General features: G+C 42.6%; 38 protein-coding genes, 2 pseudogenes and 1 riboswitch. Of the genes and pseudogenes, 19 read left to right on the plus strand and 21 right to left on the minus strand.

Annotated features, from left to right (window positions below; genetic code table 11):
• Window positions 1–107, plus strand: a pseudogene (locus tag KUG37_RS11175) (IS5/IS1182 family transposase); the annotation flags it as partial.
• Here KUG37_RS11175 and KUG37_RS11180 read toward each other — a convergent pair.
• Window positions 66–656 carry a hypothetical protein gene (locus tag KUG37_RS11180; RefSeq protein WP_216938490.1) on the minus strand — a complete coding sequence of 197 codons (591 nt, stop codon included), beginning with the start codon at window positions 654–656 and terminating at the stop codon, window positions 66–68. The pseudogene KUG37_RS11175 and the gene KUG37_RS11180 sit on opposite strands and share 42 nt — an antisense overlap.
• Window positions 657–1,316: 660 nt before the next feature.
• On the opposite strand from KUG37_RS11180, the gene KUG37_RS11185 reads away from it, so the two are divergent.
• On the plus strand, window positions 1,317–2,282 hold the full coding sequence (locus KUG37_RS11185; protein WP_216940437.1) for a glycosyltransferase: 966 nt from the start codon (window positions 1,317–1,319) through the stop codon (window positions 2,280–2,282).
• Between the two features lie 23 nt (window positions 2,283–2,305).
• Here KUG37_RS11185 and KUG37_RS11190 read toward each other — a convergent pair whose 3' ends face one another.
• The 4 genes from KUG37_RS11190 to KUG37_RS11205 form a co-directional block, all read right to left on the minus strand.
• Entirely contained in the window at window positions 2,306–3,178 is an 873-nt protein-coding gene (locus KUG37_RS11190; RefSeq protein ID WP_216937284.1) for a lysophospholipid acyltransferase family protein, read from the minus strand.
• 18 nt (window positions 3,179–3,196) lie between these two features.
• The gene (locus KUG37_RS11195; RefSeq protein WP_216937282.1) at window positions 3,197–3,418 is read right to left on the minus strand and encodes a hypothetical protein; all 222 of its coding nucleotides are present in this window, start codon (window positions 3,416–3,418) and stop codon (window positions 3,197–3,199) included.
• 114 nt (window positions 3,419–3,532) lie between these two features.
• Complete coding sequence (gene aspS / locus KUG37_RS11200) at window positions 3,533–5,317, minus strand: aspartate--tRNA ligase (RefSeq protein WP_216937280.1); 1,785 nt, start codon at window positions 5,315–5,317, stop codon at window positions 3,533–3,535.
• A gap of 160 nt (window positions 5,318–5,477) precedes the next feature.
• Complete coding sequence (locus KUG37_RS11205) at window positions 5,478–6,242, minus strand: DUF4184 family protein (RefSeq protein WP_216940439.1); 765 nt, start codon at window positions 6,240–6,242, stop codon at window positions 5,478–5,480.
• 140 nt (window positions 6,243–6,382) lie between these two features.
• On the opposite strand from KUG37_RS11205, the gene znuD reads away from it, so the two are divergent.
• Both znuD and KUG37_RS11215 read left to right on the plus strand, forming a co-directional pair.
• Window positions 6,383–8,515: a zinc piracy TonB-dependent receptor ZnuD gene (gene znuD, locus KUG37_RS11210; RefSeq protein WP_216937276.1), complete on the plus strand. Its 2,133-nt coding sequence runs from the start codon at window positions 6,383–6,385 to the stop codon at window positions 8,513–8,515.
• 105 nt (window positions 8,516–8,620) lie between these two features.
• Window positions 8,621–10,084, plus strand: a complete 1,464-nt coding sequence (locus KUG37_RS11215) for a phospholipase D-like domain-containing protein (protein WP_216937274.1) — start codon at window positions 8,621–8,623, stop codon at window positions 10,082–10,084.
• Window positions 10,085–10,167: 83 nt separating this feature from the next.
• On the opposite strand, the gene KUG37_RS11220 is transcribed toward KUG37_RS11215, so the two are convergent.
• Window positions 10,168–10,626, minus strand: a complete 459-nt coding sequence (locus tag KUG37_RS11220) for a hypothetical protein (protein ID WP_216937272.1) — start codon at window positions 10,624–10,626, stop codon at window positions 10,168–10,170.
• A 179-nt stretch (window positions 10,627–10,805) separates the two neighbouring features.
• On the opposite strand from KUG37_RS11220, the gene KUG37_RS11225 reads away from it, so the two are divergent.
• Complete coding sequence (locus tag KUG37_RS11225) at window positions 10,806–11,255, plus strand: RcnB family protein (protein ID WP_216937270.1); 450 nt, start codon at window positions 10,806–10,808, stop codon at window positions 11,253–11,255.
• Window positions 11,256–11,425: 170 nt separating this feature from the next.
• Here the strand turns inward: KUG37_RS11225 and KUG37_RS11230 are convergent, their stop codons facing one another.
• Entirely contained in the window at window positions 11,426–11,923 is a 498-nt protein-coding gene (locus KUG37_RS11230; RefSeq protein WP_216937267.1) for a phosphate-starvation-inducible protein PsiE, read from the minus strand.
• A 175-nt stretch (window positions 11,924–12,098) separates the two neighbouring features.
• Between KUG37_RS11230 and KUG37_RS11235 the strand changes: the two genes are divergently transcribed.
• Complete coding sequence (locus KUG37_RS11235; protein WP_216937265.1) at window positions 12,099–12,305, plus strand: hypothetical protein; 207 nt, start codon at window positions 12,099–12,101, stop codon at window positions 12,303–12,305.
• A gap of 62 nt (window positions 12,306–12,367) precedes the next feature.
• Here KUG37_RS11235 and KUG37_RS11240 read toward each other — a convergent pair whose 3' ends face one another.
• The 3 genes from KUG37_RS11240 to KUG37_RS11250 all read right to left on the minus strand — a co-directional run bounded on the left by KUG37_RS11240 (window position 12,368) and on the right by KUG37_RS11250 (window position 17,027).
• Window positions 12,368–14,149, minus strand: a complete 1,782-nt coding sequence (locus KUG37_RS11240) for an acyl-CoA dehydrogenase C-terminal domain-containing protein (protein ID WP_216937262.1) — start codon at window positions 14,147–14,149, stop codon at window positions 12,368–12,370.
• 168 nt (window positions 14,150–14,317) lie between these two features.
• A complete protein-coding gene (locus KUG37_RS11245; RefSeq protein ID WP_216937260.1) occupies window positions 14,318–16,120 on the minus strand; it encodes an acyl-CoA dehydrogenase C-terminal domain-containing protein in 1,803 nt (600 codons plus the stop codon).
• Window positions 16,121–16,421: 301 nt separating this feature from the next.
• Window positions 16,422–17,027, minus strand: coding sequence for a hypothetical protein (locus KUG37_RS11250; protein WP_216937258.1), 606 nt, complete (start codon window positions 17,025–17,027; stop codon window positions 16,422–16,424).
• Window positions 17,028–17,162: 135 nt separating this feature from the next.
• Here KUG37_RS11250 and baeS point away from each other — a divergent pair, with 135 nt between their 5' ends.
• Both baeS and KUG37_RS11260 read left to right on the plus strand, forming a co-directional pair.
• Window positions 17,163–18,815 carry a sensor histidine kinase efflux regulator BaeS gene (gene baeS, locus KUG37_RS11255; protein WP_216940441.1) on the plus strand — a complete coding sequence of 551 codons (1,653 nt, stop codon included), beginning with the start codon at window positions 17,163–17,165 and terminating at the stop codon, window positions 18,813–18,815.
• 13 nt (window positions 18,816–18,828) lie between these two features.
• The gene (locus KUG37_RS11260; protein WP_216937253.1) at window positions 18,829–19,515 is read left to right on the plus strand and encodes a response regulator; all 687 of its coding nucleotides are present in this window, start codon (window positions 18,829–18,831) and stop codon (window positions 19,513–19,515) included.
• Window positions 19,516–19,729: 214 nt separating this feature from the next.
• On the opposite strand, the pseudogene KUG37_RS14910 reads toward KUG37_RS11260, so the two are convergent.
• The 8 genes and pseudogenes from KUG37_RS14910 to KUG37_RS11300 all read right to left on the minus strand — a co-directional run bounded on the left by KUG37_RS14910 (window position 19,730) and on the right by KUG37_RS11300 (window position 29,028).
• A pseudogene (locus KUG37_RS14910) lies at window positions 19,730–20,301 on the minus strand (GNAT family N-acetyltransferase).
• Between the two features lie 189 nt (window positions 20,302–20,490).
• On the minus strand, window positions 20,491–21,975 hold the full coding sequence (locus KUG37_RS11270; RefSeq protein ID WP_216937251.1) for a DKNYY domain-containing protein: 1,485 nt from the start codon (window positions 21,973–21,975) through the stop codon (window positions 20,491–20,493).
• 48 nt (window positions 21,976–22,023) lie between these two features.
• Window positions 22,024–22,395, minus strand: a complete 372-nt coding sequence (locus KUG37_RS11275; RefSeq protein WP_216938476.1) for an MmcQ/YjbR family DNA-binding protein — start codon at window positions 22,393–22,395, stop codon at window positions 22,024–22,026.
• Window positions 22,396–22,469: 74 nt separating this feature from the next.
• Window positions 22,470–23,915, minus strand: coding sequence for a YdiU family protein (locus KUG37_RS11280; protein ID WP_216938475.1), 1,446 nt, complete (start codon window positions 23,913–23,915; stop codon window positions 22,470–22,472).
• A 132-nt stretch (window positions 23,916–24,047) separates the two neighbouring features.
• Entirely contained in the window at window positions 24,048–25,214 is a 1,167-nt protein-coding gene (locus KUG37_RS11285) for an acyl-CoA desaturase (RefSeq protein ID WP_216940443.1), read from the minus strand.
• 444 nt (window positions 25,215–25,658) lie between these two features.
• A complete protein-coding gene (locus KUG37_RS11290) occupies window positions 25,659–26,372 on the minus strand; it encodes a glycerophosphodiester phosphodiesterase (protein WP_216937554.1) in 714 nt (237 codons plus the stop codon).
• A 142-nt stretch (window positions 26,373–26,514) separates the two neighbouring features.
• Entirely contained in the window at window positions 26,515–27,099 is a 585-nt protein-coding gene (locus KUG37_RS11295) for a cob(I)yrinic acid a,c-diamide adenosyltransferase (RefSeq protein WP_216937556.1), read from the minus strand.
• A gap of 93 nt (window positions 27,100–27,192) precedes the next feature.
• Window positions 27,193–29,028: a TonB-dependent siderophore receptor gene (locus KUG37_RS11300; protein ID WP_216937558.1), complete on the minus strand. Its 1,836-nt coding sequence runs from the start codon at window positions 29,026–29,028 to the stop codon at window positions 27,193–27,195.
• 37 nt (window positions 29,029–29,065) lie between these two features.
• Window positions 29,066–29,277: riboswitch (cobalamin riboswitch) on the minus strand.
• A gap of 144 nt (window positions 29,278–29,421) precedes the next feature.
• Between KUG37_RS11300 and KUG37_RS11305 the strand changes: the two genes are divergently transcribed.
• Entirely contained in the window at window positions 29,422–30,066 is a 645-nt protein-coding gene (locus tag KUG37_RS11305; RefSeq protein ID WP_216937567.1) for a phosphoribosylanthranilate isomerase, read from the plus strand.
• Entirely contained in the window at window positions 30,047–31,291 is a 1,245-nt protein-coding gene (gene trpB / locus KUG37_RS11310) for a tryptophan synthase subunit beta (RefSeq protein WP_216937569.1), read from the plus strand. Before KUG37_RS11305 ends, trpB begins: the two co-directional genes overlap by 20 nt.
• A gap of 189 nt (window positions 31,292–31,480) precedes the next feature.
• On the opposite strand, the gene KUG37_RS11315 is transcribed toward trpB, so the two are convergent.
• Window positions 31,481–33,121, minus strand: coding sequence for an acyl-CoA synthetase (locus KUG37_RS11315; protein ID WP_216937571.1), 1,641 nt, complete (start codon window positions 33,119–33,121; stop codon window positions 31,481–31,483).
• 240 nt (window positions 33,122–33,361) lie between these two features.
• On the opposite strand from KUG37_RS11315, the gene KUG37_RS11320 reads away from it, so the two are divergent.
• From KUG37_RS11320 to infC, 4 genes are all read left to right on the plus strand, one after another.
• Window positions 33,362–34,645, plus strand: a complete 1,284-nt coding sequence (locus tag KUG37_RS11320) for a D-arabinono-1,4-lactone oxidase (protein WP_216937573.1) — start codon at window positions 33,362–33,364, stop codon at window positions 34,643–34,645.
• Between the two features lie 12 nt (window positions 34,646–34,657).
• Window positions 34,658–35,827 (plus strand): alanine racemase, encoded by a 1,170-nt coding sequence (locus KUG37_RS11325; protein WP_216937575.1) that lies wholly within the window; start codon window positions 34,658–34,660, stop codon window positions 35,825–35,827.
• Window positions 35,828–36,055: 228 nt separating this feature from the next.
• Complete coding sequence (thrS, locus tag KUG37_RS11330) at window positions 36,056–37,978, plus strand: threonine--tRNA ligase (RefSeq protein WP_216937577.1); 1,923 nt, start codon at window positions 36,056–36,058, stop codon at window positions 37,976–37,978.
• Window positions 37,979–37,983: 5 nt separating this feature from the next.
• Complete coding sequence (infC, locus tag KUG37_RS11335; protein WP_216937604.1) at window positions 37,984–38,535, plus strand: translation initiation factor IF-3; 552 nt, start codon at window positions 37,984–37,986, stop codon at window positions 38,533–38,535.
• 43 nt (window positions 38,536–38,578) lie between these two features.
• On the opposite strand, the gene KUG37_RS11340 is transcribed toward infC, so the two are convergent.
• The gene (locus KUG37_RS11340; RefSeq protein ID WP_216937579.1) at window positions 38,579–39,130 is read right to left on the minus strand and encodes a hypothetical protein; all 552 of its coding nucleotides are present in this window, start codon (window positions 39,128–39,130) and stop codon (window positions 38,579–38,581) included.
• Between the two features lie 104 nt (window positions 39,131–39,234).
• Window positions 39,235–39,690: an Hsp20 family protein gene (locus KUG37_RS11345; protein WP_216937581.1), complete on the minus strand. Its 456-nt coding sequence runs from the start codon at window positions 39,688–39,690 to the stop codon at window positions 39,235–39,237.
• A gap of 283 nt (window positions 39,691–39,973) precedes the next feature.
• Here KUG37_RS11345 and KUG37_RS11350 point away from each other — a divergent pair, with 283 nt between their 5' ends.
• From KUG37_RS11350 to rplT, 5 genes are all read left to right on the plus strand, one after another.
• Window positions 39,974–40,594, plus strand: coding sequence for a glutathione S-transferase family protein (locus KUG37_RS11350; RefSeq protein ID WP_216937583.1), 621 nt, complete (start codon window positions 39,974–39,976; stop codon window positions 40,592–40,594).
• A 74-nt stretch (window positions 40,595–40,668) separates the two neighbouring features.
• Window positions 40,669–40,959: a hypothetical protein gene (locus KUG37_RS11355; RefSeq protein ID WP_216937585.1), complete on the plus strand. Its 291-nt coding sequence runs from the start codon at window positions 40,669–40,671 to the stop codon at window positions 40,957–40,959.
• Between the two features lie 7 nt (window positions 40,960–40,966).
• Window positions 40,967–41,389 carry a YqaA family protein gene (locus tag KUG37_RS11360; protein WP_216937587.1) on the plus strand — a complete coding sequence of 141 codons (423 nt, stop codon included), beginning with the start codon at window positions 40,967–40,969 and terminating at the stop codon, window positions 41,387–41,389.
• A gap of 193 nt (window positions 41,390–41,582) precedes the next feature.
• Window positions 41,583–41,777: a 50S ribosomal protein L35 gene (rpmI, locus tag KUG37_RS11365; protein ID WP_004278281.1), complete on the plus strand. Its 195-nt coding sequence runs from the start codon at window positions 41,583–41,585 to the stop codon at window positions 41,775–41,777.
• A gap of 11 nt (window positions 41,778–41,788) precedes the next feature.
• Window positions 41,789–42,148 carry a 50S ribosomal protein L20 gene (gene rplT / locus KUG37_RS11370; RefSeq protein ID WP_216937589.1) on the plus strand — a complete coding sequence of 120 codons (360 nt, stop codon included), beginning with the start codon at window positions 41,789–41,791 and terminating at the stop codon, window positions 42,146–42,148.
• Window positions 42,149–42,323: the final 175 nt, after the last annotated feature.

Raw genomic sequence — 42,323 nt, forward strand, 5'->3', positions numbered from 1 at the left:
AAACGTTCAAGATCCTTGCTGAGCGTTATCGAAATAGAGGCAAAAGACTCGGTTTGAGATTCAATTTAATTGCTGGTATCTATAACCTGGAACTGAGTAAAAAATGATTTATGAAAGAAGTCTAATAAATGCTTATAATCTTTTTCCAAGTCTTGATTAACAGTAATAATATTTTTTCCATTAAAAAGTTTAATAAAGTATTTCTTATCTAAATAAGATCTTCGGTATTCTTTGTACCATCTGAAAGGATTATTGGTCTTTTTTCTAGATGATTTGAAAATCTCTCCATGTATCCATAACCATACATTTCCAGTGATAAAATCAGAAAGACAGAATGCAAATGCATGCGATAAAATGATGAGATCTGGCTGTATATCTGAGATTATTGTATTAATCTTTTCTATATCGGATGTTAGTGTTTCTCGTTTTCTGAGTAATTTACCTGAATAAATACTCTGATCAAAATTTTCTTGTATAAAGTTAAGATCTTTGGGAATATCCATTTTAATATCATGATGATTTAATGGTACAACCGTAACTTGATGACCAATCTTTTTAAAATTTATAGCAGTATCGAGAAGAATTTTTTCTGCACCACCACCTTTAAGGTGATCAACTATAAATAATATATGATATTGATTAAATTCTTTTTTCATTAGACTCTGTAAATGTATTAAGTAGAAATTTATTGATGATCTTAGTGACTAAGATTCTTTAATATATCTTGTAAGTTTCTAAACTGATCATATCTCTATAGATACTGCTCTGAAGCGATATTGATCATTTGCTCTATTTTTAATGTATTGAGAGGTAAATGTAAATCTTTCGATAAAATAGCGTCAGAAAGTTGGATTACCATAATATCATGGCCTGCCAAAGCGCTGCGTCTGATGCAACTTAGCTTAATTACTGAACATTCATTTTTTAGATGGCATTTGATGAATATAGACCGTTTTTGTTTTCAAAAGTGCTAAATAACCAGATATCACATGATTTTCAGCGGCTTTATCATTAGCATGTGCAGGTCATGATGGTGTCTATCGATTTCGAAGGCTTGTAGTATTGCTATTTTACATGCCTTGGCATTAAATAAGATAGTCATTAGTACCAATGTCCATCCGACTGAAAGGATGTATTAACTGCAAGAAGTCTGGCTCCTTTACATGATGCCGACGTATTGATTATATAGTTAGCTACATCTGTACAGGGATGCTTACATTTAAAGCCCCCGTTGGAACAAAAATACTTCAGTAAGAAGAAAAATTTCTGATAAAAGCAATTATAAAGGCTTACTTAAATTTGAGTGAAGAAAAAAAATGAGTTCAAGCTATCCTTATGTGTTATCTATTATTATTCCTGTATATGGAGTAGAGGACTATATTGAAGCTTGTATTACATCATTATTACCGCAGCTGAGTTCAGAGGTCGAATGCATTGTTGTCGATGATGGCTGTAAAGACCGTTCAATAGAAATTTTGAAAGCCTATCTTGCTACCCATTCATCTCAGGCCAATATCCGTATTATACATCAGAAAAATCAGGGGCTTAGCATGGCACGTAATAATGGTTATGCGGTGGCTAGGGGGCTGTATATTGCATATCTGGATTCTGATGATTATGTTGAGCCTCATTTTGTAGCGCGTATTTTAGAGGTCATTAGGCAGGCACCAGAGGTGGAATTAATTCACTTTAATGCACTGATGGAAAATAAACAGTATGGGACTAAACCGCTGGTGCTGGCTGACCAGACAGGCCTGGTTTATGCCGATACAGATTATTTAAAACGTGTGTTTCTTAAAAACTATTGGTATACATGGCTAAGAGTGTATAACCGTAAGCTTTTAAAGGACTTTCAGTTTCCACCAGGTCATGTATACGAAGACATGCTGTCGATTCCATTCCTGTATCGTAAAGGCCTCATTATTTATGAAATTGCCGAGCCCTTATTCAGGTATCGGTACAGGGCAGACAGTATTACCAATGGTGAAATTAAGCCGGAACATATCAAGAGTCTGGAATATGGCTTAAGCCTGTATAGAGACAAGCTGGAAAATCCCTATTTCCAAATATTGTATGAGCACCTTATTTTGGCCCTATTTGAACGGAACCTTAAACTGGGTTTTGATATCTACAGCAAATTTTTACATCGTATCAATCACGATCTGGATTATTTACAGGATAAATTACAGCATTTGAACTGGGAAAAGCGACTGATGTTACAACATCCAAAACTGTTTTACTGGTATAAAAACTGGCTCAGTTTGCGACGGTCTATCTTCTGACAATTATCCCATACGGTAAAATTTTAATGAGTCAGTTTATAAAGATTAACACCGCCTGCTAAACGTCTGAATCTCTTGTAACCCCACAAATACTGTTCTGGCGCGACATTAATCATGCGCTCCATTTCTTTATTTAAAGTATCTACAGAAAGCTGTAAATCTTTCGACAAAATATCGTCAGAAAGTTGGGTCACCACAATATCATAGCCGGATAAATCATGACGTCTGAGACAGCTTAAACCTACGACTGAGCATTGTGTTTTAGCTGCCAGCTTGGAAAGCAAGGTTGAGGACAGCGCATTTTGGCCATAAAAATAAGAATAGATTCCACCAGACTCTTTCGGGACATGATCCGGTAAAATTGCAGAAAACCCGCCTTGCTTAAGATGCTTAAACACAGCACGCACACCAGAATCGTCTGTCGGAACCAGTGTCGCATTTAGACGTTGTCTGGCTTCTAGCATAAAACGATCTATATCTTCATTCTTGCTAGGTTTATACATAATCACAGGAGAGGTGTGCTGATTCAACCAGACATTCAACAGCTCCCAAGTGCCAAAATGTGGCACCACGGCCAAACAACCATGAGGATTTTGCAAAGCCTGCAGGAAAATATCTTCGCCATGCACATCTCGAATTAAAGACAGCGCGTATTCAGGAGATGAACCCCAAATCTTGACCGACTCCGCATAAGTCATGCACTGACTTTTAAGACTCCGTTTGGTCAAATCAGCCCGTTCAGCTTCAGACAGTTCCGGATAGGCAGATGCCAGATTAATCTCAGACACCCGGCGTGCAGAAGAATGGCTGAGATACAGAAAAGATCCAGCCAGTTGCGCAAGATTTTGAATGAATCTTAATGGAAGCTTGGAGAAATTTTTGAGTAGGGTGTACATGCGATCCTGACAGTCAGATTATAGGTCTTTATCCGGATTGCCCTTCAGTACCATATAAATCAAACCCACAAAAATCAGCAGGGCACCTAAAATACTACTCAGGCAAAAATATACAATACGTTCATTGGTATCGAGATTGAACAGATTGTTGGCAAGGATATAGCGCATGAACAGCCATTGAACCACTGAAAATACAATAAGCATAATGCTGCGATTAAGAACTGCAGGACGCATAGCCATTGCTAATTACCTTAGATTAAAAACTATGGCTATTATGCCACTGTTCCAGATGCGACTCAATCTTATAAAAAAGCCCTGCGCGAGGCAGGGCTTTTTCACTTAAAACTTCAAGAATTATTCTTGAGATTCAGCTTTTGGTTTTTCACGTAAGCGAATACCAAGGTCACGCAGTTGGTTTGATTCAACGGGTGCTGGTGCTTGAGTCAATGGACATTCAGCTGTTTTGGTTTTCGGGAATGCAATCACGTCACGAATCGAAGATGCACCGGTCATCAACATTACCAGACGGTCAAGACCGAAGGCTAAACCACCATGCGGAGGCGCGCCATAACGTAAGGCATTTAACAGGAAGCTGAATTTCTCTTCTGCTTCTTCTTCAGAAATACCAAGCGCTTCAAAGATTGTTTTTTGCATTTCCAGGTTGAAGATACGCAGTGAACCACCACCGATTTCAGTACCATTCAATACCATATCGTAAGCAACAGACAACGCAGCACCCGGATTGTTCTTCACTTCTTCAACACTTGATTTAGGCAGCGTGAATGGGTGGTGAACAGAGGTCCATTTACCGTCATCAGTTTCTTCAAACATTGGGAAGTCAACCACCCAAAGTGGCGCCCACTCGCAAGTTGCCATCTTCATGTCGTGACCGACTTTAATACGTAAAGCCCCCATCGCATCGTTTACGATTTTGGCTTTGTCCGCACCGAAGAATACGATATCGCCATTTTCAGCACCAACACGTTTCAACAGATCCAGCACGATTGGCTCGATGAACTTCACGATTGGAGATTGAAGACCTTCGATGCCTTTTTCAAGCTCGTTGACTTTGATATAAGCCAAACCTTTCGCGCCATAGATGCCCACGAATTTCGTGTATTCATCAATCTGGCTACGTGGAAGTGAACCTGCACCCGGTACACGAAGCGCAACAATACGACCTTTAGGATCTTTAGCAGGACCAGCAAATACCTTGAACTCAACGTCTTGCATCATGTCTGCAACGTCAACCAGTTTCAAAGGAATACGTAAGTCAGGTTTGTCAGAGGCATAGTCACGCATTGCATCTGCATAGGTCATACGCGGGAATTTTTCGAATTGAACGTCCAGAAGTTCTTTGAACATCTTGATCGTTAATGTTTCCATCAAATCCATAATGTCATCGTCACTCATGAACGATGTTTCAACGTCGATTTGCGTGAATTCAGGCTGACGGTCAGCACGTAAGTCTTCATCACGGAAACATTTAGCGATTTGGTAGTAACGGTCAATACCGCCCACCATCAACAACTGTTTGAACAGCTGTGGAGATTGTGGCAGTGCGTAGAAGCTACCGTTAGAAACACGGCTTGGAACTAGATAGTCACGCGCACCTTCAGGCGTTGCACGGGTCAAGATCGGAGTTTCAACGTCCAGGAAACCATTCTCTTCGAAGTAGTTACGAATCAGGTTAGTCAACTTAGAACGGAAGCGTAAACGATCTAGCATTTCAGGACGACGGACGTCCAGAAAACGGTATTTCAAACGAATTTCTTCAGAAATATTGGTATTTTCGTCATTTAATGGGAATGGCGGAGTTTCTGACGCAGCAAGAACTTCGATTTCTTTACCCAAGACTTCGATTTGACCGCTCACCATATTGGCATTTTCTGTGCCTGCATAACGGCGACGTACACGGCCTGTAATTTTTAATACAAATTCTGAACGTACTTTATCAGCAGTTGCGAATGCTTCAGGAGTATCTGGGTCAATAACCACTTGAACAAGACCATCACGGTCACGCATGTCAAGGAAGATTACACCACCGTGGTCACGGCGACGGTGTACCCAACCGCATAATGTTACGGTTTGGTCAATTTGAGCTTCGGTTAAAGAACCGCAGTAATGAGTTCGCATCATAGCGTTAGAAATCCAACTATATGGGTTAAGGTCAGCGAATACGTAAACAGCGTACCGCTTTGAGTAAAGCTAAGATTATGCCTCTTTGGGCATGTTGTCACAAGAACCTGGGTCAAAAACAATATTATTTTAAAGTGAATAGGCTAAGCCAGTACTTTGTTTAACCCATCCTGCGACCTCTGTCTAAAAATAAAAACAATAAACAGCCCAGACTGAAGGTGATCAGAAAGCCCTGGCTAAATTCATTGATCGAGCGGCCAGTAAAATAGTAGAGATCTGATTGCCAGACGTCTGTAGAGATATAGCGCGCATAATCCCAGACAGAAAATAGGCCGGTCAATATAGAAAGCAGCAATAAGCCCCAGGCAAATGCTTTGATTTTGAGACTGACTGCCAGATATTGATAATGCTTTTTATAGTAATGTACGCTCATCCACAGCATAAAAGGCAAGGCGAGCACTGAAGTACCGATCTGTAAAATCCGATGCAAGGGATAACTTTGTCCAAATAACTGAACCTGTTGCGCTAAAAAATCATGAAAGGCAAAAGTACGAAAGTCGACATGAGTTAATCCATCCCAGATTAAATGGCTTGCTGTGCCGATGATCAGCGCCAGACAAACTGCCAAGGAAAACTTTAATGCTGAAATGATACTGTAAATATTTAACTCGTGCTGAATGCCGATAAAATGGTAAATGGCCGGGCGATACAAACCATACCAGATCATGCAAAAACCCAGTCCAATCCACAGGTCTGGGTGAATCAGCGAGGACCATAAATGCGTAATATTTGAATTACCCGAAGTAAAGAGACGATATAAATCGGGCACCATACAGCCAATCGCCAGTGCAGCAATAGGAAGGCGGTTTCCGCTTAAACGTGAAATGGGTGGAGCAAGCACAGCATGCGACAAGGTAAAGGGCATAAAAATAATGTTTTAAGGTAATAAAAAATATTCAAAAGACAGTTTAATAAAATATTCAGCTAATTATCGTAAAGGATTGCAAAAATAATGAAATGTTATATTATAACATCCATCAAAAATACTGAATCTGAGCTTCGGTCATGTCCTTTCCTAAGAATCTAATAACACTCTCAATTTTTGCTGTAACAGCACCTGCAGTATTTGCAGAACAACCTTTATCTTCAATCCCGGTACAGACCCTGAACACCATTCAGGTACAAGCTCATCCATTGGTGCAAACAGCGGCAGATTTTGCGGTTGCAGATCATGTGGTGGATCAGAAAGCTCTGTCTGAGCGGGCTACGACCATTGGTGACGCCTTGGCAGATGAACTGGGCGTGTATTCCAATCAGTTTGGTAGCGGAGCCAGCCGTCCCGTTATTCGTGGTCAGGATGGGCCACGCGTAAAAGTATTGCAGCATGCTTCTGAAACAGCGGATGTGTCCACTTTATCTCCTGACCATGCTGTCACCGTTGATCCGATTCTAGCCAAGCAGGTCGAAGTGATTCGCGGTCCATCTACGTTGCTTTATGGCGCCGGCACAGTCGGTGGTCTGGTGAATGTCACCGATCAGAAAATCCCGATGCAAATGCCGGAAGATGGTCTGGAAGGTACAGTGGGTCTGCGCTATAACACCGGTAGTGACGAGAAATTGGCAAGTGCAGGCGTAACTGCCGCAGTTGGTGAAAATTTTGCCCTACGCGTAGAAGGTGCAAAGCGTAAGGCCAATGATTATATTGCCCCGGATTATGTAGTCGAAGAGCCTCATGGAGATCACGTACACATTCATAAAGAGCGCCGTGTGGGCAATACCTTTGCTGAAGGGCAAACGGTAAATATTGGCGGTTCATGGATTCATGATCGAGGTTTTGTCGGATTGTCTTATAGCAACCGTCAGGATCAGTATGGCTTGCCGGGGCATAGTCATGAATATCATGGCTGTGAAATCCATGGAGATCATTTTCACTGCCCAAAACCAAGTGAAGCTGAGCACGATCATGAAGAAACAGCTGGACCTTGGGTAGATTTGAAATCTGAGCGTTATGAGGTGCGGACTGAGCTGGAACAACCCTTTGCCGGTTTTGAGAAATTACGTGCCCATGCCAGCTTTACCGACTATGAACATGATGAGCTTGAAGAAAGCGAAGTGATCAGTAACTTTAAAAGTAAGGGCTATGATGCTCGTTTAGAACTGGTGCACGTGCCAGTTGCAGGCTGGGAGGGGGTGATTGGAACCCAGCTTTCACAGCAGAAAATTAATTTATCCGCTCCAGAATCACATGGCCATGACGAGCATGATGATGAAGGGCATGAGCATGTTGACTATGCTGGCCATAATCATGATGTATTAATGGCAGATACCAAAACCCGGAAATACAGCTTATTTGCTTTGGAACATAAACAGTTCGGCGATGTGCATGTCGAGTTGGGCGCACGTGTTGAACATCAAAAAGTGAAAGTGGATTCGGAGCAGAAAGATTATTCAGGCACTGGCGTATCTGCATCTGCTGCAGCCAATTGGGAATTTGCGTCGGACTACAAGCTTTCTGTGGTGGGATCACATCAGCAGCGTTTACCTTTAGCCCAAGAACTGTATGCTGATGGTCTGCATTTTGCGACCAATACTTATGAAATAGGTAACCCTGATCTCGATAAAGAAACATCAAATAATCTTGAATTGGGTCTGCATTATGAAGGCGATCAGCTGGATTACCATGTGCATGTGTATCACAACTGGTTCGATGATTATATATATGGCGAAACGATAGCGCAGAAAGGTAATTTGCGTGGTGTCCAGTATACCCAGGACAAAGCAAGATTCTATGGTACAGAGGCTCAAGCCGGTTATCAGATCAATGATATGTATAAAATCAGTGTCTTTGGGGATTATGTGCGCGGCAAGATCGAGAGCGAAAATGCACCGCGTGTACCCGCAGGTCGTTTAGGTACCAAAGTGGAAGCAGACTTTGCCGATGGCTGGTCAGCTCTGGCTGAGTATTATCATGTCTTTAATCAGGACAAGATCGCCAGCTATGAAGATGAAACCCAGGGCTACAACATGGTTAATGTTGGTTTAAGCTATGCCAATAGCATTGCAGATCACAATGCTTACCGGGTTTATTTCAAAGCCAATAACCTACTCGATGATCAGGTCTATTCACATACTTCATTCCTGTCGAATATTCCGCAGGTGGGCCGCAACTTTACTATCGGCCTGCAGTATGATTTCTAAAGCATTCATGAAATAACAGACCAAATCAAATAGAGATCACTGAAATCTACTTGAAAAATCATCAGATAAAACCTAGCCTGAACATATTGGGTTAGGTTTTTTCTTATGCGTATCTTTCAACGAATTCACAATAAACTGAACTGGTCGACTCGCCGTTATGTGGCGTTAACCATCAGTCTGCTGGCTGTCAGCTATCTGGCATCTGCCATGTATCATACTTATAAGCCTTTGCCGGAAGGCTTGAATTACACTGGCAAGCTGCGTCATGCCGAAGTCAAATTTCTGGCCGATCAGACCTATCTGGATGCCGAAGGAAAACAGCATCTAGATCATCGCATTTTTAATGAAATGCTGAAAATGATTGAAGAGGCCAATTCACTGATTGTGCTGGATATGTTTTTATTTAATCAGCAAACCGGGACATCGAAACAGGAGCATCAGGCATTGAGTCAACAGCTGACTGATGCTTTGATCAGTAAACGTCTGGTGCAGCCTGAGGTGGAAATCAAGTTTATTACCGATCCCATTAATTCGGTTTATGGCGGGATCAAGTCTGAGCAGTATCGGGAATTGCGTCAGCATGGCATAGATGTCATTGAAACCAATCTGATCCCCTTGCGGGCTTCCAATCCGGGTTGGTCAGGTTTCTGGTATTTATGTTGCCAGGGCATGGGCAATAATCCGGAAAAAGGCTGGTTGCCAAATCCATTTGGGCCAGAAAAAATTACCCTGCGCAGTTATTTTGATTTATTTAACTTTAAGGCCAATCATCGCAAAACTTTGGTGGTGGATACCGATCAGGGCTGGAAAGCACTGGTGACGTCCATGAACCCGCATGATGGTAGCTCAAGGCATTCCAATATCGGCTTATTGGTCTGGGGTACCACAGCAGTAGATATTCTGAAAACTGAACAGTCTGTCGGCATGATGTCACAAGCCAATATGCCAGCCATTGTTGCTGGTGATTTTCAGGCAGAAAATACCCAGCCACAGGTGCAGGTCCTTACAGAAAAAGCCATTTATGATGCGATTCTAAACCTGATCCAGACTGCTAAAGCCAATGATCAGATTGATCTGGCCATGTTTTATCTGTCTGAGCGCAAGATTGTCAAAAGCCTGATTGCGGCCCATGATCGCGGTGTCAAGGTTCGGGTTTTGCTTGATCCAAATAAAGACGCTTTTGGCCGTGAGAAGAACGGGATTCCAAACCGCCAGGTGGCTTCGGAACTGCATAAAGCAGGTATTGCTGTGCGTTGGTGTCATACTCAGGGTGAGCAATGTCATAGCAAAATGCTAATAAAGCGCAATGCCCAGCAAGCTGAAATGATTTTGGGCTCGGCCAATTTCACCGCACGGAATCTGAAAAACTATAATCTGGAAACCGATATGCGTGTACTTGGTCAGCCTCAGGCCGAAGTCTTCAGGGAGGCCCAGCAATATTTTGAGGGGGCATGGTCAAATCTGAATGGTCGCTCAATGAGCGTAGACTATAGGCACTATGCAGAAAACTCGTTCTTTAAATATTGGTTATATCGTTTTATGGAATGGAGTGGCTGGTCGACGTTTTGATTTTAAATCCCACCTAACCTCCCTTTTTAAAAGGGAGGAAAGTCCCTCTTTGAAAAAGAGGGATTTAGGGAGATTTTTTATTATCAGCTTTTTGGCTCTGGATTTGGCGGAACCAGCTGATCCAGCTCTTTATCTGTTAATTGATCCAGTTCAGAAATATCGGTTTTAATTTTCCATTGGGTTTCATCATCGACCGGATTGGGTAGACGCGCTTCTAGCCAGTCACAGACCACATCGGGTGGGAAATCTGCATGATTGCACTGGATCACCCAGGACAGGAAATCTTTGGCGACACCATTCATATACGGTGGTGGGGATACGGGAAGGAACTGAGTCGGAAGACGTTCATTTTTAGAAATATAATTCAGAACATGACCTAGCTCTTGCACGGTTTGCCAAGCCAGCGGATGATCTACATTGATCTGAAATTTAAACCACCATGCATGTTTGCCATTTGAGCCATAGCTATCAATCCGTTCTTTCTGAACACTCGGCACTTTAGAAAAAAATTCATATAAACGATCGAAATTTAAATCAGCCACGGTATTCAACTCGAAACATTAAAAAAGCAATTTTAGCATAAAGCAGCAGCCTGCCGGTGCGCCCGTCAGATTGAAAATGCCTAAGCACTTTACAAAAAATTGCAGCTCCAGCGAGCTTATCCATATTTTTTGCATCTATTTTGTATAAAATATAAGCAATCTATTGGGAGGAAGCTCAAATGAAAATAGTATTATCGAGTGCAATATTCACTGCATTGCTATTGGGAGCTTCTGCACAGAGCATGGCTGGTAATGCCTGGATCGGTTATAGTGGTGTAGACCGATCCACACCAAATTATCGCAGCGCACCACGATCCTATGATCCACCACGACAGCATTATCCGCAACGTCCAGTACCACCACGTCCACATCCGCAACGACCACCACATTGGGGTTATCCGCCTGCGCAGAGTCAAAGTGGCCTAAATATTCAGTATCAGGCGCCGACCACCATTTATCAAAATTCTAATAGTTATAGCTGGGTCAATGGTGATCCGAATGTAGCCCGAATTGAAAGTTCAAGATATACCATTATTAGTGACTGGCAGCGTCTGGGTTTACCTGCACCACCGCGTGGAAGCTACTGGATCTATGAGAATGGACGTTATGTGCTGGTACCGAATCGTTAATTTGAGTTTTTTTTATGAAAAGGGCCAACCATAGAGGATTCAAGAGAGAAAGTTAAATGAACTAATAATCTCATCCTTGAGCGACTATTTTTAAAAAACATCTCCCTTGCGCAGCAGTGCTGCTCATCTCCTGGATGGAGAGGGGATTTTAATTCCCTCATAAAAAAGTATTAGGCCAATTCGTCATCTTCTGGACGTGGCGTTTTACCAAGTGGCAATGGCTTTTCACTGTGTTTGTCACGGATCACGGATGGATAGGTCCATGAGGCATAGCGCACCACGAGTATCGCAAAAGCCAGAATCAGAATCGAACCGGTAATAATGACCAGATCCATACTGGCTTTATGGGTGTGTTGAATATCCGCGATCAGTAAACGGGTCAATGCGGTAATGGCGATATAAATCAGGAAGCGTACCGGCATATGATTGGTTTTAAAGTAGATCCCGACCATGGCGCCAAGTTCCAGATAAATAAACAGCAGAAGAATGTCATCAATGGTGGCGAACTGTTTGACGGTCAGAATATCGATGACGGTATGGCCGGCGGACCAGATCACCATACAGCCAATAATAAACAGCGCAATATAATGAAAGCTTTCTACAGCGAGATTACCAAGACGATCGAGGAGGGCTTCAAATTTTTCAACTTTCAAACGGGATTTTGACATATTATCCTCCTGATTTTTCATATGATATAAAAGATACTGAGAGAATAGCGTGCAAAGATCATGCACAGAATGATTGAATGAAAAATAAAGATTAAATTATTTGAACTTTTGCGCTTTTTTTAGACTAAATTGCTATATTGTATAAGTGGTACATTGAATAAATAGGAGAAAAAAAGTGTTAGATAAAATTCAAACAAAAATTAGCCAATTAGAAGCCGGAAAAAAGTTAATCCTCGGCGTAGGCATTAAGGCTGAAGATATGCAAAAGGTGGTGGAACTCTGCGAGTCTTTAGAGTCAGAGGGGAATATCAGAATTGTGAATAAACATCTCAATCCGAAAAGCAATAATCAACCAGATACATTACTGATTCAGAAAGTTTGATTTTTACATCTTTATAAAAAACGCCTGCTGATGCAGGCGTTTTTTATTGCAGTTTTCTGAGCTTAGGCTTGGGTGGTAAAATACTCTTCAGAGAAATTCATGATTACGTCAGAACCTGATTTCACTTTAGTAATGCGTAATGCCAGTTCAGGCAGAATACGTTGCACAAAATAATGTGCCAAAGCGAGTTTATTTTGATAGAACTCACCCTCTTTATTTTTTGCTGCATTCGCAATGCGCGCGAACATATAAGAGAAGCTCAACAGACCTACAGCGTGCAGATAGTCGACTGCGGTCGAGTTCGGGAAGTCATGACTTTCTCTTGCTGCTTCCAGAATGTATTGAGTCACCGATTCCACTTCAGTCGCTGCATCCAGTGTGGCATCTTTGATGAAGTTCAGGTCTGCATCCAAGCTATTGGCAAAGTCACGGATTTCAGAGATATATTCAGAGATATATTCACCGCCACATTTAATGGTTTTACGACCGATCAAGTCTTGTGACTGTATGCCGTTGGTGCCTTCATAAATCTGGGAAATACGCAGGTCACGGATACATTGCTCCACGCCCCATTCGCGGATATAGCCATGACCACCGAAGACCATTTGTGCATCCAATGTTGCCTGAAATGCAGTATCGGTTAAATAAGCTTTTGCGATTGGTGTCAGCAAGGCCACGCGGTCATTGGCTTTTTTCACAGCTTCTGGATCGGTAGAGAACTTGGTGATATCCAGCTGTTGACCCACATACACCGCAAATGCACGCGAAGCTTCATTGTTGGCACGTACATTCAGCAGCATACGGCGCACATCGCCATGAACCAGAATGCTGTCTGCAGGTTTGTCTGGTGATTGAACACCAGTCGCGCTACGACCCTGTAAACGGTCTGTCGCGTATTGTGCAGCGTTTTGATAAGCAAATTCAGAAGCACCTAAGCCTTGGATACCCATGGACAGACGTTCGTAGTTCATCATGACGAACATTGCAGCCAGGCCTTCATTTTCTTTGCCGACCAGGTAGCCTTTAGCACCGTCAAAGTTCATCACACAGGTTGCTGATGCCTTGATGCCCATCTTGTGTTCGATTGAGCCTGGGCTAACCGGGTTGCGCTCCCCTAGAGAACCGTCTTCATTTACCAGGAATTTCGGTACGATGAATAAAGAAATACCGCGTGAGCCAGCAGGTGCATCGGGTGTTTTTGCCAAAACCAGGTGGATGATATTTTCCGCCAGGTCGTGATCACCACCGGTAATGAAAATCTTGGTACCGGTAATGCTATAGCTGCCGTCTTCATTGCGTTCAGCTTTGGTCTTGATAATACCCAGATCAGTACCCGCATGTGGTTCGGTTAAGCACATCGTGCCTGACCATTCACCTGAATAAATTTTAGGTAAATAGGTTTCTTTTTGTGCTTGTGATGCATAGCTGTTGAGTGCCATACCTGCACCGACAGAAAGTAGCGGATACAGCATGAAAGACGGGTTGGTTGCAAACAGCATTTCATCAGAAAGTACGGTCAGCATTTTCGGCATTTCCTGGCCGCCCCATTCCATATCTGCGCCCAGGCCAATCCAGCCGCCTTCAGCATATTGTTTGAAGGCTTCTTTAAAGCCCGCAGGTGTGGTCACATTGCCATTTTCATATTTTGCGCCTTCTTCATCACCTGTACGGTTCAGGGGAAGCGTGACATTTTGTGAAAATTTTGCCATTTCCTCAAGAATTGCTTCTGCGGTTGCAGCATCCAGATGCGCTAAATTTTCATTGGCCTGCCAGAATTGTTCTGCATTGAAGACATCGTTCAGGATGAATTTCATATCGGCAAGTGGCGCGTTATAAATTGGCATAGTGTGTCACCTGTTTATTGTTTGATTAAATGGGTTTTACTCAGTCTAAATGACTCAAAATCTGAATGTTAGACGACTAAAGGTTAATTCTGTAACTCTTTATAAAGAAAAAGGACTGCCTGTTCATTGACCGTCCTTTTTCTGTGATGCGCTTAGTCTGGCACTAACTTAGAATGCGAAATGTTCTGCATCCAAGCTCATCAGTGGATCTACACCTGTCGCAATCACTTCAACGTGTGAACGAACGCGTGGCAGAATTTTCTTGAAGTAGAAGCGTGCTGTAGTCACTTTGGCATTGTAGAAGTCAACTTCAGTGGTGCCAGCAGCCAGCTGCTCTTGAGCAACCAGTGCCATACGTGCCCATAGGTAAGCCAGAGTGACATAACCAGAGAAGTACAGGTAATCGACTGCAGCCGCACCAACTTCTTCAGGGTTTTGCATCGCGCGCATACCAATTTGCATGGTCAGGTCGCCCCATTCCTTGTTTAGGGCAGCCAATGGTTCAACGAATTCTTTCATTGCAGCATTGTCTTTGTGTGCTTCAGTAAATTTGTGGATGATCTTGGTGAAGTCTTTTAACATTGCACCTTGAGTACCCAATACTTTACGGCCTAACAAGTCGAGTGCCTGGATTTCAGTAGTACCTTCGTACAAACAAGCAATACGTGTATCACGTACGATTTGCTCCATGCCATGCTCAGAAATAAAGCCATGACCACCGAATACCTGAACGCCGTGTTTCGCAGCTTCAGAACCGGTTTCAGTCAGGAATGCTTTTGCGATAGGTGTTAGCAATGACAGGATATTATCTGCAAATTTACGGTCGGCTTCTTCTGCAGCATGTTCAACCACGTCAGCATATTGCGCCAACAGGTAAACCAGTGCACGACCTGCTTCAGCATATGCTTTTTGCGTCAACAGCATGTTACGTACTGCTGGATGCACAATAATTGGATCTGCTTCTTTTTCTGGGGTTTTAGGACCACTTAAAGAACGCATTGCCAGACGGTCTTTGGCATAGGCAAGAGCACCCTGGAAAGATGCTTCAGAAGCTGCCAGACCTTGTACTGCCGTACCGATACGTGCTGTGTTCATGAAGGTGAACATGCAGTTCAGGCCGCGGTTTTCAGGCCCAATCAGGAAGCCTTTCGCGTTGTCAAAGTTAATGACACAGGTTGCGTTACCGTGGATCCCCATTTTGTGTTCGATTGAACCACAACGCACACCATTACGTTCGCCAATTGAACCATCAGCATTCAGATTGAACTTCGGTACGATGAATAATGAAATACCTTTGGTGCCTTTTGGTGCACCTGGCAGGCGAGCAAGTACGATATGGATGATGTTTTCAGCCATGTCGTGTTCCCCAGCAGAGATGAAGATTTTCTCGCCAGAAATTGCGTAGCTACCGTCTGCTTGTGGCTCAGCTTTGGTACGGATAATACCCAGGTCAGAACCTGCATGAGATTCAGTCAGGCACATGGTACCAGTCCACTCACCTGAAACCAGTTTAGGTAGGTAAGCATCTTTTTGTTCATCTGAACCATGGTGTTCTAAAGTACGAACTGCACCGTGAGACAGGCCAGGGTACATGCCCCATGCCCAGTTCGCAGTACCGACCATTTCAGAAATAGTAATGCCTAAAGAATTTGGTAAGCCTTGACCGCCGTATTGTTCTTCAGCAGAAAGTGAAGGGAAGCCAAGCTCGATGTATTTTTGATAGGCTTCTTTAAAGCCAGTTGGCGTGGTAACAACGCCGTCATTCCAGGTACAACCTTCACGGTCGCCGACCTGGTTGATAGGAGATAATTCATTTTCACAGAAGTCGGCCGCAGCTTCTAAGTACTGATCTACCAGCTCGCGGCTTACGTTTTCTTGGAATGCAGGGAGATTTGCATAGTGTTGTTCAGCATTTAATAATTCATGCAAAACAAATTGCATATCACGTAAAGGCGCTTTGTATTGTGGCATATCGGTTTCCTCAATACTGGTTGAACCAGCGTTATAATCTTAGATGAACTAAAACCTGTCTTCACTGACACGGTTTGGAATGGTCTAATCGTGCAACAACTTCCCCTGCGGTACAAGCTTTTCGGGGTGATTTCTTGGTGACTGTAAAGTCAAAGATTAATCTGCTTGTAACATTAAATGTCTTGAGTATAAAGACTTTAGCTATATTTTATAGGAAAGGAATAGTCAACCGCATGTGCAAAAGAGAACACAATAAAAAAGCACCCGAAGGTGCTGGTTGTGACGCATTGATTCCTATGAATTAATAGGCAGGCACTTTAGGCTGGAAACGAACAAGGCATTTGCCATTGACTGTTTGTTCACCGATCTTAATCTGTACAGCAGTACCGTCTTTTTTGCCTTGGCAGGCTTGTAGCATCGCTTGTTGCTGTGCCTGACGTTGAGCGAGGCGCTGGTCAAACTGTTGGGTCAATTCTGCACGTTTGGCATCAGTTAAGGCAGCGCCGCGTATCATGCCTCCACGCATATCGGCACGCATTGGATGATGTTCACCTTTCATGCCACGATATTCGCCACGTTGACCTTTCATGTCTTTAGGGTCTGCTTTAAAGACCATCTGACAGGTGCCGTCTATAGTTTTATCACCAGCCTTGACCTGAATGGCTGAACCCACCGCTTTATTGTCACACGCCTGTTGAAGCTGCTTGGCAAACTGCATGCGTTCCGCACGCTTTGCCTTAAACTGCTCACGCTGTTCAGGAGAAAGATGATGTTTTTTGCCTTCATGATGTTTCATCATGTGGGGCTGATCATTGCTTGAAACGTTGCTGGTAGATTGACAGGCAGTCAAAGCGCCCATCGATAAAACACTGGCACTGATTAATGCTATTTTTGTCATGGTTTGCATATGATTTATCCCGTTAAAGGTCTGATTCTTTTGATCGTTAAAGATTAAACAATAAAGATGTAGAAACAATGAAGGGTTTTTTGATGCAGTGTTCGCTACAATAATGAATATAGAAGAAAAATTGAGATTTCTGTTTTGAACATTCGCCGTATTCCCATTGCATTACGTCTGTTTTTGACCGTGCTGTTGACCACGCTGGTCATTACCACAGTGAGTCTGGGTGTATTGCATCTGAATATGCAGCGTAATTTTGCCCGCTATGTCGCCGATGTCGAAATGCAAAAGCTGGATTATGTCATTGAAAATCTGGCGGATGTCTATGCGGTGTATCAGGACTGGGGCAATGCGATTCAGGCCCAAATCCTGCAAATAGAGGGCGAAGCCGCACCGGATGATTATGACCGTTTGTCACGCTGGTGGCTACGCCGTCAGTATGATATTGCCTTGCAGCAGCGTTATTTTCAGGAACAGACCTTGGCTCAGGTAGCGCCGAGTATGGTGGATCCAGCGCTGCCACAACGTCAGGTCAATGCAGAAGAGCTACGTGTGCTGGCGTCTAATTTACCCTCCCAGTTTCAACCTTTTGAAGGCCTCAAATTCCCGCTTAGTTCCAATCAGAATCTGTTTAGAACTGACCGCAAGAATGGTGAGCAAGCAGCACAGCAACCGACCGGCAAGAAACAGTTTATCCAGATGCCGGACCGTCTTGGCCTGAGTTCACGTCTTTCTCTTTATGATGCAAAACGTCGTTTTGTGGTGGGTGAAGCTTCGGATGAGCAGATTTCTTATCGCCCGATTATGGTGAATAACGAGATTATCGGCTATTTGGGCTTAAAACCGGTTCTGGATCAGGATGACGCTTTAAGTATTAATTTCTTCAGTAACCAGAAACGTTATTTATTTCTGGTCTATGGCTTAAGTATTCTAGCCAGTCTGATTGCCTCCCTGTTATTGGCGACTTATTTCAAAAAGCCGATTCAACGTCTGTTAAATGGTACGCGTGCCTTGACCCAAGGGAATTATCAATATCAGGTCAAAGTGAACCGGAATGATGAATTGGGTGACTTGTCCAATGAATTAAATGCCTTGGCTGTGATTCTGGATCAGCACGAGACTTCACGCCGTCAATGGGTAGCAGATACTTCACATGAGTTGAAAACCCCGCTTGCAGTATTGCAGGCGCAGATTGAAGCGATGCAGGACGGGATCCGTAAACCCACTCCTGAACATTTTGCTTCCATGCTGGCGCAGGTCACCAGTCTGAAAAAGCTGACCCAGGATCTGGCCGCGCTGGCACAGGCCGATGCCCAGCAATTGCAATTTTACTTCTCGACGGTGAATCCGTGGGAGGTGGTACAGCAGGAACTTATCAACTTCCAGCCGAACTTTGAACAGGCTGAATTGACGATCACTGCAGAGGGTGAAGGTACTGAGTTAAATCTGGATCTGGACCGTTTTAAACAGATTGTCGCCAACTTGCTGAGTAACAGTATTCGCTATACTGAAGCAGGTGGGCAGGTTCATATTCATACCACACAGGATGATAAAGAATGGACCTTATATGTCGATGACAGTCCGTTTGGTCTGACTGATGAACAGTTGGCGCATATTGGTGAGCGTTTCTACCGTGTCGATGATTCGCGTACCCGGGCGACTGGCGGAACCGGACTTGGTTTGGCATTATCATGTAAAATTACGCAGGCGCTGGGTGGCAGCTTAAGCTTTGCACATTCACCACTCGGTGGTTTACGATGCAAGCTGAGCTTTCCTAAACAAATGAAACCATAAAGGAAATATATTGATGAAACATGTCATGCTGGTTGAAGATGAAATCGAACTTGCACAGTTGGTGCGAGACTATCTGGAAGCTGCTGGGTTTGAGGTCAGTATGTTTCATGATGGGCAGGAAGCATATAACAGCTTTATCCAGCGTAAACCGAGTCTGATGATTCTAGATCTGATGGTACCGCGTATGGACGGTCTGACCATTTGCCGTAAAGTACGTGAACAGTCAGATTTACCAATTATTATGGTGACTGCGCGTACCGAAGAAATTGACCGTGTGCTGGGTCTGAATATGGGTGCAGATGATTACCTGTGTAAACCATTTAGTCCAAAAGAACTGGTAGCACGGGTACAGGCAGTATTACGTCGACTGGATCGCAAATCGGAACCTGAAAGCAATGATCTGTTCCGTATGGACAAATCTCAGCAGCGGATCTGGTATCAACAAAAGGCACTGAACCTGACACCGACTGAATTCCGTTTACTGGAATTATTCCTGGAACATGTCGGGCAGGTTTATTCGCGTGCGCAATTGCTCGATCATATTAACCCGGACAGTTTTGATGTCGCAGACCGTGTCATTGACAGTCATATCAAAAACCTGCGCCGCAAGATTTCAGATGCTGCTGAAACGGGTAACCGTCATGAGTGGATTCAGGCAGTCTATGGTGTCGGCTACCGTTTTGAATATCCTGAAGACTGATTTTTAGTCCGGTTCAAGAAAAGCGAATAGGTGAGTGCCTATTCGCTTTTTTTTATAAATCGTTATTTTTTGATTTTATGAAAATAATAGGTAACTTATATAATGCCTCCTCGATCATTTTTAGATGATTCTGAAACATATGGCTTTGATGGCCTAGAATCTATGCGAGTCTAAATTATTTATTATTTTTTAGATTCTAATTAAGTGCAAAACACTATTGGCTATAAATATTTTTATTTATTTCAATATCATAATGAATACAGTCTCTAGTATCCTCACCGATTAAAGGAAATTTTGCCCAGTTTTTTAAAATGGCTTTTTGGGTGAAACCTGATTTAATCAGGACGTTTTGCGATCTGGTATGTTCTGCATCACAAAAAGTCTCAATTCTTTCAAGAGAGCTGTTGTTTTTTAAGTAAATAATTACGGCTTTTAGTGCTTCTTGCATGAATCCCTGGCCTTGAAATTTTTCCCTAGCCCAAAGTGGATTTCCCCATAATTATCTTTATTAAAAAATAGCACAATCCCCAGAGCTAAACCGGATTTCCGGTTGCTGATGATCCAGGCAAAATCTTTACTGGGGTTCTCCCAGTTGGCCCCGCACCAATTTTCCAACATGTTTTTTGTCTGACTTATATTTTTATGTGGCATTCTCTGAAGGTATTTACTCGATTCCCAGTCTCCAAAATATTCAGTAAAGAGAGAATTTTCATCCCCAGTCTGAAATTTACGTAAATTTAGACGATCAGTTTTTATAGGCGAAGCTAATCCCTTGCGAGTCTTCATAGTTATTTAATTTAAAAATCTAGCTTTAGTTTAAAAATATATGATCAGTTTATTTAAGTACAGCTTAAATGCTTTTAAGTAATTTAATTCTTTGCTGATCTAATTTCTTTAACTTTTCAGTTGATAAAAGTTCATCGCTAAATAGTCGTGCCTTACATCAATAGACATTCGATTGGTGGTCAAATGACATTAGGACAAAATGTTTTTAAAGCAAAAACGTTTAACATCCTTAATTTTACTGAATGTTTTACCTTTTACTGACTTGAATATATTTATATTTTTTAATAATTCTTCTGCCTGAGTGTAGCTCAGTTGATTTTTACGTAATTGATCAATTGTGGCGCTCTGCCTCACTTCAAACATAGATTCAGTCCAGCTTCCATATTCAGGGAGGTAAAAAAGTCGATCTCCATATGTCCAAAAACTCCCATTGATTGGCATTCCTTTATATAGTGGATGCTGAATGAACAGATCTTCCTCTTTTTTCCATTGAGAGAGAGGCATATTGTTTAGCATTCTAATTTCTGAGGTTGTTGAGCATAATTCAGAAAAAAACGTGAATAGAGTGCTTGAGAAGGTTTGATATTTTCTAAAAAAATAAATGTGCTTACCATTACTGAATACACTTGGGGATAATCTGTGAAGTTCTGAGATAAAGGGATTTTTGTTGAGGACTTCGAGTTGAAGCTTTTGAGTATTAAAAAAAGCGATTTGATCATCAGAAGTAAAAATTGGGAAAAAGGTATGATTGTCATCTTTTTTAATTATCTTTAGATTTGGATAATCAATTTTATGTGATTGATAAAAATAACGATCGCTTAATGGGTCATATAAGTAAATTTCGAAGTCAAATGGAATGGATTTTAAAGCGTCATTGTAATTTAAATCTAAAACTTCATGTTTATAAAAAACATTTTTTTGATCTGTGATATAGCTATTTTCTTGCCAGATATTTTCATGGGGTTGAAAGGCGGTTAAATATCTTAAGTGATATGGATCTGTTGATTTTAATTGTTGTCCTTCAACATAGGTCGATTCACCATTCGTCACGATATTTTTAATTATTAGCTTATAGTTTTGCTTACCATTTTTTAACTGGTATAGCGGATAGTGGTGTCCTGATTTTGCAATTTTCCCCCCAAATAACATCGCATCTATTTTTTCAGATAAAGTAGGATCAATCGAATCTGAACTTGCCTTAAAATTCCAATCACAAAAATAAGTATTCTGATGATCAGTCAGATAGCCATCTCCCAGATAAATGAAACGAGAAGGGCTTAGATTGGGAATTTTTTGAAATCCACAATACACATTGTTTTTATCTAGGGCTATATTTTTTCTTCGATTCTGATCTTGATCAAAAGAATCTTTCCAATGGAAATGTTGAGCCAATGTTTTAAACGAGTTTACATCCGCTTCTGGAATGGGAACGCCATATCGAGCGAGTGGAATGGGGAAAAAGTAATAAATTTGATTATTTAATTTTTGAAAATGATACGATTCATTTTTAACAAGAGCGACTCCTGTACGGTCAAAATAATCTGTTATGAGACCTGGAGGAGAGAATTGCGCAAAGCGTTCCTCCTTGCTTAAAGTAGATTTGGTGAGTTGAGGAAATAAATAGATTAATACCAATATGCTTAAAGCAATCCCTGTTATTTTTATATTTAACATGCATCCTCACATGAGCAATGAAATTTTATTCTTGAAGTATTAAGTTATTTACTTTGTAGTTCTTAATAGAGATATTCTCTGCCTTTCAACTTTCTTTAACTTCGATACTACCAGCTCATAAGAATTCAGCACCAAATCTTCGATCAAAGCTTCATCCAGAGTTTCGTCCTCATAAACAGTAATCCAGTGCTGTTTATTCATATGCCAGCCAGTACGAATATAAGGATAAATATCCCGTAACATCACGCCATGATCAGGTTCGACTTTTAAATTAATGGCTGCTTTGCCTTGTAAATGAAAGCTCAACATAAAGACTTTATCAACTACTTTAAATACATCGTAATCCTCACCAAAAGGCTGAGTGATAGTCACCTCAGGGAGTTTTATGGCTGTTTTTGCGGCAAGTTCATGTAAAGGCATAAGCTAATCCTATTGAGACTAAACTGTGGATAATGCTTAAATTATCCACAGTTTTTACTTGGGTCGTGAATAAATTAAGATGAACAACTTACCATCACTTCAGGTACATCACTTGGCAATGGTGCTAAATCTGCAGGTTGTTCTAAATCCTGCTGTTTCAGATAAGGCCGGCCCAATAGTTTAAACAAACGATTCACTTCGGAAAAATCATCACGCTCTGCCAATTCAATGGCTTTCTGTGCCATATGATTACGCAGAATATAATACGGATTGGCCAGTTGCATTGCGGCATCCAACTCTTCAATATCTTGATGCTCACGAATACTTTCATATTGCGTCAGGAATGCTTCAAACTGACGACGATCCAGGCAATCATCTTTGATCGTGTTATAGTCTTTATTTTGCAGACGGATAAAATTCTGGGTGTAATCCAGCTGTTCACTTTGCAAAATTCGCAGAAACGCCATCGCACAGTCAAAACTGTCTTTATGGAAACTTGGCAAGCCCATTTTCTGGTTTAGACCATGTTCGTAATATTCTAGGAATGTTGGTTCATAGTGCTCCAGACATGCGGCTAAATCCTGTTTCCATTGTTCTTTGTCATAGCCTTCAGGGCAGAGCGGAACCAGATTGCCCAGCCACATCCATAAATTCCAGTGCCCAATACTTGGCTGTTGCTGATAAGTATAGCGCCCCTGATAATCCGAGTGGTTATTGATCCAGTTTGGACGAAAGCGTTCCATAAAGCCATAAGGGCCGAAGTCCAAAGTCGAACCGGTAATATTCAGGTTGTCGGTATTCATCACGCCATGCGCAAAACCGACCAGTTGCCATTTTGCAATCATCACGGCAGTACGCTGAATCACTTGGGTGGCAAAGCTCAGAATGGGCTGTTCGGCTTGCAGACATTCCGGATAATGCCACTCGATACATTTCTGGGTAAATTCAGCGAGCAGATCTGGCTGATACTGATTGATCCATTCGAAATGGCCGAAACGGATATGACAGTCTGAGGTGCGCAACATCATCGCACCCGGCTCAAGCTTCTCGCGCTGAATGCCTTGCGTGGACGAAGTGAATCCAACTGCATTACTGGATGCGACACCCAAAGCATTCAAGGCATGACCTGCCAGATACTCACGTATTACTGAACGCAGCACTGCACGGCCATCACCCATACGCGAATAAGGTGTTGCACCCGCACCTTTTAAATGTAGATCAATGGTCTGATTATTTTTATCCAGAATTTGTGCGATCAACAGGCCACGACCATCTCCTAACTGTCCTGCCCATTGTCCAAACTGATGGCCTGCATAGACCATAGCTAAAGGTTCAAACTCAGGAAAAATTTTCTGCCCACTACAAATCTCTACCCATTGTGCCTTGTCTTCATCCGACCATTGCAATTGTTCTGCCAAAGCGGAATTAAAATGCCCGGCTTTTGCGCCTTTTAAAGGAAGCGGCAATTGATGATGATAGAGGCGGGCAGGCAGTGTTGGATAGCGAGAGTTAAAATACATGGCATCAGTACAGGATTGGGATAAATTTACTATATCAAAGATAGTTGTATAAAACTGTTGTATAAGCGAGAGTTCACGTTATCTTTCAGGCATAAAAAAAGCCCCGATCGGGGCTTTGATTTTTAACAGATTTTATTGAGAAACTGTAGATTTTTTCAAATTGCGAACCAGTAGGTTCAAGGTTTCACGGTGATGAGAAAGACGCTGTTCTACCAGCTGGAATTCAACTTTCAGCTTGTCATCCATTTGGTGAATTCTTTCTGCCATAGAGGCTTTTTTCACCTGGATTTCCTGTTCTTTAAGCTTTGCCCAGTCATTCAAGGTTTGGGTAAAAGCATCATATTCCTGTGCAATCTTGGTTTTCACTGTCGAGATATCTTCAGAAACATCATGACCATACACCGCAAGATCCTGTTCAGCATATTTAAACTTCATTGCCAATTCTGCTTTTTTAATATTAAAGCTAGGAATACGGCGCAAGTTTTTGGCTAAACCGAGTTTAGAGCAGGTCCAGATCAACCATTTGGTTGGATCATACTGCCACCATTTCACTCCGTTACGGTAATCGTACTGGAAAATGTGGTGGTAATTATGATAACCCTCACCCCAAGTCGCAATTGCGAGTATGAAGTTGTCACGTGCGGTATTTTCGTCGGTATATGGACGATTGCCCCACATATGGCACAGTGAATTAATGAAGAAGGTCACATGATGGCTCAGGATTAAACGCATTAATCCACCCAGTAACAGGACGCCCCAGACATCGCCCACAGCCCAACCAATCGGCAGCAAAATCGCTGCATGAACGGCAATGACTAACGGAACATAATATTTGTCCTGAAACATCACCACTTTGTCTTTTAACAGGTCTGGCGCATTTTTATAATTTGGTGCACCAGCCGGATAGTCACGCAGCATCCAGCCAATATGGGCATACCAGAAACCTTTATTGATCGAGTACGGGTCTTGATCGACATCATCCACATGACGGTGATGGGTACGGTGGCCAGATGCCCAGAACAGAATACTATTCTGTACAGCAAATGTACCCATAATCATCAGGATGATTTTGAGTGGTAAAGTGGCTTCATAAGCACGATGTGCCCACAGGCGATGGTATCCTGCTGTAATGCCGAGGCTGCTTACGCCCAGTAAAACAAACATACTGATCCAAGCAGCAGCGCTAAAATCATGGTGATACGCATACAACGGAATTGCAATCAGGGCTATGATTGGTAATAGTACCAATGCGAACACAGCAATCCAGTTGATGGGGGCTTTGGGTAAGGGAGCATTCATCTCCAACAGCACTCCTAGAACCTCGTAAGGTTTAACAAAAAGCAGAAACTACTGTTGGTTTTAACAGCAGCCTATTTCGTTCATATTAGCATGTGGTCTAAACCATCACTAGCGTTATTATACGTATGTATTGTACTTGTCAGTAACAGAATAAGTAGGGTAAAAACGACCATTTTTCGAGCTTAAGCAGGTCCTGATTTCCAACTAAGTGACTGAGGATTATCAATCTTTCCTAAAATTGAAATAGGATAATTACGATAAATAATGTTGTTCATAATTTCTACAATATTACCTAGCAATTTGCAGACTGATGCGGAAAATAAACCTAAGTTAACCTATACTTAGCATAAATTTAAGCAGGCTCAATATTTTTAAAAATTGATTATGTTAAAGATATAAACAAGAAGATAACTGCAAATTTATTATGTAAATGAGGCTAACGCCTTAAAGCTGTTGCAGCATCAGTTTTGGATAATCCGTAATTAAGCCCTCGATGCCCCAGTCTCGTAGCTGTTTGGCCCGGTTCACATCATTTACTGTCCAGACACTCACATTCAGTTCAGCTGCCTGGGTAGCCTGAATCAGGTCTTTACTGGCCAGCTCATTCATCCAGCCAATATGACAGCATCCGAGCTCCAGTGCCTGATCAATCGCCTGATGTTTGACATCGGTTTCAATTAATAAACCACGTTTTAACCGGGAGTTTTGCTGTTTGAAGGCATCAAGGATTTTGGCATCAAAGCTGGTAATAATGGCTGCCTGCTCATAGCCTTGCAGTTGTTGTTCTACTTCACAGGCTATTTTTTCGGCTGCTGCTTCGGAGTCAACACTTTTAATTTCGACCTCAATATGCTCAAAATCTCGAATGACATTTAAAGTTTGATCGAGGAGTGGGGTCGCTTCGACTTTGTTCCATTCTGACCAGGCCACAGCATGATTATATTGCGCCAGATCATCACGGTTGCATTCATATAAATGCTTTTGTAAACCGGTGGTACGGACAAAGTTGTCGTCATGCATGATGATCAAGGCATTGTCTTTGAGCTGACGGACATCAAACTCAACAGCGCGAATACCGATCTCCTGAATATACTGAAAACCGCCCAAGGTATTTTCAGGGGCTTCGCCACGTGCACCACGATGACCAATTATGCGCATACAATGCTCATGAGTGGGAAAGTTGAGTTCATTTTGCGGGGACTGCGTGACAAAATTATGACACTCACTATTTTCGTCAGATGCACGGTAAAATCAAGATACATCTGACGTGTATTTTTAGATCTAAAATCACGAAGTCATTTTAGTTTTCGATGCTGTCATTGATGTTTTTTTGCCATAGCACTTCAGAACCGCCTTCAGCGCGTTGCAGGGTACGTGATGCGACAAATAACCAGTCGGACAAACGGTTCAAAAGTTGTAGCGAAGCAGCCTGAATGTTTTGGTCACGGTGATGCACGGACATCACGCTGCGTTCGGCACGGCGGCAGACTGCACGGGCCTGATGAGCGAAACTACAGACCAAAGTGCCAGCAGGCAAAATAAAGTCTTTGAGCATTGGTAAGGCTTCATTCATACGGTCGATATCATTTTCAAGAAATTCAATCGATACCGGTTGCACCAGATTAAAACCCGGAATACACACTTCACCACCCAGATCAAATAGCCAGTGCTGGATCAGGCTCAAAGATTTATCCCAGGCAGCTTTGTCCGTAATAGCACTTGCAGAAATCTGCGCGCGCAATACACCAATCACGGCATTCAGTTCATCGACATCGCCAAGCGCGGTGATACGCAAGTCATCTTTGGCAACGCGTGAACCATCACCCAGTCCGGTAGTGCCTGAATCGCCTGTGCGCGTATAAATTTTACTTAAACGGTGACCCATTTGAATTCCTTAATTTTTTAAATGCTGAATATAAAAAAGAATCATGCCATAGGCATGGCATGATTCTCAAAAGTATTTCTAAAAAGGTTGAACTTAGTATTTAAACGTCACACCCGCAGAAGCTAGGCGGCCACCGTTAACATAGTACTGGTCGCCAGCGCTATGCACAGTTTTGTATTTCACATCACCGACATTTTCAATGTTAGTAAACAGTTTAACTGTTGGATTAATATTCCAATATGCATTTAAGTCAATGCGTGCATAACCTGGAATATCACGACTAAAGTCCTTCGCTTTCGATTTTGCTACCAGTGCAGCACTTAAACCGTAATCGGCATTTTGCAGACCTGTCGATACAGTGAATGACTGACGAGGGCGACGTAATAGCTCTGAGTCTTGTTTAATATCTTCAGTTTTGACATAAGTGTAACCGGCATTAATAAAGAACTGATCTTTTGCCCATTGTGCCGTCAATTCACCGCCACTCATCTTGGCTTGATCAATGTTTTGGTTTTGGTAAATAGTAGTTGGAAGCCATCCTTCTCCACAATCAATAATACATATCGAATTAATTAAATTATCGACTTCCGTATAGAAAGCGGAAGCACTTACCAAAATATTTAATGGAAGCTTTTGATCTATACCAATTTCATACGAAATGCTTTCTTCAGGCTTCAGTTGATCATTGCCGCCAAAAGCATACATATCATTTAGAGTCGGTGCCTTAAATGCTGAACCAATATTGGTATAAATGCTGGTATTAGGGAGCAATTGATAACGGATGCCACCTTGTGCAACAGTATGTGAGCCAAATTTTTCGTTATCTTCGACACGCACACCCACCTGAGTGCTTAAGTTATTTATCTGATACTGATGCTGAATATAATAGCCTGTTGAATTAATGTCTTCATCAAGAGCTTGGTTTTTTGCATCGGTATTACGCTGGGTAATGCCCAGTAAAACATTTTGTGCGGGTGTGAAATTCCATTTGCCATAGATTTCTGCTTCTTGTGTGGTGCTATGTACAAAGCTGCTTGATGTCACTTGATCTAAGTCATCTTTAAACTGAGAGAGACGTGCATTAATTTCAATGGTTTGCGTTGGGTTAATGCGACCTTTTAAGTTTACAATTTCATTTTCAAAATCTTGGCTGGAGAAGGCTCCCCAATTACTGTATTGGACATTTCCTGAATTTTGACTATAATCGAGTGATGTCGCATAACGCTCTTTTTCAATGCCGAATTTTGCGCTATAGCCTTTTTGATCATAACTGTAGTCACGGGTGTCATTGATATTGAATACAGGTGTACCGTCAGTTTCTAAAACTTGACCGCGAATTTGCGCATACACCCCATTTTCTGCCAAGTCGGCACCAATAATTGATTTGTAGGTTTGATTCTCACCAATTTCACCTGTCACAAAGGCACCCGTTTTTTCAGGTGTTTTTGTCACAAACTGCACTACACCACCAATTGCATCTGTACCATAAAGCACAGATGCAGGGCCTTTTAATACTTCAATCTGTTTAAGATCAGTGGTGTCTAAAAATGGAATGGAAGCTGCACCTGTGGTGGCTGTATTTAAACGAACACCATCACGTAGTACTAAAGCTTGATTGGAATTGGTGCCGCGTAAAAAAATAGAAGTTTGCTGGCCATAACCACCCGATTGCACGACATTAATACTTGGATCTGTTTTTAGTAGATCTGGTAGTGCTTTAATAGGTGATTGTTCAAGAATCGCCGGTTCAATAATCGAAATACGCGCAGGTACCTCCTTGATGTTCTGCTCACTACGAGAAGCAGTCACCACAATGGTATCTAATGAAGCTTTTGCGACTTTTTGCTCGGCAGCAAAAACAGATGAAGTGGTACCCAACGCAAGTGCGATCGCACCTACCAAGACAGTAGGTTGAAAGTGAAGTGACATTTTAATGCTCCATACATTCACTTCCCCGTGAATGATTGAGTTAAAGAACACAACAAGCAGGTTTCCGGACTTAAATGTGCAAAGCAGCCGCCTTGCTGTATATCCACCTTCCCACATCAAGATGCAGTGGTGTAAACCCAAAAGTTTAATTTGATAGACGTTTCATTTTTTACCGTTGCGGGGGCAGTGCTGGATTTACACCAGCTTCCCTAAAGCCTGAAGGCTTGGACTTGCTGCAAAGTGAGCGCAGTATAAAGTCAGTATGACTTATACACAATCTGCATCGATAATAATCCGGATGAACTTTACGCAAGTCAGAAAAATTGCATTACAATGATTTGCCCCAATCTTATAGATTGATCAATACATTGGTAGATCTAGAGCCAACATAATATGCGAACCCGTGCCAAAATTTGTGGAATCACCCGAGTCGAAGATGTACATGCCGTAGTCAATGCCGGCTGTGACGCGATAGGATTTGTATTTTATCCCCCGAGTCCACGGCATGTGACTTTGGAGCAGGCTGAAATCCTGATCCGGGCTATTCCGGCGTATGTGCAGGCGGTGGGTTTATTTGTGAATAGTAGCGCAGATGAAATCCAGGCGATTTTAAATAAAGTACCGCTGGATATTTTGCAATTTCATGGCGATGAAACACCTGAACAATGTCAGGCAATCGCCCAGCAGCTCGGACGCCGCTGGTATAAGGCGATTCAGGTTAAACCCGATTTAGACGTGGTTGCAGAAATTCAAAGTTATCAAGATGCGGGCGCAAGCGCAGTACTGTTAGACGCATGGCATCCTGACCTAAAAGGTGGCACAGGGCACAGCTTCGATTGGGACACATTTCCCAAACTCAATATTCCCTTGATCTTGGCAGGGGGCTTAAATCCTGACAATATCGAACAGGCAATTCTCACCACACAGGCGTATGCCGTCGATGTGAGTGGCGGTGTCGAGTCCGCAAAAGGTATTAAAGACCAACAACTCATAGAACGCTTTATGCAAGGAGTCCATCGTGGATCAGCAAAGTACTAGCCAGAACAGTCAGGCAGTTGACTATACCCAATTCCCGGATGAACGCGGGCATTTCGGTATTCATGGCGGACGTTTTGTGTCAGAAACACTCATGGCGGCTTTAGAAGACTTGGAAGAGCTCTATTTCCGTATGAAAGATGATGCGCAATTTTTGGCAGAATTTGACCGTGACATGGCATTTTATGTCGGTCGTCCGAGTCCTTTATATCATGCTGAGCGATGGTCAAGAGAGTTGGGTGGCGCGCAAATTTATTTAAAACGTGAAGACTTAAATCATACCGGTTCGCATAAGATCAATAACACCATTGGTCAGGCATTGCTTGCAAAATTGTCAGGCAAAAAACGCATTATTGCCGAAACGGGTGCCGGTCAGCACGGTGTAGCCACGGCAACGATTGCAGCACGTTTAGGTCTTGAGTGTGTGGTGTTTATGGGCGCAGATGATGTAAAACGTCAAGCCATGAACGTATATCGTATGCGTCTGCTTGGTGCAACGGTTGTGCCTGTACAAAGCGGTTCTAAAACCTTAAAAGATGCCATGAATGAAGCCATGCGTGACTGGGTTACTAACGTTGATTCGACCTATTATGTGATTGGTACCGTGGCAGGTCCGCATCCGTATCCGCAACTGGTTCGTGATTTCCAGTCGATTATTGGCCGTGAAGCGCGCCGCCAGATTCAGGAACAGGCAGGCCGCCTTCCTGATGCCTTAGTTGCTTGTGTCGGTGGTGGCTCAAACGCAATGGGCTTGTTCTATCCGTTCCTGAATGATCAAGATGTAAAAATGTACGGTGTGGAAGCCGCAGGTTTGGGTATTGAAACGGGTAAACACTCAGCGCCATTGAATGCCGGCCATGTCGGTGTATTACACGGCAACCGAACTTACCTGATGTCTGATAAAGAAGGTCAGATTATTGAAACCCATTCAATTTCTGCCGGCCTGGATTATCCGGGTGTGGGGCCAGAGCATAGCTTCCTGAAAGATATGGAACGTGTGAACTATGTGCCAATTACAGATACTGAAGCACTACAGGGTTTCCGTGATTTAACCAAGATTGAAGGCATTATTCCGGCGCTAGAAAGCGCACATGCCATGGCTTATGTGTCTAAACTTGCTCCTACTATGGGCAAGGACCAGATTATTATTGCAACGGTTTCAGGTCGTGGTGATAAGGACTTGATGACTGTGGCGCGCATTGATGGCGTGGAAATGGTAGAGATGTAATATGCCTTTTAGCCCTCTCCTTGCAGGAGAGGGTGGGGTGAGGTTAAATCTCACAAAAGGGTGAATAAAAAAATCGTGCTAAGAAAACTTAGCACGATTTTTTTATTGGATAAGCTTTGAAGGAATAAAACCGTGCTCTCCCGAATGAACCCAATAATTTATAGATCTATTCAGGAGGAGTGTAATCTTTTAAGAAAACTCCCCTAGCGCGCGTTCTTTGGCCCATTCGCGTAAAACAAATTTTTGTAATTTACCGGTCGAAGTTTTTGGAATCTCGGTAATCACGACATCTTTAGGCACTTTAAAGCGGGCCAGATGCTCGCGGCAAAATTCAATAATCTCTTCTTCGGTGGCCTGGGTTCCTTCTTTGAGTTCAATAAAGGCGCAAGGAACTTCCTGCCAGCGTGAATCAGGCTTGGCGACTACTGCTGCAGTCAGTACAGCCGGATGCTGATACAGCACTTCTTCCACCTCTAGCGAGGAAATATTTTCGCCACCGGAAATGATCACGTCTTTGGAACGGTCAGTAATTTTGGCATAGCCATCTGGCTGACATACAGCCAGATCTCCAGTATGGAACCAGCCACCGGCAAAGGCCTCGGCTGTTGCTTCCGGATTTTTTAGATAGCCTTTCATCACGATATTGCCACGGAACATGATTTCGCCCATGGTCTGGCCATCGTGTGGAACTTCCTGCATGGTATCGGGATCAAGCACTTTCATGCCATCTTGTAATGGATATGGTACGCCTTGACGGGAGTGCAACTGGGCCTGTTCCTGAATGGATAAATCACTCCAACCCGCTTGAGATGCGCAGAGTGCAGAAGGACCATAGGTTTCTGTCAAGCCGTAAACATGCGTCACGTTAATACCGATATTTCGCATGCCTTCAATGATGGCTGCAGGAGGTGCAGCACCAGCAACCATGACCTCGACACGGTGCTCAAGCTTGGTCTTTTTCTCTTCAGGTATGTTGATCAGCATCGACAGGACAATCGGTGCACCACAGAAGTAATCGACTTTATGTTCAGTGATCAGTTTAAAGATCAGTTCAGCATCGACTTTACGCAAGCAGACGTTGGTTCCGCCGTTGGCCGCTATGGTCCAGGCAAAGCACCAGCCATTACAGTGGAACAGAGGCAGTGTCCATAAATAGGTAGCGCGTGGTGTCATGCCGCAAGCAATGATATTGCTGGCTGCATTAATGTAGGCACCGCGGTGATGATAGACCACGCCTTTCGGATTTCCGGTAGTGCCGGAGGTATAACTCAAGCTGATCGCATCCCATTCATCTTGGGGTAAATGCCATTCAAAGTTTGCATCGCCTTGGGCAATCCAGTCTTCATATTCGATTTGACCAATACGCTTGTCTTCACCTTCAAATTCTTCATCCGCCACATCAATCACATAAATGTCTTGTGACACCAGGGCGAGGGCTTCTGTCGCAAGTGCAGTAAATTCGGGATCGACCAGTAATACTTTGCTTTCAGCATGTTCCAGCATAAAGGCAAGGGTTTTGGCGTCCAGACGGGTATTTAAAGTATTGAGGACTGCACCCGCCATCGGTACAGCAAAATGTGCTTCAATCATGGCAGGGACGTTAGGCAACAGGACAGACACGGTATCATTTTTACCGATGCCTAATTTTTGGAGCTGGTTGGCAAACTGACGGCAACGGTTATATTTCTCACGCCATGTGATGCGACGCTTTCCGTAGATAATCGCATTTTGATTTGGATAAATATAAGCTGCACGATCAAGATAGCGTAAAGGTGATAAGGCTACAAAATTCGCGGGGGTACGCGGTAATTCATCATATGCGCTAACCATGGTAAAACTCCGTTATATATTTATTTTCATATCCTGCTGAAAAGATATGTATTTCTTATAAATCTTGCATTTATGCTTTAGTCGAGTACGTTTTTTATAATTTTAAGTATTTGAATATTAATAAAAATATTTAACCCTGTTTAAATGTCTTGAACCCATGGGTTCCCATGTTTGATTTTTTAGGTATTTTACTCTAGTTGAGCAATTAAAATAATATGAGCCAAGGACGAATGAAGAAGAATGAAAATACAACAGGTGGATAAAGGATGGCAGAACTGGTCGGGAAGCCAGCAGGCACATCCTGAATTTTTTCAACCTCGCTATATGCATGAATTACAGGATTTGGTGAAGTCACATGCCCAGATTCTTGTGCTAGGTGCAGGGCATTCATTTAGTGCACTGGCCAAAACCAATGATGTGCTGCTTAATCTCGATCAGTTCAAAGGTGTCATTTCCTCTGATGAAGCTAAAACGCAATGCACCGTGCAGGCCGGTACGCGTTTGTATGACTTGGGGAAATATCTGGCTCCGATCAATCAGGCTTTAATCAATCAGGGGGATATTGATCAGCAAAGTCTGGCTGGGGCGATTTCTACGGGAACGCATGGCACCGGAATCGATTTACCTTGTTTATCTGCTTTTGTGGAAGGCTTTGAATTACTGACTGCAGATGGAGAACTGTTGCAGTGTGATCGTCAGCAGAATACCGAGATATTTCAGGCCGGACGTGTGGCATTGGGCAGCTTGGGTATATTGACCAAAATGACCCTGCAAAATCGGCCACGCTATAAATTAAAAGAACAGATTCGGTTATGTTCATTAAAAGAAATATTTGCAAATATCGATCAATGGAAGTATCAGCACCGCCATATTGAGTTTTGGGCTTTTTTGCACACTGAGACAGTCATGCTGAAAATCCTGAATGAAACTGATGATGCAGTTCAGCCAAGACGAGAGAGCTGGCCATCCGAAGATGCTTTATTGACTTTGTGTTCTGAACTGACGCGACTCTTTCCGAAGACCAATCTCTATCTGCAAAAAATGCTCGGCGTGTTTGTCAAACCGACCTGCTATGTGGATTGGTCAAACCGTCTTTTCCCGACTCCACGCAATACCAGATTTAATGAAATGGAATATCAGATTCCGGTCGATTCAGGCTTGCAATGTCTGGACGAGGTTCTGCATGTTTTACGCAAACATCAAGTACCGATGTTCTTTCCGATCGAGTTCCGTTATGTCAAAGGGGACGATATCTGGTTAAGTCCATTTCATGAACGCGATTCGGTTTCAATTTCGATTCACCAGTTTTATAAACAGGATTATCAGCTCATCTTTGATCTGGTCGAGCCGATTTTACAGAAATATCAGGGCAGGCCGCATTGGGGGAAATTGCATTCCATGACTGCTAACTCGCTACGTGATCTCTATCCGAAATGGGAGGATTTTATGAGAGTGCGTCAGCAACTGGATCCGCAGCAAAAATGGCTAAATCCGTATTTAAAACAATTATTTTTGGCTGAATAGCAGGAGCGAGTAATGCAATCGAATTATTTTCAGCAGCTGACTCTAGACTTGCAGCAGCAGGGGACTGGCACACCACAATTGATTCTGAGCCTGGATCAATATCAAAAGAATCTGGAGGCGATACAGTCAAAATTGCCTGCGCAGTTAAAGCCACGTCTGGTGGTGAAATCCTTGGCCAGTATACCGTTGCTTCAACTGGCCAGTGAAAAGCTGACCACCCGGAGATTTATGGTATTTCATTTACCCCATCTTTTAGAAATTATCAGCACATTTGAACAGGTAGATATCTTGCTGGGTAAACCGATGCCGATTCATGCTGTACAGCGCTTTTATCAAAATTTCCCTGATCAAAAGGCACTGAATGATCAAAGCAATATTCAATGGCTGATTGATGATATAGAACGCCTGCAGCAATATCTGCAACTCGCTCAAAACCTGAACATCTGCCTGAACGTAAATATTGAAATTGATGTAGGACTACACCGCGGAGGCATCAGCAGTCAGGAGCAGCTTGTAAACTTGCTCAAACTCATTCAGCAACATCCCGATGCTCTCAGACTTTCGGGGCTGATGGGCTATGATGCGCATGTAGCAAAACTGCCGAAAATTCTGAAAAGTCCCGAAAAAAGTTATCAGGAATCGCAGCAAAATTATCAGCAATATAAAAATATTATTCAGCAGCAATTCCCCGATTTATGGCATGCCGACTTATGTTTTAATGGCGGCGGCAGTCCGACTTTTATGCAGCATTGCCAGCAAAGTGTCTGTAATGATCTGGCTTTTGGTTCCATGCTGCTCAAGCCGAGTGATTTTGATCTGGATAATTTGTCCGCTTTAAGCTGTGCTGTATGGATTGCTGCACCCATTTTAAAAGTATTGCCGTATAGCCAGATTCCAGGTCTGGAAATGCTGAATCATCTACCACATCGATATAAAGCGGTATTTATATACGGGGGATATTGGCAGGCAGATTATATCTATCCTGAAAAAAGTCGGCCGCATATGTTGTATGGCCGCAGTAGTAATCAGGAAATGTTGCAGGTGCCTGCACAGTGCGAAATTCATGTAGATGATTATGTGTTTTTAAGACCGACACAAAGTGAAGCCGTAATTCCGCAATTTGCCCGGCTCTACGTCTATAGCGAGAGAAAATTTATTGAGTGGGATACTTTTCGGGAATAATAAAATTCTAAATTAAAAAAATGAGCTTAAGTTTTTTAAAATCAGATAGGGTTTTGGTTGTAAATCTTATTTTTATTGGGGAAAAGGTTTAATCATGCGGCCAAGCCGTGTAAAATTCGAATCGATTTTTATTTATCCACCGTTTTTATCTTTTGAGGTTCTCCCTCGATCATAATCTCGCGGTGATATGCTCCATGGTACGGGGCATCACTCCTTAAGGATTTTCTTATGCCAATTATTACTTTGCCAAATGGCGATCAAAAACAGTTCGATCACGCCATATCTGTGATGGAAGTTGCTCAAAGCATTGGCCCCGGTCTTGCAAAAAACACAGTTGCGGGTCGTGTTAACGGTCAACTTGTTGATGCCTCTGACTTAATTACCGAAGATGCAACACTGCAAATTATCACGCCAAAAGACGAAGATGGTATTCATATCATTCGTCACTCCTGTGCACACCTTGTGGGTCATGCTGTTAAGCAACTGTTCCCAGAAGCAAAAATGGTGATTGGTCCGGTCATTGAAGAAGGTTTCTACTATGACATCTGGATGCCACGTCCGTTTACCTTAGATGACATGGCAGCGATTGAAGAGCGTATGAAAAAGCTCATCGATCAAGACTATGATGTCATCAAAAAAATGACACCACGTGACGAAGTGATTGCAGAATTCACTAAACGTGGCGAAGAATACAAATTACGCTTGATCGAAGACATGCCTGAAGAAACTCAAATGGGCTTGTACTACCATCAAGACTACCTGGATATGTGCCGTGGTCCGCACGTTCCAAATACTAAATTCTTAAAATCGTTCAAGCTGACTAAAATCTCTGGTGCTTACTGGCGCGGTGATGCGAAGAATGAACAGCTACAACGGATCTACGGTACAGCATGGGCGGACAAGAAACAGCTTGCGGCTTATATAAAGCGTATTGAAGAAGCAGAAAAACGCGATCACCGTAAAATTGGTAAAGCGCTTGATTTGTTCCATATGCAAGAAGAAGCACCGGGTATGGTGTTCTGGCATCCGAACGGCTGGACCATTTATCAAGTGCTTGAACAATACATGCGTAAAGTTCAGCAAGACAATGGCTACGAAGAAATCCGTACCCCGCAAGTGGTTGATTTCTCGCTTTGGGAAAAATCAGGACATGCTGCCAACTATGCAGACAACATGTTCACGACGCATTCTGAAAACCGTAACTATGCGGTAAAACCAATGAACTGTCCTTGTCACGTGCAAGTGTTCAATCAGGGCTTGAAGTCATACCGTGATCTTCCTGTACGTCTGGCAGAGTTCGGTTCATGTCACCGTAACGAACCATCAGGTTCTTTACACGGCATTATGCGTGTACGCGGCTTTACTCAAGATGATGCACATATCTTCTGTACCAAGGAACAGATTGGTTCTGAAGTTGCAGACTTTATCAAATTGACACTGGATGTATACAAAGATTTTGGCTTCGAAGAAGTACAAATGAAATTGTCAACACGTCCTGAAAAACGTGTTGGTGATGACAAGCTTTGGGATATGGCAGAAAAATCGTTGGCAGATGCTTTAGATGCTGCGGGTCTTGAATGGGAGCTGCAACCAGGCGAAGGTGCATTCTACGGTCCGAAAATTGAATTCTCATTGAAAGACTGCTTAGGTCGTGTCTGGCAGTGTGGTACCATTCAGTGTGACTTTAACTTGCCAGAGCGTTTAGATGCTTCTTATGTGACCGAAGATAACGATCGCGATCAGCCAGTAATGTTACATCGTGCAATTCTTGGCAGTTTTGAGCGTTTTATTGGTATACTGATTGAGCACTATGCAGGCTTCATGCCACCTTGGTTGGCACCGGTGCAAGCATGTGTAATGAATATTACCGACTCTCAAGCTGAAGCATGTGAGTCAGTCGTCGCAAAACTTAAAGAAAACGGTATTCGTGCAATTTCTGACTTGAGAAATGAGAAAATCGGCTTTAAGATTCGTGAACGTACATTAGAGCGTATTCCTTACTTACTGGTACTTGGGGACCGTGAAGTAGAGGAAGGTACAGTAAACGTGCGTACCCGCTCAGGAACAAATTTGGGTACTATGTCAATCGATGCTTTCGTTGACCTAGTAAAAGCAGCCGTTGCCGAACGCGGCCGGTACATTGTGGAGTAACAGCGATTAAACAGCCTGACCGTAATCAACAGGGCGGTAACAAATCAAACCGTCCTGCCTTGAATGATGAAATTCGTGCAAAAGAAGTCCGTCTTGTAGACGAAAATGGTGAGCAAAAAGGGATTGTAAGCTTAGCTGAAGCCCTACGCGCAGCAGAAAGTGTTGAGCTTGATCTTGTCGAGATCGTAGCAAACGCTGAGCCACCAGTATGTAAGATCATGGATTTCAACAAGCATTTGTTTGATCTTAAGCAAAAGCAGAAAGAAGCGAAGAAAAAACAACATCAAGTCCAGGTGAAAGAAATCAAGCTACGCCCGGGTACTGATGTTGGTGATTACAACGTAAAATTACGTGCAATCATCAAGTTCCTTGAAGAAGGTGACAAGGTGAAAATCACGCTTCGTTTCCGTGGCCGTGAAATGGCGCACCAACAGTTGGGTCTAGCTCAATTGCAAAAAATTGAAGCTGACGTGGCTGAATTCGGTACTGTTGAACAGATGCCGAAAATGGAAGGTCGTCAAATGGGTATGCTGCTTGGTCCTAAAAAGAAAAAGTAAGCACTCATTAAGCGAAAAAAGCCCTGCATCTGCAGGGCTTTTTTTATGCCTTAAAATTCCAGGCAGTCTGCATGGCATGCATAATCTGCTGAGCTTGTTGACGAGAAAACATGGACAGCTGAATCCGGAAAAACCTGAGGCAAATTTGATTCATCAGACCAGGCTGGCACAATTTAAAATCTAAAGTACTATCGCGGTGACTCATCACATGAGCCGGTATGTTATAGAGCCAGCGTTTGAGTTGTGCTTTGAGAGAATCATAGCGCGGATTCAGAAAGCTATACTGTACCGACTGCCGTTTCAAGCATAGGCTGATCCGTACACCGGCCAAAGTATAGTAAATTGCCTGGGAGGTTATTTTGAGTTTGGTTCCCAGCATGAGCAGCGAAAGACCAAGAAAGCCGCCAATATAAACATAAAATCCAGGCGACTCCTGCCATAAAAATAACAGTCCTTGAAGAAAGCTGGAATTGTTACGCAGACTGCTTAAATAAAAAATGCTGAATATCCCAACCGGATAACAGAGTAGTAAATATCCAATAGCGCGCATGATCGGACTACTCTGATGGAACAGGATATTTTCTGGCGCATGCATGATTTATTTTTATGATCAGAAAGCGTATTGCCTGAATGAGCTTAGATAATCTCTAGTCAAAAAGAAAGGCCCATTCAGGCCTTTCTTTTTGAGTTAAATCAAGCTTATTCCACTGATTTTTCCTCATTTTTAATCAGTAACTTATTGCTAATCGGAATTTGGCGTGGTAATTTTTCTTTTGGAATAATGCGCTGCAAGTCAATGATTAGTAAACCATTTTCATAGTTTGCCTGTTGTACCTCAATATATTCATCCAGACGTAAAGACAATTTAAATGCACGTTGTGTAATACCTTTGTACAGGAATTCGATATTGTCATTGCTCTGGTTTTCAGGCTTACCTAAGATAGTCAGCAACTTATTTTCCAGACGAATGTCGAGTTCTTCCTGACGAAAACCCGAAGGTGCCACCACGATGCGGTAATTATTCTCGCCATGCTTTTCGATGTTATACGGTGGATAATTCGGTGCATCGCTTTGCATAGCGGGGTCAATAAAGTCATTCAGGCGATTGAAACCAATACTACGACGAAACAATGGATGAAGATTTAAGTTACTCATGATTAGAACCTTCTCAATTAAGCAAAGTTATAAAAACAAGAAAATAAGATCTGTCATGTGAGACATCGACAGTGCATAAGGTTGACGTAATCTTTATTCAGGAATAAATATGTGTTTGTGGCTTGAGTTTTCAAGATATAAAATTTAAAAAAATATAAGATTTTAATAAGTTTATGATATTTATTAAAAAATAATTTTAAAATACAGACTTGTTGTTTTTTTCTAAATCCTCTATGTTGAATACATCATCGCACATTACAAGTGCAGGGAGTATTAAAATAAAATGATCGATTTATATTATTGGGGCACCCCCAACGGCCATAAAATCAGTATTGCTTTGGAAGAAATGGGGCTGGAATATAAAATTATTCCCATCAATATTCTAGAAAATGACCAGTTCCAGTCCGATTTTCTGGCCATTTCTCCCAATAATAAAATCCCGGCAATTGTTGATCAGGATGGGCCAAGCGGCCACTCTATTTCAATTTTTGAGTCAGGTGCGATCTTGCAATATCTAGGTCGTAAAACAGGTCTGTTTTATCCAGTCGATGAAGTAAAACGTGTCCAGGTTGAACAATGGCTAATGTGGCAAATGGGGGGCTTGGGCCCGATGCTTGGGCAAAATCATCACTTTAGCCGTTTCGCACCTGAGAGGATTACTTATGCCATAGAGCGCTATGTAAATGAAACCAAACGTTTATATGGGGTATTAAACAAGCAGTTGGTCGGACAGGAGTATGTGGCTGGCGAATACTCGATTGCCGATATGGCGATATTTCCGTGGTTATTGCGATACGACTGGCAGCAGATCAACCTGGAAGATTATCCTGAAGTCTCTAAATATATCGATCGCTTGAATGCACGTCCTGCAGTTCAGAAAGCGTTAGCCATACAGGTCAGTTAAGCTGCAGCCTTTATGCTAAAATAGCCTGAAATAAATAAAGCCACCCTTACGGTGGTTTTTTATTGGATGGATATATGAACGATTTTCTTCTGAACTTTACCAAGATTGTTGAAAGCAATACCCGAATTTACTGGAGTATTCTCTTTGGAATTGCTGCATGTTTAGTGCTTTATATTGCTGAGATTGTGCATATCGATCAAGTCATTGCTGCTCTAAATACCAAAGACCAGCAGATTCTCCGTGCAGCAATTGAACCCATTACTCAGCAGTATAAATGGGGACGGATCATTGCAATGGTGGCAGCAGTAATCTGGTCCAGTTGGGAATATAGCAAAGCCAAGAAAAAGCTGGGTTTGAGCCGTTAATAGCGATATGAGCCTGTTGCTGCTATTTCTGTCGGCCTTTGGTGCAGCGACATTGTTGCCTTTACAGTCGGAAGCGGTGCTACTGGGTCTTTTGATGAAAGGAAATTACAGTGCAGCATTGTTAATTGCGGTCGCCAGTTTGGGAAATATTCTGGGGTCCTGTGTTAACTGGTATCTGGGGCTCAAGATTGAGCATTATAAAAATAAAAAATGGTTTCCGGTTTCAGAAGACAAGATGCTCAAGGCACAAGAGACGTATCAGAAATATGGGTACTGGTCTTTACTGCTGAGCTGGGTGCCTATTATTGGTGATCCGGTTACCCTGATTGCGGGACTGTTAAAAGAAAATTTTGCCCGATTTTTGCTTATGGTTAGCGTAGCTAAAATTGGACGTTATCTGTTTGTCTATGCGGCCTTTGCCATGTTCTAAGCCTGAAGCTATTTTTTGATCCAGTCTTGTGCCCCATTTTCAGAGTGAAATCATAAAATCATTCTTTAAATTCGCTTATTGGGTGAAGATGCTTTTGTTTTAAACAAAGATGCTTTAGAATACTCGCTCCCTTACCTGCAGGTCGTTTTGTAATGGTGCAAACGAGCCGAACAGGTGTTCAAAAGAGGTTGTTATGCCTAAGATGAAAACTCGCCGTGGTGCAGCTAAACGCTTTAAAGCGACTGCTAACGGTTTTAAGCGTAAACAAGCGTTCAAACGCCACATTTTGACCAAAAAATCTGCTAAGCGTATTCGTCAATTGCGCGGCTGTGTAATGGTTCACGTAAGTGACGTTGCTTCAGTTCGTCGTATGTGCCCGTACATCTAAGGAGATTATAAATGGCTCGTGTAAAACGTGGTGTACAGGCTCATCGCCGTCACAAAAAAATTCTTGCTCGCGCTAAAGGTTACTATGGTGCTCGTTCACGCGTTTACCGCGTAGCGTTCCAGGCGGTAATCAAAGCTGGTCAATATGCTTACCGTGACCGTCGTCAGAAGAAACGTCAATTCCGCGCTTTGTGGATTGCACGTATCAATGCTGGTGCTCGTCAAAATGGTTTGTCGTACAGCCGTATGATCGCTGGCTTGAAAAAAGCTCAAGTGATTATCGACCGTCGCGTACTTGCTGACATCGCTATGCATGACGCAGTTGCGTTTGCTGCTATCGCTGAAAAAGCGAAAGAAGCATTGGCTGCATAAGTCTTTATGACTTGAAAAAAGACCGCTTTTAGTGGTCTTTTTTTATGCCTTAGATTCTCAAATGAAGTGCAACAGAGATTAAATTATTGGAAAGAAGCAAGATGAGCTAGCATTTTGCTTCCGACCGACCAAAGTCAAAGTTGCATCATGAACTATACTCACCTTACCCAAGAAG

Source organism: Acinetobacter sp. BY419, from assembly GCF_019038395.1.
In the GTDB taxonomy this organism is placed as follows: domain Bacteria; phylum Pseudomonadota; class Gammaproteobacteria; order Pseudomonadales; family Moraxellaceae; genus Acinetobacter.

What these genes read in the sequence shown, in the direction of transcription:
- KUG37_RS11180 (WP_216938490.1), bottom strand. Translation starts at nt 656, where the DNA reads ATGAAAAAAGAATTTAATCAATATCATATATTATTTATAGTTGATCAC.
- KUG37_RS11185 (WP_216940437.1), top strand. Translation starts at nt 1,317, where the DNA reads ATGAGTTCAAGCTATCCTTATGTGTTATCTATTATTATTCCTGTATAT.
- KUG37_RS11190 (WP_216937284.1), bottom strand. Translation starts at nt 3,178, where the DNA reads ATGTACACCCTACTCAAAAATTTCTCCAAGCTTCCATTAAGATTCATT.
- KUG37_RS11195 (WP_216937282.1), bottom strand. Translation starts at nt 3,418, where the DNA reads ATGGCTATGCGTCCTGCAGTTCTTAATCGCAGCATTATGCTTATTGTA.
- aspS (WP_216937280.1), bottom strand. Translation starts at nt 5,317, where the DNA reads ATGATGCGAACTCATTACTGCGGTTCTTTAACCGAAGCTCAAATTGAC.
- KUG37_RS11205 (WP_216940439.1), bottom strand. Translation starts at nt 6,242, where the DNA reads ATGCCCTTTACCTTGTCGCATGCTGTGCTTGCTCCACCCATTTCACGT.
- znuD (WP_216937276.1), top strand. Translation starts at nt 6,383, where the DNA reads ATGTCCTTTCCTAAGAATCTAATAACACTCTCAATTTTTGCTGTAACA.
- KUG37_RS11215 (WP_216937274.1), top strand. Translation starts at nt 8,621, where the DNA reads ATGCGTATCTTTCAACGAATTCACAATAAACTGAACTGGTCGACTCGC.
- KUG37_RS11225 (WP_216937270.1), top strand. Translation starts at nt 10,806, where the DNA reads ATGAAAATAGTATTATCGAGTGCAATATTCACTGCATTGCTATTGGGA.
- KUG37_RS11230 (WP_216937267.1), bottom strand. Translation starts at nt 11,923, where the DNA reads ATGTCAAAATCCCGTTTGAAAGTTGAAAAATTTGAAGCCCTCCTCGAT.
- KUG37_RS11240 (WP_216937262.1), bottom strand. Translation starts at nt 14,149, where the DNA reads ATGCCAATTTATAACGCGCCACTTGCCGATATGAAATTCATCCTGAAC.
- KUG37_RS11245 (WP_216937260.1), bottom strand. Translation starts at nt 16,120, where the DNA reads ATGCCACAATACAAAGCGCCTTTACGTGATATGCAATTTGTTTTGCAT.
- KUG37_RS11250 (WP_216937258.1), bottom strand. Translation starts at nt 17,027, where the DNA reads ATGCAAACCATGACAAAAATAGCATTAATCAGTGCCAGTGTTTTATCG.
- KUG37_RS11260 (WP_216937253.1), top strand. Translation starts at nt 18,829, where the DNA reads ATGAAACATGTCATGCTGGTTGAAGATGAAATCGAACTTGCACAGTTG.
- KUG37_RS11270 (WP_216937251.1), bottom strand. Translation starts at nt 21,975, where the DNA reads ATGTTAAATATAAAAATAACAGGGATTGCTTTAAGCATATTGGTATTA.
- KUG37_RS11275 (WP_216938476.1), bottom strand. Translation starts at nt 22,395, where the DNA reads ATGCCTTTACATGAACTTGCCGCAAAAACAGCCATAAAACTCCCTGAG.
- KUG37_RS11280 (WP_216938475.1), bottom strand. Translation starts at nt 23,915, where the DNA reads ATGTATTTTAACTCTCGCTATCCAACACTGCCTGCCCGCCTCTATCAT.
- KUG37_RS11285 (WP_216940443.1), bottom strand. Translation starts at nt 25,214, where the DNA reads ATGAATGCTCCCTTACCCAAAGCCCCCATCAACTGGATTGCTGTGTTC.
- KUG37_RS11290 (WP_216937554.1), bottom strand. Translation starts at nt 26,372, where the DNA reads ATGCGCATAATTGGTCATCGTGGTGCACGTGGCGAAGCCCCTGAAAAT.
- KUG37_RS11295 (WP_216937556.1), bottom strand. Translation starts at nt 27,099, where the DNA reads ATGGGTCACCGTTTAAGTAAAATTTATACGCGCACAGGCGATTCAGGC.
- KUG37_RS11300 (WP_216937558.1), bottom strand. Translation starts at nt 29,028, where the DNA reads ATGTCACTTCACTTTCAACCTACTGTCTTGGTAGGTGCGATCGCACTT.
- KUG37_RS11305 (WP_216937567.1), top strand. Translation starts at nt 29,422, where the DNA reads ATGCGAACCCGTGCCAAAATTTGTGGAATCACCCGAGTCGAAGATGTA.
- KUG37_RS11315 (WP_216937571.1), bottom strand. Translation starts at nt 33,121, where the DNA reads ATGGTTAGCGCATATGATGAATTACCGCGTACCCCCGCGAATTTTGTA.
- KUG37_RS11320 (WP_216937573.1), top strand. Translation starts at nt 33,362, where the DNA reads ATGAAAATACAACAGGTGGATAAAGGATGGCAGAACTGGTCGGGAAGC.
- KUG37_RS11325 (WP_216937575.1), top strand. Translation starts at nt 34,658, where the DNA reads ATGCAATCGAATTATTTTCAGCAGCTGACTCTAGACTTGCAGCAGCAG.
- thrS (WP_216937577.1), top strand. Translation starts at nt 36,056, where the DNA reads ATGCCAATTATTACTTTGCCAAATGGCGATCAAAAACAGTTCGATCAC.
- KUG37_RS11340 (WP_216937579.1), bottom strand. Translation starts at nt 39,130, where the DNA reads ATGCATGCGCCAGAAAATATCCTGTTCCATCAGAGTAGTCCGATCATG.
- KUG37_RS11345 (WP_216937581.1), bottom strand. Translation starts at nt 39,690, where the DNA reads ATGAGTAACTTAAATCTTCATCCATTGTTTCGTCGTAGTATTGGTTTC.
- KUG37_RS11350 (WP_216937583.1), top strand. Translation starts at nt 39,974, where the DNA reads ATGATCGATTTATATTATTGGGGCACCCCCAACGGCCATAAAATCAGT.
- KUG37_RS11355 (WP_216937585.1), top strand. Translation starts at nt 40,669, where the DNA reads ATGAACGATTTTCTTCTGAACTTTACCAAGATTGTTGAAAGCAATACC.
- KUG37_RS11360 (WP_216937587.1), top strand. Translation starts at nt 40,967, where the DNA reads ATGAGCCTGTTGCTGCTATTTCTGTCGGCCTTTGGTGCAGCGACATTG.
- rpmI (WP_004278281.1), top strand. Translation starts at nt 41,583, where the DNA reads ATGCCTAAGATGAAAACTCGCCGTGGTGCAGCTAAACGCTTTAAAGCG.
- rplT (WP_216937589.1), top strand. Translation starts at nt 41,789, where the DNA reads ATGGCTCGTGTAAAACGTGGTGTACAGGCTCATCGCCGTCACAAAAAA.